This is a genomic window from Candidatus Chromulinivoraceae bacterium (genome assembly GCA_035478595.1).
Taxonomy (GTDB): domain Bacteria; phylum Patescibacteriota; class Saccharimonadia; order Saccharimonadales; family Saccharimonadaceae; genus CAMLKC01.
Window position 1 is genome coordinate 1 of record DATIJL010000003.1, and the last position, 55,913, is coordinate 55,913.

General features: G+C 47.4%; 64 protein-coding genes and 1 tRNA gene (1 of these 65 running past the window's edge). 36 read left to right on the forward strand and 29 right to left on the reverse strand.

The window, feature by feature from the left end; translation table 11 throughout:
- Positions 1-196 (reverse strand): hypothetical protein (locus VLG36_00495; GenBank protein ID HSW77259.1); only part of this gene is annotated, 196 nt, incomplete at its 3' end.
- A gap of 203 nt (positions 197-399) precedes the next feature.
- Here VLG36_00495 and VLG36_00500 point away from each other — a divergent pair.
- A complete protein-coding gene (locus VLG36_00500; protein HSW77260.1) occupies positions 400-780 on the forward strand; it encodes a hypothetical protein in 381 nt (126 codons plus the stop codon).
- A gap of 74 nt (positions 781-854) precedes the next feature.
- On the opposite strand, the gene VLG36_00505 is transcribed toward VLG36_00500, so the two are convergent.
- Complete coding sequence (locus VLG36_00505) at positions 855-2,501, reverse strand: ABC-F family ATP-binding cassette domain-containing protein (GenBank protein HSW77261.1); 1,647 nt, start codon at positions 2,499-2,501, stop codon at positions 855-857.
- Positions 2,502-2,769: 268 nt separating this feature from the next.
- On the opposite strand from VLG36_00505, the gene VLG36_00510 reads away from it, so the two are divergent.
- Positions 2,770-2,922, forward strand: coding sequence for a hypothetical protein (locus VLG36_00510; GenBank protein ID HSW77262.1), 153 nt, complete (start codon positions 2,770-2,772; stop codon positions 2,920-2,922).
- A 172-nt stretch (positions 2,923-3,094) separates the two neighbouring features.
- On the opposite strand, the gene VLG36_00515 is transcribed toward VLG36_00510, so the two are convergent.
- The 4 genes from VLG36_00515 to pyrH are packed head-to-tail and all read right to left on the reverse strand — an operon-like array spanning position 3,095 to position 6,999.
- Positions 3,095-4,405 carry a glycosyltransferase gene (locus tag VLG36_00515; protein ID HSW77263.1) on the reverse strand — a complete coding sequence of 437 codons (1,311 nt, stop codon included), beginning with the start codon at positions 4,403-4,405 and terminating at the stop codon, positions 3,095-3,097.
- Between the two features lie 12 nt (positions 4,406-4,417).
- Positions 4,418-5,440: a glycosyltransferase family 4 protein gene (locus tag VLG36_00520; protein ID HSW77264.1), complete on the reverse strand. Its 1,023-nt coding sequence runs from the start codon at positions 5,438-5,440 to the stop codon at positions 4,418-4,420.
- Positions 5,441-5,447: 7 nt separating this feature from the next.
- The gene (locus tag VLG36_00525) at positions 5,448-6,278 is read right to left on the reverse strand and encodes an alpha/beta hydrolase (GenBank protein ID HSW77265.1); all 831 of its coding nucleotides are present in this window, start codon (positions 6,276-6,278) and stop codon (positions 5,448-5,450) included.
- 13 nt (positions 6,279-6,291) lie between these two features.
- Positions 6,292-6,999: a UMP kinase gene (pyrH, locus tag VLG36_00530; protein HSW77266.1), complete on the reverse strand. Its 708-nt coding sequence runs from the start codon at positions 6,997-6,999 to the stop codon at positions 6,292-6,294.
- Between the two features lie 176 nt (positions 7,000-7,175).
- Here pyrH and VLG36_00535 point away from each other — a divergent pair, with 176 nt between their 5' ends.
- Positions 7,176-7,541 carry a hypothetical protein gene (locus VLG36_00535; GenBank protein HSW77267.1) on the forward strand — a complete coding sequence of 122 codons (366 nt, stop codon included), beginning with the start codon at positions 7,176-7,178 and terminating at the stop codon, positions 7,539-7,541.
- 490 nt (positions 7,542-8,031) lie between these two features.
- Here the strand turns inward: VLG36_00535 and VLG36_00540 are convergent, their stop codons facing one another.
- Entirely contained in the window at positions 8,032-8,748 is a 717-nt protein-coding gene (locus VLG36_00540; protein ID HSW77268.1) for a hypothetical protein, read from the reverse strand.
- A gap of 220 nt (positions 8,749-8,968) precedes the next feature.
- On the opposite strand from VLG36_00540, the gene VLG36_00545 reads away from it, so the two are divergent.
- Both VLG36_00545 and smpB read left to right on the forward strand, forming a co-directional pair.
- A complete protein-coding gene (locus VLG36_00545) occupies positions 8,969-9,526 on the forward strand; it encodes a CDP-alcohol phosphatidyltransferase family protein (protein ID HSW77269.1) in 558 nt (185 codons plus the stop codon).
- 76 nt (positions 9,527-9,602) lie between these two features.
- Entirely contained in the window at positions 9,603-10,082 is a 480-nt protein-coding gene (smpB, locus tag VLG36_00550; GenBank protein ID HSW77270.1) for an SsrA-binding protein SmpB, read from the forward strand.
- A gap of 15 nt (positions 10,083-10,097) precedes the next feature.
- On the opposite strand, the gene VLG36_00555 is transcribed toward smpB, so the two are convergent.
- Both VLG36_00555 and VLG36_00560 read right to left on the reverse strand, forming a co-directional pair.
- Positions 10,098-10,445, reverse strand: a complete 348-nt coding sequence (locus tag VLG36_00555) for a hypothetical protein (GenBank protein ID HSW77271.1) — start codon at positions 10,443-10,445, stop codon at positions 10,098-10,100.
- 37 nt (positions 10,446-10,482) lie between these two features.
- On the reverse strand, positions 10,483-10,710 hold the full coding sequence (locus tag VLG36_00560; GenBank protein ID HSW77272.1) for a hypothetical protein: 228 nt from the start codon (positions 10,708-10,710) through the stop codon (positions 10,483-10,485).
- Positions 10,711-10,983: 273 nt separating this feature from the next.
- Between VLG36_00560 and VLG36_00565 the strand changes: the two genes are divergently transcribed.
- The 7 genes from VLG36_00565 to VLG36_00595 all read left to right on the forward strand — a co-directional run bounded on the left by VLG36_00565 (position 10,984) and on the right by VLG36_00595 (position 15,534).
- On the forward strand, positions 10,984-11,790 hold the full coding sequence (locus VLG36_00565; protein HSW77273.1) for an exodeoxyribonuclease III: 807 nt from the start codon (positions 10,984-10,986) through the stop codon (positions 11,788-11,790).
- 2 nt (positions 11,791-11,792) lie between these two features.
- The gene (locus tag VLG36_00570; protein ID HSW77274.1) at positions 11,793-12,182 is read left to right on the forward strand and encodes a MazG-like family protein; all 390 of its coding nucleotides are present in this window, start codon (positions 11,793-11,795) and stop codon (positions 12,180-12,182) included.
- Between the two features lies 1 nt (position 12,183).
- The gene (locus VLG36_00575; GenBank protein ID HSW77275.1) at positions 12,184-12,924 is read left to right on the forward strand and encodes a hypothetical protein; all 741 of its coding nucleotides are present in this window, start codon (positions 12,184-12,186) and stop codon (positions 12,922-12,924) included.
- Complete coding sequence (locus VLG36_00580; GenBank protein ID HSW77276.1) at positions 12,921-13,394, forward strand: 8-oxo-dGTP diphosphatase; 474 nt, start codon at positions 12,921-12,923, stop codon at positions 13,392-13,394. The genes VLG36_00575 and VLG36_00580 overlap by 4 nt, the downstream gene beginning before the upstream one ends.
- Positions 13,395-13,397: 3 nt before the next feature.
- Positions 13,398-14,195: a hypothetical protein gene (locus VLG36_00585; protein HSW77277.1), complete on the forward strand. Its 798-nt coding sequence runs from the start codon at positions 13,398-13,400 to the stop codon at positions 14,193-14,195.
- Between the two features lie 270 nt (positions 14,196-14,465).
- Positions 14,466-14,852 carry an IS1595 family transposase gene (locus tag VLG36_00590; GenBank protein ID HSW77278.1) on the forward strand — a complete coding sequence of 129 codons (387 nt, stop codon included), beginning with the start codon at positions 14,466-14,468 and terminating at the stop codon, positions 14,850-14,852.
- Positions 14,853-15,000: 148 nt separating this feature from the next.
- On the forward strand, positions 15,001-15,534 hold the full coding sequence (locus VLG36_00595; protein ID HSW77279.1) for an ATP-binding protein: 534 nt from the start codon (positions 15,001-15,003) through the stop codon (positions 15,532-15,534).
- A 243-nt stretch (positions 15,535-15,777) separates the two neighbouring features.
- Here the strand turns inward: VLG36_00595 and VLG36_00600 are convergent, their stop codons facing one another.
- Together VLG36_00600 and VLG36_00605 are read right to left on the reverse strand one after the other, a co-directional pair.
- Positions 15,778-16,830: a hypothetical protein gene (locus VLG36_00600; protein HSW77280.1), complete on the reverse strand. Its 1,053-nt coding sequence runs from the start codon at positions 16,828-16,830 to the stop codon at positions 15,778-15,780.
- Positions 16,827-17,975 (reverse strand): pyridoxal phosphate-dependent aminotransferase, encoded by a 1,149-nt coding sequence (locus VLG36_00605; GenBank protein ID HSW77281.1) that lies wholly within the window; start codon positions 17,973-17,975, stop codon positions 16,827-16,829. The genes VLG36_00600 and VLG36_00605 overlap by 4 nt, the downstream gene beginning before the upstream one ends.
- 290 nt (positions 17,976-18,265) lie before the next feature.
- Between VLG36_00605 and VLG36_00610 the strand changes: the two genes are divergently transcribed.
- Entirely contained in the window at positions 18,266-18,871 is a 606-nt protein-coding gene (locus VLG36_00610; GenBank protein ID HSW77282.1) for a hypothetical protein, read from the forward strand.
- Between the two features lie 235 nt (positions 18,872-19,106).
- On the opposite strand, the gene VLG36_00615 is transcribed toward VLG36_00610, so the two are convergent.
- Positions 19,107-19,919 carry a hypothetical protein gene (locus VLG36_00615; GenBank protein HSW77283.1) on the reverse strand — a complete coding sequence of 271 codons (813 nt, stop codon included), beginning with the start codon at positions 19,917-19,919 and terminating at the stop codon, positions 19,107-19,109.
- Between the two features lie 435 nt (positions 19,920-20,354).
- On the opposite strand from VLG36_00615, the gene VLG36_00620 reads away from it, so the two are divergent.
- Positions 20,355-21,158 carry a helix-turn-helix domain-containing protein gene (locus tag VLG36_00620; GenBank protein HSW77284.1) on the forward strand — a complete coding sequence of 268 codons (804 nt, stop codon included), beginning with the start codon at positions 20,355-20,357 and terminating at the stop codon, positions 21,156-21,158.
- A 207-nt stretch (positions 21,159-21,365) separates the two neighbouring features.
- Here VLG36_00620 and VLG36_00625 read toward each other — a convergent pair whose 3' ends face one another.
- The 3 genes from VLG36_00625 to VLG36_00635 form a co-directional block, all read right to left on the reverse strand.
- Complete coding sequence (locus VLG36_00625) at positions 21,366-21,734, reverse strand: nuclear transport factor 2 family protein (protein ID HSW77285.1); 369 nt, start codon at positions 21,732-21,734, stop codon at positions 21,366-21,368.
- A gap of 270 nt (positions 21,735-22,004) precedes the next feature.
- On the reverse strand, positions 22,005-22,421 hold the full coding sequence (locus VLG36_00630) for a DUF1761 domain-containing protein (protein HSW77286.1): 417 nt from the start codon (positions 22,419-22,421) through the stop codon (positions 22,005-22,007).
- Between the two features lie 97 nt (positions 22,422-22,518).
- Positions 22,519-22,842: a hypothetical protein gene (locus VLG36_00635; protein ID HSW77287.1), complete on the reverse strand. Its 324-nt coding sequence runs from the start codon at positions 22,840-22,842 to the stop codon at positions 22,519-22,521.
- An 86-nt stretch (positions 22,843-22,928) separates the two neighbouring features.
- Between VLG36_00635 and VLG36_00640 the strand changes: the two genes are divergently transcribed.
- Both VLG36_00640 and VLG36_00645 read left to right on the forward strand, forming a co-directional pair.
- Positions 22,929-23,396, forward strand: a complete 468-nt coding sequence (locus tag VLG36_00640; GenBank protein HSW77288.1) for a helix-turn-helix domain-containing protein — start codon at positions 22,929-22,931, stop codon at positions 23,394-23,396.
- Between the two features lie 148 nt (positions 23,397-23,544).
- Positions 23,545-23,793 (forward strand): hypothetical protein, encoded by a 249-nt coding sequence (locus VLG36_00645; GenBank protein HSW77289.1) that lies wholly within the window; start codon positions 23,545-23,547, stop codon positions 23,791-23,793.
- Between the two features lie 23 nt (positions 23,794-23,816).
- On the opposite strand, the gene VLG36_00650 is transcribed toward VLG36_00645, so the two are convergent.
- Positions 23,817-23,951 carry a hypothetical protein gene (locus VLG36_00650; GenBank protein HSW77290.1) on the reverse strand — a complete coding sequence of 45 codons (135 nt, stop codon included), beginning with the start codon at positions 23,949-23,951 and terminating at the stop codon, positions 23,817-23,819.
- A 297-nt stretch (positions 23,952-24,248) separates the two neighbouring features.
- Between VLG36_00650 and VLG36_00655 the strand changes: the two genes are divergently transcribed.
- The 3 genes from VLG36_00655 to VLG36_00665 are packed head-to-tail and all read left to right on the forward strand — an operon-like array spanning position 24,249 to position 27,613.
- Positions 24,249-25,052 carry an ABC transporter ATP-binding protein gene (locus VLG36_00655; GenBank protein ID HSW77291.1) on the forward strand — a complete coding sequence of 268 codons (804 nt, stop codon included), beginning with the start codon at positions 24,249-24,251 and terminating at the stop codon, positions 25,050-25,052.
- Positions 25,049-27,013 carry an FtsX-like permease family protein gene (locus tag VLG36_00660; protein HSW77292.1) on the forward strand — a complete coding sequence of 655 codons (1,965 nt, stop codon included), beginning with the start codon at positions 25,049-25,051 and terminating at the stop codon, positions 27,011-27,013. Before VLG36_00655 ends, VLG36_00660 begins: the two co-directional genes overlap by 4 nt.
- 21 nt (positions 27,014-27,034) lie before the next feature.
- Entirely contained in the window at positions 27,035-27,613 is a 579-nt protein-coding gene (locus tag VLG36_00665; protein HSW77293.1) for a hypothetical protein, read from the forward strand.
- Positions 27,614-27,761: 148 nt separating this feature from the next.
- Here VLG36_00665 and VLG36_00670 read toward each other — a convergent pair whose 3' ends face one another.
- Positions 27,762-28,199, reverse strand: a complete 438-nt coding sequence (locus tag VLG36_00670) for a hypothetical protein (GenBank protein ID HSW77294.1) — start codon at positions 28,197-28,199, stop codon at positions 27,762-27,764.
- Positions 28,200-28,349: 150 nt separating this feature from the next.
- Between VLG36_00670 and VLG36_00675 the strand changes: the two genes are divergently transcribed.
- Positions 28,350-29,060: an alpha/beta hydrolase gene (locus tag VLG36_00675; protein HSW77295.1), complete on the forward strand. Its 711-nt coding sequence runs from the start codon at positions 28,350-28,352 to the stop codon at positions 29,058-29,060.
- A gap of 104 nt (positions 29,061-29,164) precedes the next feature.
- On the opposite strand, the gene VLG36_00680 is transcribed toward VLG36_00675, so the two are convergent.
- The gene (locus VLG36_00680) at positions 29,165-29,338 is read right to left on the reverse strand and encodes a hypothetical protein (GenBank protein ID HSW77296.1); all 174 of its coding nucleotides are present in this window, start codon (positions 29,336-29,338) and stop codon (positions 29,165-29,167) included.
- Positions 29,339-29,472: 134 nt separating this feature from the next.
- Here VLG36_00680 and VLG36_00685 point away from each other — a divergent pair, with 134 nt between their 5' ends.
- The gene (locus tag VLG36_00685; protein ID HSW77297.1) at positions 29,473-29,784 is read left to right on the forward strand and encodes a hypothetical protein; all 312 of its coding nucleotides are present in this window, start codon (positions 29,473-29,475) and stop codon (positions 29,782-29,784) included.
- 114 nt (positions 29,785-29,898) lie between these two features.
- On the opposite strand, the gene VLG36_00690 is transcribed toward VLG36_00685, so the two are convergent.
- Positions 29,899-29,985, reverse strand: a tRNA-Leu gene (locus VLG36_00690).
- 59 nt (positions 29,986-30,044) lie between these two features.
- On the opposite strand from VLG36_00690, the gene VLG36_00695 reads away from it, so the two are divergent.
- Entirely contained in the window at positions 30,045-31,325 is a 1,281-nt protein-coding gene (locus tag VLG36_00695) for a sortase (protein HSW77298.1), read from the forward strand.
- Positions 31,326-31,463: 138 nt separating this feature from the next.
- Here VLG36_00695 and VLG36_00700 read toward each other — a convergent pair whose 3' ends face one another.
- Complete coding sequence (locus VLG36_00700) at positions 31,464-32,930, reverse strand: PEGA domain-containing protein (GenBank protein HSW77299.1); 1,467 nt, start codon at positions 32,928-32,930, stop codon at positions 31,464-31,466.
- 137 nt (positions 32,931-33,067) lie between these two features.
- Between VLG36_00700 and VLG36_00705 the strand changes: the two genes are divergently transcribed.
- The 6 genes from VLG36_00705 to VLG36_00730 all read left to right on the forward strand — a co-directional run bounded on the left by VLG36_00705 (position 33,068) and on the right by VLG36_00730 (position 39,225).
- Positions 33,068-34,012 (forward strand): hypothetical protein, encoded by a 945-nt coding sequence (locus VLG36_00705; GenBank protein HSW77300.1) that lies wholly within the window; start codon positions 33,068-33,070, stop codon positions 34,010-34,012.
- A 96-nt stretch (positions 34,013-34,108) separates the two neighbouring features.
- Positions 34,109-35,545, forward strand: a complete 1,437-nt coding sequence (gltX, locus tag VLG36_00710) for a glutamate--tRNA ligase (protein ID HSW77301.1) — start codon at positions 34,109-34,111, stop codon at positions 35,543-35,545.
- 63 nt (positions 35,546-35,608) lie between these two features.
- A complete protein-coding gene (locus VLG36_00715; GenBank protein ID HSW77302.1) occupies positions 35,609-36,706 on the forward strand; it encodes a DUF3048 domain-containing protein in 1,098 nt (365 codons plus the stop codon).
- The gene (locus VLG36_00720) at positions 36,697-38,268 is read left to right on the forward strand and encodes a HAMP domain-containing sensor histidine kinase (GenBank protein HSW77303.1); all 1,572 of its coding nucleotides are present in this window, start codon (positions 36,697-36,699) and stop codon (positions 38,266-38,268) included. Before VLG36_00715 ends, VLG36_00720 begins: the two co-directional genes overlap by 10 nt.
- A gap of 2 nt (positions 38,269-38,270) precedes the next feature.
- A complete protein-coding gene (locus VLG36_00725) occupies positions 38,271-38,645 on the forward strand; it encodes a response regulator (protein ID HSW77304.1) in 375 nt (124 codons plus the stop codon).
- 10 nt (positions 38,646-38,655) lie between these two features.
- The gene (locus VLG36_00730; GenBank protein HSW77305.1) at positions 38,656-39,225 is read left to right on the forward strand and encodes an adenylyltransferase/cytidyltransferase family protein; all 570 of its coding nucleotides are present in this window, start codon (positions 38,656-38,658) and stop codon (positions 39,223-39,225) included.
- Positions 39,226-39,335: 110 nt separating this feature from the next.
- On the opposite strand, the gene VLG36_00735 is transcribed toward VLG36_00730, so the two are convergent.
- Positions 39,336-39,653: a hypothetical protein gene (locus tag VLG36_00735; protein ID HSW77306.1), complete on the reverse strand. Its 318-nt coding sequence runs from the start codon at positions 39,651-39,653 to the stop codon at positions 39,336-39,338.
- 136 nt (positions 39,654-39,789) lie between these two features.
- The gene (locus tag VLG36_00740) at positions 39,790-40,035 is read right to left on the reverse strand and encodes a hypothetical protein (GenBank protein HSW77307.1); all 246 of its coding nucleotides are present in this window, start codon (positions 40,033-40,035) and stop codon (positions 39,790-39,792) included.
- A gap of 206 nt (positions 40,036-40,241) precedes the next feature.
- Here VLG36_00740 and VLG36_00745 point away from each other — a divergent pair, with 206 nt between their 5' ends.
- Positions 40,242-41,531 (forward strand): hypothetical protein, encoded by a 1,290-nt coding sequence (locus VLG36_00745; protein ID HSW77308.1) that lies wholly within the window; start codon positions 40,242-40,244, stop codon positions 41,529-41,531.
- Here the strand turns inward: VLG36_00745 and VLG36_00750 are convergent.
- A complete protein-coding gene (locus VLG36_00750) occupies positions 41,528-42,160 on the reverse strand; it encodes an IS1595 family transposase (GenBank protein HSW77309.1) in 633 nt (210 codons plus the stop codon). The two genes, VLG36_00745 and VLG36_00750, sit on opposite strands and share 4 nt — an antisense overlap.
- Between VLG36_00750 and VLG36_00755 the strand changes: the two genes are divergently transcribed.
- The 4 genes from VLG36_00755 (at position 42,155) to VLG36_00770 (ending at position 44,714) form a co-directional block, all read left to right on the forward strand.
- A complete protein-coding gene (locus tag VLG36_00755; protein ID HSW77310.1) occupies positions 42,155-42,355 on the forward strand; it encodes a hypothetical protein in 201 nt (66 codons plus the stop codon). The genes VLG36_00750 and VLG36_00755 overlap by 6 nt on opposite strands.
- A gap of 514 nt (positions 42,356-42,869) precedes the next feature.
- Positions 42,870-43,076 (forward strand): hypothetical protein, encoded by a 207-nt coding sequence (locus tag VLG36_00760; protein HSW77311.1) that lies wholly within the window; start codon positions 42,870-42,872, stop codon positions 43,074-43,076.
- 85 nt (positions 43,077-43,161) lie between these two features.
- Positions 43,162-43,329 carry a hypothetical protein gene (locus VLG36_00765; GenBank protein ID HSW77312.1) on the forward strand — a complete coding sequence of 56 codons (168 nt, stop codon included), beginning with the start codon at positions 43,162-43,164 and terminating at the stop codon, positions 43,327-43,329.
- Between the two features lie 176 nt (positions 43,330-43,505).
- Positions 43,506-44,714 carry a hypothetical protein gene (locus VLG36_00770; protein HSW77313.1) on the forward strand — a complete coding sequence of 403 codons (1,209 nt, stop codon included), beginning with the start codon at positions 43,506-43,508 and terminating at the stop codon, positions 44,712-44,714.
- 167 nt (positions 44,715-44,881) lie between these two features.
- Here VLG36_00770 and VLG36_00775 read toward each other — a convergent pair whose 3' ends face one another.
- The 3 genes from VLG36_00775 to VLG36_00785 form a co-directional block, all read right to left on the reverse strand.
- Positions 44,882-48,367 carry a DUF4082 domain-containing protein gene (locus tag VLG36_00775; GenBank protein ID HSW77314.1) on the reverse strand — a complete coding sequence of 1,162 codons (3,486 nt, stop codon included), beginning with the start codon at positions 48,365-48,367 and terminating at the stop codon, positions 44,882-44,884.
- Positions 48,368-48,376: 9 nt separating this feature from the next.
- Positions 48,377-48,955 (reverse strand): hypothetical protein, encoded by a 579-nt coding sequence (locus VLG36_00780; GenBank protein ID HSW77315.1) that lies wholly within the window; start codon positions 48,953-48,955, stop codon positions 48,377-48,379.
- 374 nt (positions 48,956-49,329) lie between these two features.
- Positions 49,330-49,941 carry a TetR family transcriptional regulator gene (locus VLG36_00785; GenBank protein HSW77316.1) on the reverse strand — a complete coding sequence of 204 codons (612 nt, stop codon included), beginning with the start codon at positions 49,939-49,941 and terminating at the stop codon, positions 49,330-49,332.
- Positions 49,942-50,080: 139 nt separating this feature from the next.
- On the opposite strand from VLG36_00785, the gene VLG36_00790 reads away from it, so the two are divergent.
- Positions 50,081-50,578, forward strand: coding sequence for a hypothetical protein (locus tag VLG36_00790; protein HSW77317.1), 498 nt, complete (start codon positions 50,081-50,083; stop codon positions 50,576-50,578).
- A 209-nt stretch (positions 50,579-50,787) separates the two neighbouring features.
- On the opposite strand, the gene VLG36_00795 is transcribed toward VLG36_00790, so the two are convergent.
- Together VLG36_00795 and VLG36_00800 are read right to left on the reverse strand one after the other, a co-directional pair.
- Positions 50,788-53,025 (reverse strand): excinuclease ABC subunit UvrA, encoded by a 2,238-nt coding sequence (locus tag VLG36_00795; protein HSW77318.1) that lies wholly within the window; start codon positions 53,023-53,025, stop codon positions 50,788-50,790.
- Positions 53,026-53,122: 97 nt separating this feature from the next.
- Entirely contained in the window at positions 53,123-53,530 is a 408-nt protein-coding gene (locus tag VLG36_00800) for a glyoxalase superfamily protein (GenBank protein ID HSW77319.1), read from the reverse strand.
- An 80-nt stretch (positions 53,531-53,610) separates the two neighbouring features.
- Between VLG36_00800 and VLG36_00805 the strand changes: the two genes are divergently transcribed.
- Both VLG36_00805 and VLG36_00810 read left to right on the forward strand, forming a co-directional pair.
- Entirely contained in the window at positions 53,611-54,075 is a 465-nt protein-coding gene (locus tag VLG36_00805; protein HSW77320.1) for a MarR family transcriptional regulator, read from the forward strand.
- 234 nt (positions 54,076-54,309) lie between these two features.
- Entirely contained in the window at positions 54,310-55,701 is a 1,392-nt protein-coding gene (locus tag VLG36_00810; protein HSW77321.1) for a GDSL-type esterase/lipase family protein, read from the forward strand.
- An 81-nt stretch (positions 55,702-55,782) separates the two neighbouring features.
- On the opposite strand, the gene VLG36_00815 is transcribed toward VLG36_00810, so the two are convergent.
- Positions 55,783-55,913 carry the 3' end of a YciI family protein gene (locus VLG36_00815; protein HSW77322.1) on the reverse strand. It continues 358 nt past the right edge of the window, so only the last 131 of its 489 coding nucleotides appear in the window; the start codon falls outside the window, past its right edge — the gene reads right to left on this strand; it ends in the stop codon at positions 55,783-55,785.

Genomic DNA, 55,913 nt, shown 5'->3' on the forward strand with positions numbered 1-55,913 from the left:
TTGGTGTGGTTGGCTGGTTGTAGAGACTAACGAGCTGTTTGTTACTCGCTACCCACCGGCTATGCCAGTAGTAATACTCACTCCTGGCAATCCCGTAGTGTTTACAGGCAGCGCTCACGCTGCCGAGTTCCTCGGCAGCTCTAAACCAGGCCAGTCGAATACGAGCCCCATACACTTGGAGTTGTTTTCCGGTCATTGTTCTTGTTCTCACTTTCACTCCTTTCTAGATTAGAAAGTATATGACGAAGTGTCCAAGATGTATGGGAGCCGGATATGTCATATCTAGCATGTATTGACTTTTTAGAATTTATATTGTATAATCAAATTCACTTGCTGGGGATTACGATTTTCCAGCAGAGCACCCTCAGCCCGCAACTACCCGCTTAAGGAGTGAGCGCTATGCTCAGCACCCAGTCCCGTCCGACCCCCAGCACGTTCGCAGCATTGCTCGCCGCCAAGAAGGCGAACAGCGTGACCGAGCAGGCCGGCGGACCGAAGCACACCGCCCAGCAGCAGCACAGGCCGTACACCTCACAGTCGGAAGGCTACGAGGTTCCCTACGTACCGCTCCCGGCCGTCAAGGAGATCGAAGTCACCGACGTGATCTCCTCGATCGAGCCCGAGACCATCCACGACACCTCGTGGATGTCCGGGATCGGGGAGCTCGGCATCGGCTGGACGTCGCGCCTCAGGCGCTCCACGGTCATCGACGAGGTCGACCCCAACGAGGCCCTCGACGAGACCGACGAGTTCCTCGGATTCCACGTGGTGGCGTGGTAGTAGTTCGCTGAGATAGCCGATGTCGCATGCCCATGTAGGGCGGCGGCATCGGCTTTTTCGCATCTTAGAGGTATCTACTTAGAACCGACTTGAATAACTTCGCCGCCGATTGCATCACGAAAATATCCATCATGGCTAACATACAAAACAGCGCCGGCATATTTAGAGAGTGCAGTCTCAAGCTCTTCAATACTTGGTAGATCAAGGTGGTTTGTTGGCTCATCTAGAATCAGCAACTGAGGATCATTTGCTAACATACTGATAACCTGAAACCTCGCCTTTTGCCCACCCGAAAGACGCGTAATTGGAACATGCCCATCACCTTCGGTAAATAGATAGTCGCTCATCAAGCCACGAATTTTAGTGGTACTAATAGGTAGGTCGCGGTCGAGATACATACGTTCAATAGCTTCCTCAAGAGGGAGCTTGAAATAGGTTTGTCGGACTTCTTGCTCGTATACGCCAATTCGAATGTGTTTATCGAGTGTGATATCACCTGAAAATCGTGTGATTGTACCAGGTGCCGTCCCAAGAAGCTCTTTAATAAGTGTCGTCTTACCAGCACCATTACGACCCCTTATCTCCAGTGCCTCACCCTCACGCAGGTCAATATTAATGCCAGAAAATAACGGGGAATCACCATACCCAAGACTAAGATTCTTGGCGCTAACCAAAATATGCTTACTGCGCGACTCCTCATTCTTGAGGTTCATTCGGATGTTTTTAGCCTTAAACTTATCGTACTGTGCTGCAACCTTGTAGTTAAGGTTCGCAACTGACTCTTTATCGATCCAAAAGGTTGGTTTTTCCTTAGCCTGCAGTTCCGCCAACTCTTTACGACTAATTTCCTCAAGACGTTTAAATTTTTGAATCGTGCCAGGGTTACGTGACTTTTCCTTAAGACGTTGGTAGTCGAGCACCTTAGCTTTTAGGTTTACGATACGCTTTTCAACCATCTCAAAATCGTTCATCTGACTACCAGTACTGACTGCGTTCTGTTTTAAGTAAGCATCGTAGTTACCCTTATAGCTGACGCTTTCACCATCTTTAAGTTCAATAATACGATCTACTTCCTTTAGGACGTCACGGTCGTGCGTAATAACCAGCACACCTTCGCGTGCATCACGCAGCCAATCAATAAACTGAGCCTTCGCAACATAGTCCATGTGGTTAGTCGGTTCGTCAATAAGTGCCAAGTTAGCATCCGAGTGCATAATCTTCACAACTTCAACAAGGCGTTTTTGACCGCCCGAAAGCGAAGAGAATGGACGATGCGCAACCTCTGGCAGTTGAAAATTATCGAGTTCACGTGTGACATGCTCTTCGATTTGGTAAAAACCCTTATCATCAAATCGTTGCAATGCTTCGGTGTACTCATTGATTTTCTTCATATCATCACCCATTGTCAGGGGATATTCTTCGATGATACGGCTTAACTCGGGATATTCCGGTAAACCAGACAACACGTATTGCAGCACTGTTTGATCGCCCACATCGTGATGTTCCTGCGCCGTTGCTACGACCACAGTGCCACGCCTATAAATAACGTCGCCGGTAAAGTCTTGGTCGGTGCCAGCTAGAATACCAAAAAGAGTTGACTTGCCAACACCATTACGCCCAATGACGCCAATCTTTTCGCCGTCATCAATACTGAACTTAATGCCTTGCATCAAGCTTTTAGGGCCGAAACTTTTTTCGGTAATGGTAATATCAGCAATCATATCTGTTAGAGTATATCATTCATTGCATAAATTTACATATTATTATATCGTTTACCCGTTTCCGAGAGAATAGAGGTGGAATGTCGGGAAATCGTCCAACGAATGTCCGACAATAAATGAGAGTCGTTTTATAATAAGTATCGTCAGCAAGTCAACGACCAAAAGAAAGGCCTTTGAAATGCCACTGACGCAGAAGATCCAGGATGCCCTGTCCGCCGCTGGCCTGTCCGTCGCTGATTTCACCCTAACTACCGACAGAGTCGGGAGAGTGACCATAAAGTCGAAGACTAACGACTACGGCAAAGTTGCTTCGGCACGAGACGCGCTAGAGGCGCTATCGTCGACGGACTACTACGTACTATTCGCTCAGTCGGTCACCTGGCCGAACGTCTCCGTGCGTAGCCTCACGACAGAGTCCTAGGACTCTGAAGTCCGACTGCAACCACGAATTTGCAGTCGGACTCCTCCCATATAGTCTGGGCTTTTTTGACCATATTGTTTCACTCGCAGTCAGAACGATCTAGCGTTCCGATACGTATCCCCGTACAAAGAATGACATCTCGTGCCCTTCAGCTTTGCAGATACAGAAAGAACTATTCTTTGTCGGCTTTCTTAGCGTCAGACTCTACCACAACACGCTCGTAAAGTTTCACGAGTTTGCCAACTTGGCGTTTTTCAGTAAAACGGCGCGCAAGCCGTTGACTAGCAAGACCATACTCTGCACGTTTTTTAGGGTGAGCTAGTAGTTCGGTTACCGCATCAGCCACACTTTCAGGTGTGTTTTCGGCATAAATGCCACTCACGCCATCTTCAACAACTTCTGAAACTTCTTTATCAATCAGTACAATTGGTAAACCGGCAAGGGCAGCCTCATGCAACACCCACCCTTGAGTATCGGTCAGCGAAGGGAATACAAATACTTTCATTGCTCCGTATACTGTCCCAAGACTTTCGCGTGGCAATGCACCCGTAAAGGTGATTCGGTCGGGATGGGTAGATTCACTCGCGAGACGCTCTAGTGTTTCACGAAACTCAAAATCACCAACAAATAATAGACGGGCGCGAGGCCGCTTAGCGACGACGTGTTCAAAGGCAGGAATAAGCATAGCCAGGTTTTTCTCTGATCCTAAACGACCGACAAATCCAAAGACTTCGTCTTTTTCGTCGATGTTATACGTTTCATAAAACGTTTTAACCTGTGGTTCAGTTGCTGGCTTAATACGGTCGACGCCGTTTGGCATCATCGTAATCTCATAGCGATAATCATCATCTCCTTGCCAACTCTCCAGCTGCGTCTTGCTCTTACGGCTCAGGGCAATAACAGCGTCACACTTGCTGTAAATGATCGTCAGGATACGCTCAACAATGTCGATATTCCATTGCACACGTTCACGGCGTGGGCGATACATCTTCATAATCTCACGCACATCCTTACCATTGACTTTGATAGTGAAGGGAAGAAGAGCAATGAGCGCCAAAAGACCAGGTAATAGCATCCCGTCACGGTAGTGCTCTACGTATTCACGAAGATCCGTACAGTGCTGTGCAACAAGTGGTATCTTACATTTATAAGCCGCGTACACACCCATCATACCGACCTGACCAGGACTAAAGAAATGGATCACATCCAGGTCAAGATCTTTGACGCGTGAAAGAACACGGGGCGGGAAGAAGAGGCTCATGTCGTAATCATCATAAAAAGCTCCCTTAACACTGGGGAAACGGATAACGTGTTCGTCCTCATCAAACTCCTCAGCGTGACGACTCGGACGGATAGAACGGGCGGGACAGAAAATAAAAACTTCATGCCCTTGTTCTTCTAAATGTTTTTTTAGTGACTCTACGACGAAAACGATGCCGTTAATTGATGGACGATATGTATCTGTAAAAAGGCCAATACGCATAATATATCCTTATTATACCAGCTGCCGATATATTTTGACGAGACGTTCTGCAGCTAGCTTACTATCAAAACGCTCAGCAATAGCCCCTGTCTTCTTCTGCCATTTCTTGTATTCAACAGTGCTGCGGCGAAGTTCTTTAACAGCCGCTACAAAATCATCGTCAGTTTTACAGCGCCAAGCATCATGCTTAAAGGTATCATCGTATTCTGGAATATCACGCAAAATAATTGGTAATTTAGCTCCCGCAGCTTCTAGTACGCACATGGGATGATTTTCTTGCTCTGCTGGTAGACAAAAAACATCCGCTGCCGCCAAGTAGTCACGTACATCCTCGTGCGGAATGACACCAGTAATTTTAAGATTATCTGGCACACTATCCATGAGCCGCTGCATTTTTTGATAGTCGGCCCCAAGCTGCTTAAACGGAATACCGCCAACCCAAATAAATGTCACGTCAGGCTGTGCGGCCGCCATTGCCATAAACGTATCGAGGCGCTTACGAGGCTGTACCTGTCCGTTGCCAAGAACGACAAATTCATCATCTTTAATATCAAGTTTTTTGCGAGCTGCCTGCTTGTCTTTAGCAGTAAAATCATAGCGATCCATATCGATAGTATTATAGAAGGTCTCAATTTTGTTTTTAGGTACGCGGAGCTCATCATGCAGAACTTTAGCAACCATATTCGAGACCGCTAACACTTTATCGGCGCGGTTATAATACCAACGCATGTAATGACGCATTATCGGCATCCAGTAGCGCGCACCAATAATAGAGCCAACTAACGAAGCCGGCACGACATGAGCTGAAATAACTTTTTTAGGACCACGCTGTAAAGCCTTGCGCCACGCATAAGGACCAAAAGTGTGAAGATGAATCACATCGCAGTCGACGGATTTACCAAATTCACCTCGTATAAGTGTAACGTCATTTCGTTTTTCAAGGGCCTCAGCCATCTCAATGTAGGCGGTATGAACGCCGTGTCCTTGAACGGTAATATCGCTCTCGGACACCATATTAATTCGAAGTTTCTTCATTTGAAACTTATTGTACCATGGCTTCACGAATAAGATGGGCGACGCGATCAGGCGTCTCTATTGGGACAAGGTGACCACCCCGTAAAAAGACGGCTTTTGTTTCGCCAAAGATCTCTTCCATATCAAGCGTATCGCGTTGACGCGCGGTAGTATCGTACAACCCACAAACCACCAGGGCAACGCGGTTTTTAGCCGTGTGCTGATAGGCAGAACCGTCTAAAATAATATCAACGAGACTTGCCTGAAATACAATCTGGTCAAAAGAAGGGCGCGAATGCATACCCGTCCAACGAACCCGTCGCAAAGCTTCACGTGAGCGAACTTTCGCAAGTGTCATACCCCGTAGCATAACGAATGGACGCCAGTTATAAAGATGCGCCCAGAGATGGGCTGAGTCCATAATCATGCGGGCATAACTAGCATACATACCGCTTGGTGACGGAACGGGGTTGAGCAGCATAACTTTTCGCTCGCGTAAGACTTTTTCACTTAGCACAACCGAACAACCAAACGAGTGCGCACAAATAGCTGCAATGGGGCCTATTTTTGCCTCTATCTTGTCTAGAACATCCGTAAACCAATCCTGCAGCACCGTGGCGCTTGGAAGAAGAATTGCGTCACTAAAACCGTGACCTGGAAGATCTATCATAATAATCCGATATGAGGCCGAGAGCTCAACGGCAAGCGGCACCAGGCCCACATGATCACCACTTATACCATGTACGAGTAGAAGGACAGGCTTATCACTCTCTTTTGTACACCACAAACTAACCGTGCGGCCCTCGTTTTTAATGACCACCTGCGTGAGGTGCTTTTTAATCCACGCTCCGTAATCCATTGTCTCTATAGTATCAGACTTCAGCAGTAATCGTGGTACCAACTGACTGTCCGTCAGCGGCGCGCATGATGTTACCCTCAGTCAAAAGATCAAACACAACAATCTGTTGTTGATGATCGTAGGCGAGGGCAATCGCAGCTTTATCCATTATGCGGATGTCGGGTTGTTCGACAGCTTGCTTCAGGGTAAGAGTTCCATATTTTTGAGCCCCTGGATTTGTAGTAGGATCGCTATCGTACACACCATCCACCTTAGTTGCCTTTAGGATGGCGTCACACTCAAGTTCAAGCGCCAGATTAACCGCAGCCGTGTCAGTCGTAAGGTACGGACGACCAATACCACCAGCAACAATAACCACGCGACCTTTTTCGAGATGAGTCACTGCTCTACGATGCGTAAATAAATCAGCCACCTGGTCAGCTTCAATGTTAGTGAGTGTGCGAGTTGCAACCCCCTTGCTATTAAAAACGTCGGCAAGAGCCAACGCGTTCATCATAGTTGCAAGCATACCAATATTATCCGCTGTCACGCGCCCTACGCCACCACCAGCAAGTTGAGCGCCTCGTGCATAGTTGCCGCCGCCGATCATGACAACAATCTGGCTATTTTTCACTTTTTTAATTTCTTCGGCAATCCACGTTGCCCGCTCGGCGTCAAAACCACCGTCATATTTACCTTGCAGCTGCTCACCCGAAAGTTTCAAAAGGATACGTTTATACATGATTTCTAGTATACCAGACAAGGAAAGTGCCTCTCCGCCCTGGTGGATTGCACCGGGCGGAGAGGACTGTTTGGAACTTTCCCGCGTCACAGCCTCGTGGACCGTTCAGCGTTTAGTCGTTCAGCCCATCAGACGCTGTCCCAGCGGTACTCTACGATGTCGCCGCGCCGTCCACGATGCTGCGCATTGGGACGGCTGTAACTGACGTTGAGTACGTAGGTGGCGTAGAGCCATCCGCTGGAGTCGTGGCGGAAGAAGCGCAGGTTAAGCCCACTCCCTTCACCGACGAAGCAGATGACGCGGTACGAGCCGAGGCCGGCCGTCCTGGCGTCATCGACGCCGAGGGTGAACGCGACGTTCAGACTCCTGATCTGAGACTCGACTTCAGCGCCCTTGAGCTGAGCGCTCGTGGGTTGGAAGTCGCGCCAGCAATGCCTCGGCCGTGGAGCGCACCTTGTCCATGTCGATCTCGATCGGCGGCGCCTCGGCGCGCTGTCGACGGGCATAGGACTGGTAGAAGCCCTTTGCGTCCGTCCACTTGATCGGAGACCGACCACGCTCCTGGTAGCAGAGCGCGTACTCGTACACTTGCTGGACGTTGCGGTCGGTGCGGTAGAAAATTCGCAGCAGGATGACCTCCTGCGAGCCCACGAAGCACACGGCTGCAGCCTCGCCAACCTGGAGATCACCGTCTTCTCGGACGGAGTAGATCGCCTCGTGCGAACGAGCCAGGCCGAAAATGGCCTGCTTGAGCGCGCGACCGTTGTTGCGCTGAGCCTCACCGCCCTCGGGGGGGCGATGCGGGATGGGCGCCGTCCAGGAACCGCTGGACCTTCTCGTTGACCTCCCGTCGAAGGGTGGTGCGGTCGAAGTCTTGCGGGACTGGAATGTTAGGCACAATGCCTCCCATTGTAGGAAATGTTCCGACACCCACTATACACATAAATTTTTATTTGTCACCCCTGTAAATGGAAAAGCCGCCCGTTCTGTCCGCGAATTGCGAACATACTAAGGCGGCGATCCCATCATCTCCTAGACAAAACGCCAGCTCGCAAGCAAGCCAGCGAGCGAGCTGACGAGGCTGTGCAGCCACGACAGGTGATGGTTGATGTTGTGCAGACCGCAAGCCACATTGCAAGCAGTGTGGAAGTCGCGGGGGTTCAGCCCTGCTGTCGCATCACGCGCAGCCAACAACACCCACACAACCACGCACGCCAGGTAGGCGATGCGCAGCTTGCCGCGACCATAGCGGATCATCAGGAATGTCGTGAGCGCGAACGCACCGAACAACACCGGATAGACGACACCGTCGTGATACACCTTGCTGAAAGCATCGGTCAGGTTGGGCGTGCCGAGTCGCCTGTAGTTACTGACATCCATGAGATGGAAGCCGAGACCGGCCATCATCCCGATGAACATACAGAGGTACAGCCAACTCGTCGAGATGACGACCACGCCCCAGCGAGGTGCACTGAGTGCGGCGATAGCCGCAGCGGCCGAGAGCACGAATGTATCGCCGAAAATCAGCGACCAGGGTTGATGTGACAGATGGGTGAAGTCAGTCAGGGAGCGGTTCTCACCGATCGTGATGATCAGTGCCAGCATGACCGGCGACACGAACACCACCATTGCGGCGGCCAGAACGGGACGGCCTGTGATGATGGACGAGACCAGGCGCCCGTAGAGCAGCCTGATGATCATCAGGGTGGCCACGAGACAACCCAGGAACTGCCAGTCTGCAGGGGTCATGGTTTTCCTTTGGAGACGATAGGAAGAGCGAGGCCAAGACGGCACTCTAATAGATATTTTATCAGATTATATATAATTTGTCAATTTTTCTACCCCTGTAAATGACACCTATCTTTCACAAGAGAACGTGTGTTGAAGAATTAAATTACATTAAAAGCAAAATTGACATGCAAAGCTAATGCTGATATAATATACCTCACAGGCCCGGAAAGGAAGTCCCGTGAAATCCACGTTGAAGTACCTGGCGGACGCACTGTCGTTCCTTCGTGCGGCTGCCGTTGTCCCCGTGATCGTCTTCTCGGTCATGAACAACTGGCACCTCGCGTTCCTCATCCTCATCGCCGCCTGGGCGACCGACCTCGTCGACGGCATCGTCGCCAAGAAGTACGATTCGTTCAGCGCCGACCACAAGATCGACGCGGACGGCATCGCCGACTCGGTGTTGGCCTTCGGGTCTACAGTCGTACCGGTGATCTACGCCTACGAGCACAACCTGTTCGTCGGCGCACTCCTCACCGTTCTGTACGCCGCAACCGTGTACTTCGGCACTCGGATGGCGCTCGGCATGAACAAGGAGATCACGCCACAGCGACGTTGGCTCGTCGCGGGCAACATGATCGTGCTGCACGCCATTGTCCAGATCGGCGCCACGCTCGTCTGGTTCGACTACATGGCGTCCGGCACCGAAGCAGCACTACGCTTCGTCGGCCTGATGCTGATCGTCGCGGCGCTTCAGCGCCGCAAGATCCGCCTCTGGTGGGTCGGTCGGTTCAGCTAGACAAGGAGAGGGGAACGAAAGGGGCGGTCACTATGTGTGGCCGCCCCGTTTCCTTATCTGTTATACTTAGTTTGTTATGGCACAAAAAAAGAAAAAAATCGCCACTCTTAATAAGTCCGTCGTCAACCGTCGGGCTCGTTTTGATTACGAACTCGGTGATGAAATTGTGGCCGGTATGGCTTTAACCGGACCTGAAGTGCGCGCAGCTCGTGACGGTCACGTGCAGCTTAAAGGTTCTTACGTTACTATTCGCAATAACGAGTTGTGGCTCAACAATGCCAGTTTTAGCCTTAAACTCAACCAAAAGGGTCTGCCTGGCGCTCGGACTATTGATACCTCGGTAAAAAAATTGCTCGCGAGCCGCAAGCAAATTGACACACTTATTGCCCACAAAAAAGAAGGGCTAACGATCGTACCGACAAAGCTTTTAACAAGCGGTAAGTTTCTCAAAATTGTCATCGCTCTTGGTAAAGGTAAGAAGAATTATGACAAACGCGAAACACTCAAGCGCCGCGACCAAGAACGAGAATCTGCACGGGCAATAAAACTACATTAGTCGTCGTCTAACCAATTAGCTAATTTTTAAGTCATCCAACATGTTTTTTGTATCATCGACGTAATACTTCCATTCAAGCGAGCCAGTCTTATGTTTGATTGCATGCAGCTTCATAATCGCGGCTTCGTTAAGACTTACTCCAAGATCTTCACGCACACAGTTCGTTTGTTCGCCGTATACGCTTGCTAATAGGGTAAATTCACCGATAAACTCCCCAAGAGCAGCAACCTCATCATAGCGATCTGCCTCAATAAGGAGTGTGCAGAGTTTCTTCCCAAAGTCGATGATTACTCGTTCAAGTAATGCACTTTGATGGAAGGTAATAAGCTCAATATCAATCTGATCTTCTTTAGGTAATTTCATAATAAGCTACAACTCTTTAATGATTTTGCTATTTGTTCTAAAGCCAATATAAATCAGTTAAAAAATCTACTATTTTACGCCAGCCCTCACCGACCATTACTTGAATACCCACCACCACAATCACGAGCGCACCTAAAGCCATCACGGTAAATAGGCCCCAATCCGTTCTTTGTATTAGTAAAATAACACTCAAGACTGCAGTGCTTATACCACAGACGATTAACAATAGACCAATAGCAGACCGTATTATTTTCAGAATCTTCATTAAACACTATATTAGTTATTCTGAGGTCACCGCGCCGCTGCATCTTCTTCTGCCTGGCCTTCTTAGTGTCGACGCCATACAGAATGTAGGCACCGGCGTCCAAGAATTCCCTGAACCAACCCATCGTTCTCTCGATTCTCGAGAAGAAAATCTGCTTACGCAGGCAAACCTCGGGGATCCCTCAGTTCTGAAACGTAGATTAACATAAATACGCATATTGGTCAAAACAATACTATGTTTGCAATTCAACCTCGTGATATACTAAGTCATATAATGAAGATTTACTCGTGGAATGTAAATGGTATCCGGTCAGTAGATAAAAAGGGCGCCCTTGCTGAGTTTATCCAAAAAGAAGACCCTGACATTGTATGTTTTCAAGAAGTGAAGGCCCACGAGACCGATATTGACCTCGAATTTCCTGAGTACCAGAAGTTCTGGAATTCCGGCCTTCGCAAAGGTTACTCGGGTACAGCCATCTGGACAAAAGTAGCTCCTCTCAATGTTCTATACGGTATACCCGAAGAGCTTGTCAAAGAATACAAACTCGATAGCGACGAATATGGCGATCCTTCAAACGAAGGCCGCGTTACTGCGCTCGAATTCGAATTATTCTTTCTTGTAACTGTCTATACGCCCAATAGTAAAGGTGACTTAACTCGGCTAAAACTCCGCCATGAACAATGGGACCCTGCTTTTCTAAAATACGTCGCTGACCGCGCCAAAACCAAGCCAGTATTTTTCTGTGGTGACCTGAACGTCGCACATAAAGAAATCGACCTAGCAAACCCTAAACCAAACGTCGGCAAACATGGTTTTACTAACGAAGAACGCGAGGGATTTGACAAAATGCTAGAGGCAGGTTTTGCTGATACTCTTCGTATATTCAACCAAGAACCTGCCCAATACACCTGGTGGACGCATTGGGCAAACGCTCGTGCTCGCAATGTCGGTTGGCGGATTGATTATTTTCTAGCCAGTGAAAAAGCCATTCCAATGGTTAAAAAAGCCGAAATCCACACCGGGGTCATGGGTTCGGACCACTGTCCAATAAGCATTACGGTAGACACTTCAAAGGAGTAACTATGCCAGCGCCAAAACAACAGTCCGTCACTCTCGAAGAACTAAATCAACTTATCTGGAACCACCTGGAAGAACGCGACTGGCACAAAAATCCCTCGCGCGGATTAGCTATATCTATGGCGCTTGAAGCCAGCGAGTTGCTTGAACATTATCAGTGGAGAGATGAGCCGGTAGGTGGTATAGAAGCCGTTGGCGACGAGCTGGCCGACGTTTTTATTTACGGTATGCAAATTGCCCAGCAAAACAATATCGATATAGCTTTGCATATTCAGAATAAACTTAAGAAAACAGCAAAAAAATACCCAGCCGAAAACTTTAAGGGAAAAACCGCTGCAGAAAAACGCAGCGCGTGGCTCGACAGTAAACTTGCCCACCAAAAAGAAGGGCTCTAGCATGCTTTCACCAGCAGTTGCCGCACGTCTCATGCAGGCCGGAGCAAATCAAATATCATACAAGCCGAATGCTAGTATCGCTCAGCAGCTTAAACAAAAAAACCTGGTAATGTTCGTAGGCCCTGCCGCCGTTGGTAAGAGCTTCTTAATGAATCGCATCATAGAACAAGATATCGATTTCGGACGTGTTTCGGTTTTTACTAGTCGCGACGCTCGGCCTGATGACGAACCTGGCATGTTTCGTTACATTCCCCATGATGATACCCATATCGGTCTGCTTCTCGATAAAATCGAAGCAGGCGAGGTGGTGCAGTACGCAGTTCATCCAACTTCCGGACGTATTTATGGATCTGAAGTTACTGACTATGCAAAATCCTTCAATATGCTTGCTACACTATCTGGCATCGTCAACACGCTTCGCTTGCTACCGTTTCAGACAACGAACGTAGTAGGGCTCGCGGTAGACCCAGACATTTGGCTCAGTAGGTTCTACAGTCGATATCATGAACCATCTGAAGAACAACATAAACGCCTTTTAGAAGCCGTCGTTTCACTCCAATGGCTACTTAACCCATCTAATAATCACCAAAAAATAACTTGGGTCGACAATACCTCCGCTAATGAGACCACCGCTATCCAATCCATTATAGATGCGGTAAAATTCAATAAGCCAGGGGACCCCGCAACATCAAGAATTGCCCAATCAATGCTAGAGCGACTGCAAAAGGAACTGCTTAAATGACCGAGAAGAACTGTACACTATTATTTTTACGAAAAGACGACCAAATTCTCCTTGCCATGAAAAAACGTGGCTTTGGTTCTGGCCGCTATAACGGTGTTGGCGGTAAGATTGAACCAGACGAAACAATCGAGCAAGCTCTTATACGTGAGTGCCAAGAGGAAATCAAAGTAACACCCCTCAAATATCACAAAATTGCTGAACACGATTTTACCCAGCTTGAGAGCGAGAAACCCTGGCGCATGTATGTGCACGCGTATTTTTGTGACGAGTGGGAAGGTGAGCCAGTCGAAACCGAAGAAATGGCTCCTGAATGGTTTAAGATCGACGCCATCCCATACGACGCTATGTGGCAAGATGATATTTTTTGGCTTCCTCTGGTTTTAAAAGGCAAAAAGCTTTTTGGAAACTTTACATTCGACGAACAAGAAAACATACTAACCCACGACATCAAAGAGGTCGAGGCCTTTTAGACTATGGATCTTCATCCATATTGGCAAAAGCAGACGGCCGAAAAATCACTCTTTCCGGACATCGAGTGGTCTAAGCCCGAACAGCGGTCACAACGTGGACGCTTAGGTATTATTGGTGGCAATAAACTTGGTTTTGCCGGGGTGGCTGAAGGATATAGCACCGCACTTAGTGTCGGGGTAGGCGAGGCACGAGTCCTTTTACCAGACGTCCTCAAAAAAACTATCCCGAGTTCTATAACTGATACTCTTTTTGGCGCAACCAACCCATCTGGCAGCCTAGCCAAAGATGCCACGCCCGAACTGCGCGCACTTAGCGAGTGGGCAACAGGTATCTTAATGATCGGTGACGCTGGCAGGAACAGTGAAACGGCAATCATTTACGAGGATTTTCTAGCCGATTACACCGGACAGCTTACTATTACACGTGACGCCGTTGATCTTATTAAGAACAGTCCGCAGGCACTTGCAGAGCGACCTAATACGTTACTTGTTGTATCATTCGCACAACTACAAAAGTTATTTCAGAGTGTATATTACCCCAAGATCCTCACCTTTAGCATGCAGCTCACTAGTCTCGTAGAAGCTTTACATAAATTTACAATTACATATCCAGTGACCATCGCTGTACTCCATAAAGATTATTTACTTGTTGCCAGCAAGGGCGGAGTAACTTCAACCGAATGGCAAAGCCCCATGGCAATCTGGCGAGGAAGTGTCGCGACAAAGGCCGCAGTTTATTGGTTATGGACCCTGAGTAAGCCGCTCGAGGCAGTGACGGCGAGTCTCGTCACACTGGGCTAAATTTAAGTTTCATCTCGCATATCTTTAATTGGGCTACGCGCAACGTTTCGCAAAAGCGGCAGTGAAGCCCCGAGTAAACCTGTGAAAAGGATAAGGCCAACAATTGCTACAGGCGCCTGCCACCATATACCTACAAAGCGAAACTTTAAGCTGTCATCCGCAAATATATAGATGAGGTGAGCCTGAGCAGTTACTCCATGAGAAAGTTGTGAGTCTAGAACGAGAGACGCAACGAAGGAGTACGGCTAAAGCACACAGCAGCCAGGTTGTATTCGGCATGGTCGAACGTGGTGGCAGGCAAAGAGCAAACATGTTAAGAGTTCGGGTGTGCGAGTATTGGTGCCGGAGATTCAACGCAGTATCGACAAAACGGCAACAATCTACACGGATAAACACGGGTCATACCGCCTACTCAAGCGCAAAGGCTATGAGCACAAGACCGTTAATCATAGTCAGCAGCAATACGTCGTTGGTCGAGTACACACGCAGAACGTTGAGAACTTTTGGAGTATCTTCAAACGCGGTATTTACGGTGTCTATCGTCACTGTGAGCCGAAATACCTACAGCACTATGCTAATGAGTACGCATTCCGTTACTCCAATCGGAAGAGTGATAAGCCGATGTTTGAACTAGTATTAGAGAAGCTAACAGATTAGGTAATGAGGTTCGAATCCCTCCACCCCAGCCAAAATTATCATATTCAATAGAACTAAAAACAACTCTGTAAATGGAGTTGTTTTTAGTTTGGTTATTAGGTAGGGGAGAAGGGACGACCAAACTCTTCGCGTATGAGACAATGGTGGTATGCATGTACGCACAGTAACTCTCACGAAATTGAATGAACTCCCCAAACTAAGTGGACTCGTTCTGCTTATCGGTCCGCCTGGGTCAGGCAAGTCTACCTTCGCCAAGAAGATGATTATCCAACAAAAGATGGAAGAGGAGTCATACATATCCAATGACAAGATTGCCAAGGAATTATTTAATGTTACTGTTGGTCGCCGAGATAAAGATGGTGAGATATTTGCAGAGCAAGACCGGCGCATAGCAATGCAACTTGCGGCGAATAAGGTTGCGGTAGTTGATGCAACAAATGTTAAGCTAGGAGCTCGGCAACGACTTCTTGCTATTGCACGGAAATATGACGCGCCGACAACTGCTATTTGTTTTAGACGAGATGTAGCAACTTTGTTACGACAAAATAAGGGGCGTGAAGTTGAAGTGCCAGAAGGAATGGTACTGGAATATGCTGATCTTATGCGCCAAGCTACTCCAACAAAACTGCATAACGAAGGCATCGAGTTAACAGTTGAAGTAGCTGACAACATAGAATTATAGGTCATACTCTATCGCGTCATTTTCGGATTCCAGAAGTTGGCGAATTTCGTCGACGTCAACATCCTCTTCTTGTGTAAAGGTTATATTCCGGAACCTTAACCCCAGCCATGAAATTATTTACAAATAAAGAAAATCGCTATTGTAGTGATTTTCTTTATTGTAATTATCTCACAACTCTAGCTACCTCCGTTTTATAAGATGTGGGTATAATAGATTATGGAACACTCAACAACAGACCGTGTATTAAAAATAATTCTCTAGCCGGCCGTCACGGTACACATCAAGCGTCACGCAATGAAACCCTCCCTCGAGTTGACGACCATGACGAAGTTTGAGTGGTAAAACATCGATACTATGCTTTTCCAGCAATGCAATGAGGCCTGTTTGATGAGCATCGACAACGGCTAGATTTGGATTGATCATGAAAAGGTTCATGCCAAGCCAAGCAGAGGATAATGGTGGCATACCTGAATAGGTGTATTCTTCCATCTCAGGCGCATAGATGACTTGCCATTTTTTTAATATATCTGGTAGATTACGATCATTGACACGCGAAGGATTTGCTAGGATCAGCCCAGGTCTAAGAAGCGCGAGTGTAGTGTCGATATGTGTGCCCTGATAGAGAGAGCGAAGTGGATGAACAGTGTAAGCTTCACCAAGGGTGGCTTGGAGCCAACGTAGCCCTAATTCATTACCACCATTCGAGATTAAATAAAAGATATCTTTACCTGCTCGCAGTATATTGGCAGCATCAAATATCGGCTCCTTATTCATGAGGATTGACGATGCCCGAGGTGAGAGGTCGTAATCTATGTCTCGTAATTGGGGTTTCGGTGCAGCAATCCACCGACAGCCACTTTCTAAGTAATCGATAAGGATATCTCGATATGATAGGGTTTCAATCGAACGGGAGCGGTAGACATTTGGCGATTCAACAATCATATCGCCGACAACAAGAAGCGTGTCACGGGGGCAATAATTGAAGTACATTGACGTTTCCCACTGCGGTGTTTTGACAATCTGCTGGGTGTTGACAGGGTTTGGTCGCCGCACTCGTATATCAAGTTTCTGTAATTCTTTCACAAAAAGATCAAGATCTTCGTTTGTCTCGTCGATAACCGACCGAGGAATAGTCGGTATCGCCACATTAGTACTTGGCAGAAGCTCTTCCTCAAATGCAATGCTTGCGTTCATGCCGAGGTCATTCTTCGGATAGCGTGCATTCGTAGCGATACCAACGACTACCTCTCGCAACGGGTCCCATTCATTATACGAATTAACCTTTACATTCTTCATAGCGTTTTAAACTCACCGTCTATAATATCGTTGATAATACGCACAAACTCCTTTATTTCTTCGGGCGGTCGAGCAAGCGATACTCGTATAGATGTAGTCGGAGCGGTCAGAGAATCATGATAAAAATACGACAGTGGGATGACGCCCACATATTGCGCGAGTAGCTTTTGAGCAAGGCTAATATCGGCATAACCAGTATCGGCAATGTCGATGACACAAAAGACTGCAGCCTCCATCGGTTGTAAATGCAGCATAGGATGCAATTGTGCTTTGATATGATTGTAGTTATCGACGACTAGCGCATTGAGAGACCGAAGGTAGAAGTCGAAGCGTTTGTCAGTCAAGATGGTCGAGATGAGATATAGATCATACTGGTTATGCTGGAACTGATAATTACTAATAACCCCAGGAAAAACAGCCACCCAATGATCCGAGTAGACCAATGCACCGAACTTTGACCCTTTCAGTCCCAGTATTTTTCCAGTGTCACCAATAAGAGTATAGGAAAGTCCGTCTATTTCCTTGTACGTCGTAATCAGGGGTACTGCTGAAGGAGAAATCTGGAAAAACGTATAGTCGACAACCAGAGTAATAGCTTTATCAACACAAAATGTCATGAGTTGCCGCAGATCGCGTTCGTTATATGTCATCCCTAGTGGATTGTCGGGCATAACGAGCACTATTGCTTTTGTTCTACTCGTACATGCTTTTATGATATTATCGATACTTAAAGAAAGATCAGAACGGCGAGCTGCGATAACCGGTTTGCCCTTATAGACCGTAACAATCTTAGGATATGGCTCGAAGCTGACATCCTGAAAGACAATCTCGTCACCAGATTCTTGAATGAGGGCGTCACAAAGAAAGCAGAATGCATAGCCCGCAGAAGGCGTCAGGCTAATATGATCCGCCTGAAAGAGATTTAAAAAGTAATCCTCTATCTTCAGCGTAAATACTTGCGCGCTGCGCTCATCATCGAAGACCGCTTCAGGCACATGAGTTTGAAGCTTCCTGACCCAGGAGGGATTAGCCCCTTCAGGATAGCCGTAGGTGAAGTTAAGATAATCTTCCGAGCTCTCATGGAGCTTGTGCATTATCTTTACCATAGCTGACCCCTTAGCGTGATTCGAATCGTGCCGTTCCATATGCCTAGGAGTATATAACGTATATTATTTGTTGTCCACTCCGGACAACAAATAATATATGTGTCCTATAAAAAGTACTTTATGGCTCATCCACAATGGTATACTCACCCTTACAATTGTTCGTCACAAAGGAAACGCGACTAATAAGCCTAGCTACTCGCACCTACCAGACGTCGGCCCTGAATAGAATCTCGGCTATTCCAAATATCTCAGCTATTGTACCAGCAGCATCTTGAGGACCCCAATCACGAATTAGTCCCCATCTGGTAACCAAGTAACGTACGGATATAGTGCAGGGCGTAGCCCCGCACACTTCTTGGGAACGAAGAGACCAAGAAGTAATGTTCTTTGAGCTTGCCAAAGGCAGCTTCAATCTTTGGCCGGAGTTGGAGGAGCTGGTGTTGCCACCTGGCCATCGTCCAGATTTGTTTTGGCCGGGGCGGCGAGATGACCATGCACCGGAAGTCTCGCCAGATATGCCGTCTGGTGACTTTGGCGGTGTAGCCGGCATCGGCTACGACGACTCTCGTCGTGGTGTTGACGAGATGCTTGAGCTGGAGAACGTCAGCCTCATTGGCACCGGTGAACCAAACAGCAGAAAGTCTGCCGTCGTAGTCAATGCTCGCATGCAACTTAAAGCCGTAGTGCCAACCCTGCCAGTTCTTGCCGAATGTGGCGATTCCTCTCGCTACTTTGTGTCTGTCGGCACGAATGTGCCGACAGACTGGCAGCATGGTGGAATCGGCAAAACGGAGCGGCGTAGCCGTCGAGAGCGTACGGGTCAGGAGCTGTACGAGCAGCGGGAGGACTCGGTGGCTATGTGCTACGAAGTTTTGGTACTGTGGGAGCTTTGGAAAGCAGTCCTGGTAGTCTCGTGTTATCCAGTCGTACACTGAGCGAAGTGTTTTATGCGGTTCGGTGAGGCTATCCCAGATGAGAATAGTCACGAGTTCGCTGTCGGTTAACACCGACCGAACACCGGGTTTTGAGTGTTTGGGATATGACGCTACCGCGTCATCTACCCAAACAAAGACATCTACGATATTATTTCTAGATAGAGCACGCATACTTTTTCTCCTGTTTGTTTAGACGATTAACAAGAGAAATTGTAGCGTGCTTTATTTTGTTTGGCTAATTCGTGATTCGGGTTTGAGGGGATAGATTGGTGTTGTAAAAGATGTTGTGATAACGCGTTAAAGAAATGTCTAAGGTGCGTAGGATTTCCCACACCTTATCTTGTTGAGTCTTCATGTAATCAGGAAGGACAACGAGGTGAGTGATAGTTTGATTTTCCGGTTTAAGAAAAGCGGCAGCATCGAGTGCCTCGCATAACCATCTCCCCTGTTTAGTACGTAGCATAATCTCTGCATAAAGTGGATTTTCAGCACGATCGTTGATAAATCGTATCTCATTCCCATTGCACGTAATAAGGCCATACGAGTTTAGCCGCTCCACGAGTCGTTCAGCATCAATGAGCTTTGAACTTTCGGGGATTAGACGAAAATCCTCCTCATCAACTGCACCACTAGAGAGCACTGATACCTCGTGAAATAGCGCGATAAGACTCGTCCGAAAGTTACGCTTATCCTGCAAAGTAAAGCGACCCGTTTGTTCACGATCGTAAGTAGAACCCTTCCGACCGTTATAGTCATCATACAGCGAGATAAGTTTTGCAGATGGCAAGAAGGATCGTATTGCACACGCAAGATTTAGTCCAATTTCGTCTTCTGGAAGAAGGTTGGTTCTTGTTATCCTTCCACCGAATTGAAGGTAATCTGCCAGGTATGGTCCTAATGCCTCAAATTCAATAGGCGAACCCCGATCGCGAGCCTCAATAAGTATATCGAGTTGGGCTCGTGAAAAATCCAATCCCTGAATCAGACTGCTCTTCTCAAGCTCGTTTAGGTGCTCAGTTAGTACACCCGCCACTCGTCTTTTAGACAAAGGTTTAGTTGCCTTTAAAGAATCCAGCATTCCCGCGATACTGTCGACTCGCTCACTATGAAATTTATGGCGTGGGCATCTTTAAATATGTAATAGCAGCTGAGCTGCCGTCTGTTGAATGAAGTATACTCATATTAGATGTTAAAAACTACTTTACTATACCACTCAAGCCGCGCCTCCGTAAAGAAGCAGGTACGAATCCACGAAAATTCCCACAACGGTACTGGCGCGCAGAGAGCTGTATTAAGCGAAACACGAGATATGAACTAGCCAGATTAGCACTATAGATGACGTTGTTGTTACAAAAAATATCTGCCAAGAGGTCTGTTGCACTGCTCGCAGTCATCGTTAAGGCTTAGTCACTTATAAAACCCGACTCATGCCTCTGCAAGCTGAACATTGCGTAACGTGACCATCTAATATAAACTGTTCACAATGTCGAACAGAAAGAGCTACTCCCTTGAACAGTTGCGCCTTCTTGGCCTAAACGCAGACGAAGCCACACTTTATCTTGAGTTACTCCAAGAGCCCGCTACATATTTACGTCTATCTTATGCGACGGGCATAAATAGGACCAAGGTATATCGTTTAGTCGCCGAACTGGAGAAAAAGAGCTTAGTCGCTAAGCGTAGTGACGAACGCGGGGCTTTTTTAACTGCAGCAGATCCTTCAACACTTGAGGTCGGTCTTGCTGATCGGGAAGAAAAAGTAAGACGGCAACGTCAAGCACTGACGGCGCTCCTACCATCGCTCACAGCGCTGCAGAACGGAGAGACAAGTCGCTTTATTATCCGCACTTACGAAGGAGATGCGGGCTTTAAGCAGATGCTATGGCACGAGCTAAAGACCAAAGGAGAAAACCTTCTTTTGGGTGGCGGAAACATGGAAGACCTAGTGAGTGACCGTCGCTGGGTTCAAAAACTTCGTCTGCATACGACCAAAACAGCATATGATGTGCGTGAGATACTCAATCCAAATGATAACAATAAACCTATCTTCATGCTTCATAAAGAGTCTATGCATGGCGCATACCGTGCACGTACTATTGAACCTGATGTCATTTCGTTACAGAATCAAATGACGATATATAACGATACCGTAGGTATCTATCACTGGCAAGAAGAGCAAAAGGTTGGGATAGAAATTATCAATAAGCCCTATGCCATTATGATGCGTGGCATTTTTGAACATCTCTGGGAAATCGCTAGAGATACAGACAAGAACCTCTGGTTAGCCTAATATCATCAGCTTCTCAGTCTCTATACGACGATAAGTTCCCGAAGTTTCCTATGCATAAGGCATAAACTTTGATAGATGGTGTTCCAATTTCGAGACACTAGGTCAGCCAGGAGATTATTACAGATAAAAGACGTTCAATTCAGAACGTCTTTTATCTATGCAGACTAGTCTATCCGTATGTTGACTACAGGACAGATAGATACCATCTTACTTCCCTATAAAACTGCGGTATTCGCCCTCGTCATAATAAAGAGTAAACGACGCTATCTTTCCGTCTACTACCTTCCAAACCTCTGCAACCTCTTGATGGAGTCTTGCTTTCATTGGTGATATGTAATCATAGCTTACAATCGCACAAACAGTGTCACCTCCGGTGATCAGCTGTTTTACGTCCATTTCTTCTACAGCCTGAAGCACGGCTGTATACGTCCTAATAAACGTCTCTTTTCCTGCAAATTTCTTCTCACTCGCAACTGAAAAACTCACCTCATCCGCCAAGTTCTCTTGCCATTTATCGCTTTTCTTTGCAGCACTGTCGTAAAAATTCTTAATGATCTCTTTCGCCGTCGCATCCATGATTTTACTCCTTGATTATGTTTTTTGCGCGCCATTATTGTCGTTCGAGGTATTGTAGAATCGGCCCATGTAGCACATCATTGCACCGACACGAGCCGAGGAGCCAGCGTTAACTCTAGGAGTCAGTTAGCTCTGGCGTGGCTAGGTCGTTAAAACTCCTCCAATTCCTGTGACCCAGGCAGGAATGAATTGTTATTCATAGCTACATACTAGCCCAAAAATAGAACTATTTGAGCCTAAGAGTATTGTCGTTATAAAGTTATGAAATATCTAAAAAAACGCTCCAACGATTAGTCCCATAGCAACGAGGGTAGCAAATCGGTTGCTTATGTTAACATAAAGAACCGACCTGTCCCGAGGCTCGAATACGCCATGAGCAAGTATTGTCGTTACGCCAAAGCCTAGCCAGACTAACAACGAAGTAATGAGGCCGTCCTTGAGCCCGCTGCCTCCATTATAAGCATGAAAATAAGCTGTAAAGAGCGAAAGTGCATAGGCTGTTAGCGTATATACCGCTACTAATACGACAAGAGCGCTCTTTGTTCTCGCCTTCATAGCCTCGTTAGTGAGGCTTATTGCTTTCATCCACCGTGCCCCGAACATAACAGGGCTGTACCATACGCCACCTATAACCATTGCTGCAACGACGCTTAGCGCTATTCCCCATAATGAAACATGTGCAAACATATATATTTCCCCTTAAAGATCTCTTCTCGTGATCGAACAGCTCAACTTATCTATACAATATGGCGACACTGTCAATCACAAGAAGAGAATTATACTATTAGGCCCCGAAAGCTTCGTAAATCTCGACAGTACCTTGGCCACCTAGAACGCTTGGTACATTCTTTGCTTTTTCGAGCGCTCCATCAAAGTCTTTTGCTTCGATTATGGAAAAACCAACAAGTAAATTATCGGCATCTTTTACACCAGATTGGCTCACACTTTTACCACCAAATTTAAACTGCTGACCTTTATCGACAACTGCTGACCCCAGTGACTCAAAGAAGGCGTCCCAAAGCTCGAGCATCTTCTTAACTTCTGGTTCAGGTAACGTACTCAAGTCGTAAGCCTCGTTTACTTTGTAAATAAAAATGTACTTTGTCATAACCATTGCTCCTCTATTTTTTATTAATACATTCCTAGCGTATCACAACACTTGGAAAAACCAAGTGTTTCTGTTATGATAAAGATGTGAAAAAAGCTGTACGTGATCAAACTACTTGCCCCATTGCCTATACAGCTAATATCATTGGGGATCCGTGGTCATTACTGATCGCGCGTGACATTGTTTTTTACGGTAAACGAACTTACGGTGAATTTCTGTCTTCGAATGAGGGCGTTACCACTAGCATGCTGGCAGACAAATTAGTGAATCTTGAAATTCAAGGCTTGCTAACCAAAGCTGCGGATACTATAGACAAGCGCAAAGTAATATACTCGCTCACCAACAAAGGACTCGACCTTTTCATCCCATTATTGGTTGAAATGGCCAACTGGGGCGTAGCATATAATCCCTTGATTATCTCTAACTCGGCGTGGGTGAAGCAAGCTGCAATCGATAAGAACAAACTAGTGGTGCTTGTCCGACAGACGGTTGTGAAGGGTGGCTCAGTACTGAATGGTGGGGATAGCGTTATGAAGCAGCTTGAGCGAGGATAGCTGCGTGCGGGGTTATTTTCTATCTTCGAGAGATCAGAATGAGTTGTATAAAGCCCTTGCTAGTCAACTTTACGCTCTAAGAGCGCTACCCGATTCTTCAGCTGGTCAACCTGTCTTTGCAGTCTCACATCCAAAGTCTCGGTAGAATGTGTTAAAGTGTCAGGGTAACTGGGGCGTTTTTAAGCCCGAAGGTCCAACACTGCATATGCAGATTTATGGTCGTGCCACGACGGCGACTATCCAAAAGTATGGCGACGCCATACAACTTCCACATCGCGAAACTGGATTCTACGACAACTTTAAACCACTCAGCGCCGACGACATTAAAGAGCTTAAAACGGACATTGAAAAATTGCTGCAAAGCGAGAAATACAAAGCTGTTTGGAGCGAGGCCTAGAGCATGACGGAGGAAACGTGGGATCATGCGACATCCTCTGGCTCGATGATAATTACTCCGCCTTTACTAACTACAAAGCCAAGCTTCTCTAGCTTTTGACCAACAAGAATAAAATCTTCAACCGAGGGGTGCCATCTGTCAGACTCATTCCCAGCCATGGAAATAACCCAGGTTTCGTTTACGAGGCTTGGGTTATTTCTTTGTTTGGATTTTTTGAAGGATTCGAACCCAACGGGTGAAAACTGCCGCCGTAGTTCGAGACGTAGACACACTTCCAGCGTAAGCACCGCCGTTGGTGAGCTGAGCGGCCGGAAGCTTTCTGGCGTCTAGATTATATCAGCAACAAAGTAGTCAAAAAGCTTTAACATAATAAGATATTAGACATAAGCTTTATCTGTTATACTATCAATAAACATTCGATTTACGATTGCTGAATAGTAGGTACGGTAAATATTTTGGATGACAAGATAAAAGAATTCCTTTCTCTATTTAATGGAGATGTTTCTGCGGCACATGCGGCTTTAGCTCGGTATATACACCAACATGTGGCATCTGTTACGTATGATCATAAGAATCCTCAACGGGTAAATGAGGAAATCATTCACATGGAAGGCGTCTCAAAGCGCTACAAACTTGGCAAGCAAACTGTCGATGCACTTCGCGATATATCACTTTTAGTTCGTAAAGGTGAATTTGTGGCTATCACAGGAGCTAGTGGAAGTGGTAAAAGCACGCTTCTGCAAATTATGGGCTGTCTTGAAGCGCCTAGTACGGGAAAAATAATAATAGAATCAAAAGAAACGACCAATCTGAGTGACAGTGCCTTAAGTGAGTTGCGCCAGAACGCTATTGGATTTATCTTTCAATCGTTCTATTTGCAGCCGTTTCTTCGTCTGAACGATAACGTAGCCGTCCCCGCAATGTTTACGAGTAAAACGAAGAAAAACATATATGCAAAGGTTGAGCAGCTTCTGCAGCAGGTCGGATTATCTGAACGCGCGGAGCACTTCCCAAAAGAACTATCTGGCGGACAGATTCAAAGAGCAGCTATTGCACGAGCATTGATTAATGATCCTCGAATAATCCTCGCTGATGAGCCAACAGGCAATCTCGACTCGGTAAATGGCAAAACGGTCAGTGAGTTATTTAGAACTATACGAGATACATTAGGCACGACAATTGTTGTAGTAACCCACGACATGGCAATTGCTCGTCAGGCCGATCGTATTATCGAACTAAAGGATGGGGTCATTGTATGATTCGGCTCTCGTATGCATTTACGCTTGCCAGTACTAAACTGCGCTCGAAACGAGGTATGCTTTTTACGTCTATTATGGTAGCAAGCCTTTTATTTGCAGTTCTGATAATGATGGTGGTTGTTTTTACGGGAGCTGAAAAAAGCGCAACAGAATTCATTAAAAAAGCTGGCAATAATCATTACCTCGTAAAGACATCGCCCAATATACCATATGAAAAAATAGATTTTATTAATCCACCATCAGTAGGTGATATTCGGGCAATAAAAGCTTTCGAAAAAAGCTATTACCAAGACTTACAGAATAAATACAAAACGCTTGGTCTTGAATATAGTAAGGACGCGGAAGTTCCGGCGCTAGTTCCTGCAGCCTGGGCGCCAACAACCTTGCCAGAGGAGCAGCGGGTCACTATTAACTGGTCATCTCCTGTTATTCAAGCGTTGCGAAACAAAAAAATTGAAGATTATACTAAAGTGGCTACAAATAAGTTGAGTGATCTTAAGCTGGTTGCGGATAAATATGGAGCGAGCGGTTACTACTACGTCGACAAACCGAGTTTACTACCGCCCTTTCCTGGTTTGCGTCTACTTCAAGATAATAAAGAGGATTTTAGTACCTCTGAGTTGCAATCGGGAGATTCGACGCCGTATGGCTACTATGTAAATGCTATTCATAATGGTAGCTATAGCTTTACAGATAAAGGTCTTCTTAGCCGCTATTTGCTTACGACAGATACTACCAATCTGAAGGGTATTCCTGTCGTTGTGTCCGCCCAAGAAGCCGCTTCGCTTTTTGGCGAAAAGGCTGGTATCGGCAAAGAACCTGAAGCCGCGAGCGAAAAGCGAGCATGGCTAAAAGATATCCAAACAAAGCTTAATCAAGCCACCTATCAGTCGTGCTATCGAAACACGGCTGAACAAGCGCTTCTTGAAAAAATCCAACATGATTATGCAGAAATGAAAAGTAATGAAAACAATAAAGATTATAAAAAGCCAAGCCTTATCTACGACTATCCTACAAAGCCGTGCGGTGATATTATCGTCAAAGAAGATACACGTACAACACTCGAAAAACAGGCCGATGCTAAGGCGGAAGACACACAAAAGAAACTGGGTACGTATGTCGCTCCGAGTCATGAACTTTTGACATTTCAGATCGTCGGCATTAAGTATGCTAAACCCTATTCTGACTACTCAAAGAGCATTGACGAATATCTAAAGAACCTTCTTGCGCCACAAGAAGATTCGTCGACGCTCGATATTCCTATTCAGATGTATGATTCGTTGCCTAAAGGACTTAAAGCAGATGCAATACAACAGGAAGATAGTGCAGGTGCTCCCGTGAGTGCGAGTGCGTATGACGAATTTGCTACTCGTGTTCTTGAATTTGTAACCGTAGGTGATGCACGTGCGTTCCTTACGAACGAAACCTGTCCGATGTCTGCGACTAGTTGTGATAAAAAATTCAAGGCTGGTCCGTATGGATCAAACTATTTGATTCTTGATGAAATTGGTAACATGTTTAATCGCATTGCCGTCATCGCGTTTCCTGTGGTATTTGGTCTTGCTACAATTATTATCTGGTTTACTGTCTCTCGTATTATGGCTGAAAACCGCAGGGAAACAGCTGTATATCGCGCTATGGGTGCAAAACGTCGTGATGTTACTACGATTTACATTGTGTATATAGTGCTTGTCTCGGTACGGATTATACTCATATCTCTGACACTCGGCATTCTATTTGCATTCTTTATTAATTACTTTTATGGACGCACATTGACTGATACCGCTGTGACGATATTTGGTATTATCGATAGTGCTCCAACTTTCAGTCTCTTCAATCTTAACTCTCCGCTACTGCTTGTAATCGTGGCGTCGATATTTGTTATTAGTATAGCAGCGGGTGCTCAGCCCCTTATTCGAAATGTTATGCGGCCACCGATACGTGACATCCGAGACGAATAAAACGTCATGTATACTAAGAGTGTGTCTAAACGACCTAGTATCTCGCATTCTGCAATAACAAATCTCTCCGGCTCAAAGGGAGCTAACAAGGGTAATTCAGACCGGTCTAGCCTGGTTGAGCTATATCCTAAACCTAAAACCTACGGACAACGAGCACAAGACGACAAAATGCGTCAGCAGGCATACCGTCGTCATTGGCCAAGATACCCATATCTCAATATTGCTGCATATGGAAGCGCTCTGCTAGGTCTTGTGATTTGGTTTGCGCAAAATCTTAACACATGGTGGTTTAGCGCTGCTAGCTATGGGGACGTAATGAGTCATGTATTCTTCTCTTTTGTCGTAGGTTTAATGTTGGTTTTTTTGATTGTCTTTTGGGTTAGTTATGTCAACAAGCTATTCTCTTATTTTAGAGGTGCGATACAAATATTTTGGTTTATCTACCCCCTTGAAGTGGGGACTTTACTTACCCTCTGGCTGAGCGGTCTTATGTGGGATTATATGAATATCTCATGGATACCGGTATTGGCAATATTCCATTTTGTCATCGTATTTTTTAGCGTACAGCCTATGATCGGTACTGGGGAGACTGAGCATTAAGATGCTTAGTTATAGCTCTTCATCAAAGTTTGGACGATGCGCCTCCTCTCCAGCCAGGTAGAAAGAAGGCATCGCGTCTTTCTTTTATTTGGCTGCCGACGTGCGAGCCGTCCCAACGAGATCATCTCCTATCTTCGGGCAATTAATCCTATTTAATCTCCTCAAGTTTCGCGATCAACACATCAGCTTCTCGATCGAATACCTCATATAAACGGTACATTGCCCTAACCCTATCATTCCCTGGTTTTAGCTGTAAGCCTTCTCCAGCTACTTCAAGTGCTTGAGAAGAAGCTTTTAAACGATGGATTGCATTGCGCTTCCAACTGCTTGAGTCAATCTCATAGAGCATACTCCTCATACCTGGTACACTTACGGGTCGTGCCATTCCTGAACTGCGCAAGACAGCAAGCACGTTACTGACCGTACCTGTCGAGAGCTTTAGTGTTTCCTGAATGTCCTTTGCGGATTGAGTAACGGGTTCGCAGATAAGTAGGTAGCCTATTACCCGCGCAAGGCTTCGAGGCATGCCAGTAGCGTGCCCGAATAATTCCATCTTTTCAATAAAAGCGAGTGATTCTTTGTCCATAAAGGTGATTATATCAGTTTTCATAAATATCTGAAATATTTGATATACTGATCTTAACTCACTATAAAAAGGAGGCTCATAATAAAAAAGCAAATACAAAATAAAGATATCACTCTACCAATCACGATTACGGGTGAAGGCCAACAAGTCATTTTCTTTAACGGAGGTGGTGCGACTCAGATTAGCTGGAAGAAAGTTATCCAAGAGCTCAAAGGCAATTACCAAATAATAACCTTTGACTTCCGTGGCCACGGCAAGGCATCAGTAGCCGGTGACTACTCATTCGATGCTTTCTTAAGTGACGCAGAGAGTGTTATGAGTATGGTCAATTCTAACAAACCGATTGTCGTTGGTTGGTCACTCGGCGCTGATCTCGCCTTAGCATATGCAGTTGCGCATCCTGGTGAGGTGGGTGGACTTGTGCTCATAGATGGTGCCGTGCCTCTTACTGAGCCACTGATTGAGAATGAGACTCAATTACGGCAATCTCTCAAAAGCCCCATCATGAAACTCAGCAGACTTTTGATACGATTTACACCATATAATTATCAGATTTGGGGTGATGCATTCGCCGATATCGTCGTTGAGGTTGATGCACGCAGGCAGAAGCTGTTAGGTGACTATGCAAACGCCAGCTGCCCTATAACGATGGTTCTCGCAGAAAAGAGTGGTGGCTTAAAGGGTGCTCATGCCGAACGTAATAACAAAATATGGCGCGCGAGTGCTGAACGCCTCGTGGCTCAGTATCCATCAATTTCTATACAATGGATAGATGATAGTCATCAATTACCGTTCAAGCATCCCGTCGAACTTGCAAAAACAATTGACGAGGTTGCTGCTCGTCTGAAGGCTGCTAATTAAGAATATACCAAGACAAGTGCAAGAGCCTCCGCTACGTCTGTTTCAGACAAAGCATCCGGCCTCTTTATGAACTCGGGACACCTAGGACGTAGGCTGTAGCAGACCTAATTTTCGTTGCCGGGGTTGGCTTTTTTCTTCGCATTCTTAAGAGCATTTTCAAATCGCTCTTTGCCGTTTGGGTGACTGAGCGTAACCCTCTCAGTTTTAATCTTTTCATCGATTGCTTTTTGCTGTCGTATGTCTTTCTTAATAGGTTGTATCGATTTTTTTGCACTCATATTATCTAGTATATACTGCACTTACTCCGAATGTGAGTTATGACCTGAGGGGATAATTGCCGTTGAAAAATATTGCATACTCATCATAAAAGTTTTATAATATACATGACCCATCGTCTAGAGTTAGGACCTAAATGTCTTCGAGGACTCAGGACCAGACCGATCAGTTGGTGCTTGGGGTGCTTCGCGAGATCGCGAAGGACGGTACAGAGGGCCGCGTCAAGGGCAAGCCCGTTCGGCTGGCCGAACCCAAGGACGGCGACTGCGTGTACATGCGCATCGCGCTCGAAGCGGAGAGGAGGGGTGATGTTACCCTGGATATCAACATCTTCTCCCACGCACGCGAGCTGGAGGAAAGCCTCCGACGGCTCATCAACCGAGACCTCGTCTTCAACAACGGAGGCGGGGCGACGGCCGAACGTTCGTTCTGGGTTGTCATAAGCTGACGACCCGAAAACTCAGATGAAGTAGGGTCTTCCCCGTGGCACATGTCACGGGGATTTCCTTTTGCAATTTCAGACCAAAGTAAAAAGACGACCAGATGGATCGTCTTTTTACTTTGGTACCGCGAGCCGGACTTGAACCGGCACGAGCAAATGCTCACCAGATTTTGAGTCTAGCGTGTCTACCGATTCCACCACCGCGGCGTGGTATTGTAACAGCCAGTCCAATGTATTGTACAATAGATGATAGTAGGAATCCATAGATGAACCCCAGCGACCCAACAGATAAGCGCTCTCAGACTCCGCTCGTTCCACAGCGGCCGGTTGCTCATAACCCCACGATTCCAGAGCGCCATCCTAGTCAAAACACCGCTATCGCGGCGGCAAATATCGTTCGAGACCAGTTAGATAACATATATAGTGGCAACACTTCAACACCAACTCCACAAACCACTCCAGCTGTTCCAGCCGAAAAAACTCAAGAATCCCCAGAACAGGGACAATCTTTAGAAGCAGCCAATCCTTACGAGCGAACACATTCTGAGTATGCACATGTTCAAGCAGAGCAGTGGAAACAATATCATAGTGCTTGGCAGGATTACTATCAAAAGTATTATGAGCGGTATTATATTGGCCAGGTTTATCATGCAAGACAAGCACTTGAGGCTCGCACGCAAGAGGCAACAACGGCGCCTGTAGCCCCTCCATCGAAGGCGACTCAAACACAGTCGCCACGAGAGCCCGAGTCTATGACGCGAGACGAAGCTATGTATGATCTCCGTAGTAAGCTACTCGGAAGGGTACGCAATTCCGCTAAGAAAGTCCGAAAAAGTCGCCATTTTGTCCCTATTACTGCCGCAGTCGGTGTCGTGCTCTTATTTCTGTTTCTTCAGTTTAACCGCCTCATAATTGCCAATGTCCAGGCCTACGTCAGCCCTGGTACGATCGACCCTGCGAACATCATTATCAATCCTTCGACCGACCTAGCGGTTAGTCCAGATCCAAAGCTTATCATCCCTAAAATCAATGTCGACGTACCAGCGATTTGGGATACTAAACCAGATTACGACTCGCAAATGGCTGCAATGCAAAAAGGTGTGGCATGGTTTGGTATTCCAGGTGCCGATAGCCACCCGGGTCAAGTAGGTAATACGGTATTGTCTGGTCACTCAAGTAACGACCTCCTTGATCAAGGGGACTATAAGTTCATCTTTGCACGGCTTGATCACTTAACAAACGGCGATTCGATCTTTATTAATTACCAAGGTAAACGCTACACTTACACCGTAACAAAAACCCAGGTCGTATCACCGACCGACGTTTCAGCACTTGTTTACCCAACAACAAAGCCTATTCTAACACTTATCACCTGTACGCCACTCGGCACCTCACAAAATCGTCTGCTCATTACAGCCGAGCAGGTGAGTCCTGATCCTGCAAATGCTACACCAGCACCAAGCAGTAGCGGCAATACGGCTCCAGCATCGATCCCAGGCAGCTCACCAACCTTTGTTGAGCGCATCTTCGGTGGCGGTGGTAACTAGTCTTCGTATCGCTGAGTAAAGCGTACACGAATAAGCAAGATATTTAACTAGACGCCCACTGTAACTCGTGGGCGTCTATCATGCAGCTTTATACCGCTTGTCATTTATCGTCAATATTATTCATCGTCTACTAAAAGACTACGCTAGAATCAGTCGTGCGCGTTCAAGATGATACACACCATCGGCTGTTTTTTGAATACCATAAACATAACGATTATTCGGGCTAAGAACTACATCAAACCCTTCAGTAACAGGCATGATATCGTGCTGGTTAGTGCCGTCAAACTCATAAAAGCGCAACATGCCATCTCGGTCACTCCATGGCATGTAACCGTCAATCCAACCAAGTTTTTTTGTAACTGGTGATACACCTTTTAAGGCAGTCTGCGTTGTTTTCTTAAGTTCAAGATCATAGGTCGTAAACGTGTCACCACTTTGCATAATAACAAACCGACCTTCCGTACGAATAGATAGATACTGCGCACCGCCAGGTATAGTCACTGTCGCAAGTAATCGCATTTGTGAGGCAGAGGTTGCTGTCGGAAGATTACCTGTATAAATTTTAACCATGTCGCCATAGTTAATCGCTTCGTACATATCTCCAAAGTAACGGCCAAGGGCAAGATGCAGTGGCGCTTTACCGTTGTCCTTATAGGTCGCGAGAGTTACAGGGCTATCTTTACCATCTTCATAGTAGCCGACTGTACGAGAGCCTGTTGTACTATCAAGAAGAGTGGAGTATGTAATGGTCGTCTGATCAAAAATAGAGAAATCATCTACATTCGTAACAAGTGGACGAGAAAGTGTCGCTGCTCCAAGGTCAACCTTGCGAACATCGGTTCCAATCTGCGCATATAAAATGTGGCTGTCATTGCCGCTAAATACTAGTTTGGAAGGCTGAATGTCCAAAAGCCTTGAGACATTTTTAGTACTACTCATGTCACGAGTGTCCACAACCAACCACTCTGTCTTATCGTCGTTATACGTATGTTTTACAATAATATACCGACTACCAGCATCCCAGTCTTGCAAACTAAAGGTCTGTGTTTTACCAGCATCGGGCTGAGTGAAACTTTCTGTCGGAAGATCTAACTGCGTCATCTTAACCGTGTCGTTGCTCAAATCAGCTAACTGAATATTTGCCGTATCGGGCTTTTCCTTAACTGCCATCCACTTTTGATCCGGTGAAACCGCCGTACTTGTAACCGTCGCAAAATTGTTAACACTTTCTGGTTTAATTTGAGTCGGTATAAGGCGCGCGTAATTAAGCCACAGTACCGCACCAGCAGATAGGTTGATATCTTTCTGCCAGGTCTGATAGCCACTACGACTCATCGCTATAGTGTGATTCGTTGCCGTTAGTGTGGTTTTAGAAGGTGATTTAGTTCCAAATACTTGGCCATCTATTGTAATGGTCGCACCATTAGGCTGAGAATCGAACTGGACAAGTCCGCCTTGCTCAATCCGACCGTCGTTTTGATTAAAGCGGTAACCGAGCATAACAAACACTAATATGACGACCAATGCGACCACGGCAACGGTCATAAATCCGTATGATATTATTCGCTTAATAAGTTGCTGGCGTTTTGAAGGCGAGTGGTACATGTACGCTCATTATAGCATTTTAGGGGAAACTACTTGCATATTTACTGCCTTTTACCTACTATGAAATGTAACAAACCACATGCGGAATTACCCACGTAAAACGCTTTTGGCATAGTAACAGTAGGGGAGAAGCAAACATGAACAAGCAAACAGTCACAATCAACGGTCGGGCCTACGACGTCCACACAGGACTCCCCGTTGATGTGGTAGAGCCTCGTGCTCACGAGGTTGCTCGTTCATCACATGCCATTCACCAAACGGCCCAAAAATCACAAACACTGAATCGCAAAATCGTGAAAAAGAGCATGAACGGTGTGTCCGCTCATCGTTCGCTCACTCCGCGTCAAGACATTGCTATGCACCCAGCCGTTGCAAAATTCGCACCACATCCAAGTGGCGCTAAACAACAGCTAGCTCGCTCAGTGGCGACGGATATTGCCCCAACCATCCATCCAATTGCCGCCAAAGCTAATCAACAACTTCAACAAAAAGCTGTAAAAAAGTCTGAGCAAGCAAAACTTATACCCAAACCAGCGCAAGTTATTAAGCAAGAGGCAATCAAAGAGTCCCTTGCGAAGGCACAGAGCCACAGTGCGAATCACCAACAAGTTAAGACCAAGCGTCGTTTTCCTCGCATGTTTAGCGTGGCTTCAGCATCGCTGGCGCTCCTACTTCTTGGCGGTTACTTCACGTACTTAAACATGCCGAGTCTCTCAGTTCGTGTTGCTGCAGCTCAAGCTGGCGTAAATGCTAGTTTCCCGTCATATCACCCAGACGGCTACAGCTTAAAAGGTCCTGTTGCATACAGTCAAGGTGAAGTTTCTATGAAATTTGGTGCTAATGCCGGTCCACAAAGCTTTACCGTTGCCCAAGCAAAGACAAGCTGGGACTCAAGCGCTGTTCTAGATAATTACGTCAAACAACACGCCGGCGACAACTACATTACGTACGACGAACACGGTCTCACCATCTACACCTACGGCGGTAACGCTGCATGGGTGAACGGCGGCGTGCTTTACACCATTAGCGGCGATGCACCACTCTCCGGCGACCAGATTCGCCACATCGCTACTAGCATGTAGTTAATCGCCTCGATTAGACTACACAGAATTCCAACATCTGTCTTAACTGATAGAAAACAGATCATAAGAGCAAAATATGCTATAGTAAAAGTTATTATGACTACTGTTCGAACTCGTTTTGCCCCTAGTCCGACTGGCTTTTTACATGTCGGAAATATCCGCACTGGGCTTTTTGCCTATCTTGTTGCTCGCCACGCAGATGGCCAGTTTATTCTTCGTCTTGAAGATACAGACAAAAAACGTGAAGTAGAGGGTAGCGAAGCACATCTTTTAAAATGTCTCGAGACTCTAGGGATTACGTACGACGAGGGAATTAACCTTGGCGGCCCATACGCACCCTACAAGCAGAGTGAGCGACTTGAGACGTACAAAGAGTGGGCACAAAAGCTCATCGACGATGGTCGCGCCTATGCAGACCCATACACCCAAGATGAACTCCAAGCCTTCCGAGATGACGCCGTCGCCAACAAACAACCATTCTTATACCGAAATCACCGTCCAGAACACCCACCTACTTGGGATGGTACACAGCCACTCCGTTTTAAAAGCGATCCTAAAGCCTACACATGGCACGATGAAGTCATGGGTGAAATTTCTACCGGACCAGAGGTGATCGACGACATCATTCTCATCAAATCGGATGGTTATCCTACCTATAACTTTGCCCATATTGTTGACGACGCTGAAATGAAGGTGACTCATATTCTCCGTGGACAAGAGTTTATATCAAGTCAACCAAACTATCTCAATATCTACGAGGCTCTTCGTCTTGAACATCCTGTCTTTGCGACCATGCCACATATTATGGCGCCAACTGGTGGTAAAAAACTAGGCAAACGAGATGGCGCTAAAGATGTACTGGACTACATTCGTGATGGCATTCTCCCTGAAGCACTCCTTAACTTCATTGCTAGCCTAGGCTGGAACGATGGAACTGAGCAGGAGATTTTTTCAAAAGAAGAACTCATTGCCAAGTTTACTCTCGACCGCGTTCAGAGAAGTGGCGCTCGCTTTGATGAGCAGCGTCTTATTTGGCTTAACGGCCAGTGGATGCGCCGCTTGAGCCTGGATGACCTCTATAGCCGTGTGACTGATTTTTGGCCAGAAAGCGCTAAGACGGCGGACGAAGCTCAAAGAAAGCAGATACTTGGTCTTGTTCAAGACCGTCTTAAAACGCTCCACGATCTCCCTCTTATGACGAGTTACTTTTTTGCCGATCCGACTCCTGCTTTAACTATGATCTCAGAGAACAAGCAGCTAAAAAAGTTATCGACACAGGAGATAACGGAGCTTCTCATGGCAGCAAAATCAGCACTCGAAACCTGCGATTTTACACCAGATGCTATTCAAGCAGCACTTAACAATCTCCTCGAAACAACAGGACAAAAGCCAGGCGTACTATTTAGCCTTGTTCGTATCGCCGTTTCGTGGGCCCCATTCAGTCCTGCGCTCAATGACACGCTTGCAGCGCTCGGAAAAGAAACGGCACTACGTCGCCTCAAAAATAGCATCGACAGCATATCTGCCAATTAGCTTAAAAGCGTATAGATTTGACCGGTATCGTAGCCGGTTTTTTCTGATATAATAACCGTAAGCATGATCGAAGAAACAAAAAAACACCGTCTCTTCAAGCGTGTCGGTGATTGGATTCGTCATCACCGTACGACTACCTATGCCATTTCTGGGGCAGTACTTATTCTTATTGCCAGCGGCATCGCTTTTGCCCTACTTAATCAAAAGATGCCCGACCCTCCAAAGGTGACTGCCGCCGTGCATCCAAAACCTAAACCAGTTGTGCCGGTTGTTTACTATTCGCCGCTCACAGGGAATCAAGTAGCCAACCAAGCAGCAACCATTCAACCAGTCACTGCCATCATGATCGAAAACAGCCCCTCAGCCCGTCCACAATCCGGTATAAAGGAAGCGGGGGTTGTCTTTGAGGCTATTGCCGAAGGTGGCATCACTCGCTATCTAACACTCCACCAAGAGGACAAACCTCAGCTTATCGGGCCAGTCCGAAGCGTCCGTAGTTACTATGTAGATTGGCTTACGCCGTTTAATGCCAGTGTCGCCCATGTTGGCGGTAGTGCAGCTGCACTCGCTACCGTCCGAAATGGACAGTACCGTGATATCGATGAATTCTTTAATGGCGCTTACTACTGGCGAGCAACCGACCGCTATGCGCCTCACAACGTGTACACGAGCTTTGCAAAACTCGATGCACTCAATGTCGCCAAAGGCTACACCGAATCACACTTTACTGGTTTTACCCGTACGGATGGCAAAGCCGTTGCAAAGCCTGACGCAACTAAAATTGCTATTGGCTTTGGAAGCGCACTTTATGACACCAACTATACCTACAACCCAACCACAAACAACTACAACAGGATTCTTGCTGGTGCACCACACCTCGACCGCGAAGAGGGACAAATCACTCCGGCAGTTGTCGTGGCTATGAAAGTGCAAGAAACAACCGTTCTTGAAGATGGCTACCGGGAAAATATCAATGCCATTGGTAGCGGTGAAGCAGTCATCTTTCAAAACGGCACTGCACAAACAGTGACATGGCATAAAGCCACCCAGGCAAGTCAGATTACCTTTACCGATACAAACGGCAAGGATGTGCCACTAGTACGCGGCCAAACCTGGATAGCCGCAGTACCAATCGGAAGAGGGAGTGTTTCGTGGCAGTAGAAGAACCGCAAAAAAAGGCCGCCAAGCAACCGGTAATGGTGCGTGACTACTGGCCGCGCTTTAATAGATATGCGATTGTTTTGACAATTCTCATGCAGATTGTCATGACCCTTATCATTGCGTGTGTCCTATTTATGACCGGTGTCATTGATGCCAATAGAGCCTACACCTGGATTGCGCTCCTTGCAGTCCTGGTTATGAGCACTGGCCTTAACCTTATTCTCGTTAACCAGCTGCTAATTCCGCTCAAGGACCTTACCAGCGCTTTAACCCACGCCTCTAAAGAGCCGACTAATATTACGCCACCCAACCCCAACGCTCGTCATTTTGAGCGTGACGGCTTCAAGCCACTTTTGCAACTTATCTACCAGCTAGCCTCTGATGAAGATGTGTCAGATGATGATAAGAAGAAAATGGCAGCCTCCACTAGTGAAGTGACGCAACTAGTTACGGCTCTCAACAATACAAACGCTGGATTCATTGTTATGAACGCCCAGCAAGATATCTTATATGCCAACACCCAGGCACCTGTTCATACTGATCCAAATGGAAAAAAAGTAGTCGATCTTATCTTTGATGATGATACAACCCTCACTAAATGGCTTATCGACTGCGAAGAGAACGCCGTTCACGCTGACCATACATGGTTACGCGTCGCTAATAAGATCACCGGCGAAGAAGGCCGTAAAATCTATGACATCACCGCCTCCTACCAAAAGGGAAGCGAAGCTGAAGTTGTTATCATGCTCTTTGAACGTACTTCCGACTACCAACCGGAAGACGATGACCTCGATTTCATTGCATTTGCCGCCCACGAGTTACGCGGCCCAATTACGGTCATCCGTGGCTACCTCGACGTATTAAATGATGAACTCGCCGAAAGGCTCGAAGACGATCAACATGAGCTGCTCGAGCGCCTTATTGTTTCAGCAAACCGTCTTTCAAGCTATGTTAATAACATCCTCAATGCATCACGCTACGACCGTCGACATCTTAAGGTTTTACTACGCCAGGATTCGCTCTCAGATATCTATGACATGATCAGTGACGATATGCAGCTTCGTGCTTCGAGCCAAAACCGCATGCTCTCTGTTTCTATTCCTAAAGATCTACCGACTGTTGCCGCCGATCGAGGCAGTATTAGCGAAGTTCTTTCGAACCTCATAGATAATGCCGTCAAATATAGTAATGAGGGTGGCCTCGTTAATGTATCTGCCCGTAAAGATGGTGATTTCGTAAAGGTTGCCGTTGAAGACCATGGCATCGGCATGCCGAGTAGCGTCGTAAGTAATTTGTTTCATAAATTCTATCGTTCACACCGGTCACGCGAAACCGTCGCCGGTACTGGTATTGGACTTTACATCTGTAAGGCCATTGTTGAGTCGCATGGTGGTACAATAGGGGTTAGAAGTGCCGAAGGTGAGGGATCAACGTTTGAGTTTAGTCTACCAATTTACAGCACCGTCGCCGACAAACTAACCGCAAGTCAGGGTAGTAACGAAGGCCTCATCGAGCACAACGAGGATGGATGGATTAAGAATCATGCAATGTACAGGGGTTAAAAATGGCAATTAAATCAATTCTATGTATCGAAGATGATCGCTTTATCGGCGAAATGTACGTTCGTAGCCTTAAAAAATCAGGTTACGACGTCGATTGGATGGTAGACGGTAACGATGGGCTTGTCGCCGCGCGCAACAAACACTACGACCTAATCCTACTCGATATCATGTTGCCAGAGCGTCGCGGTAGCGAGATCCTCGCTTCACTGCGTGGCGGAAAAGAAGATCTGATCCCGAATACCAAGGTGATCGTTATGACCAACTTCGACCAAGATGACGAATCTCGTGCGGCTATGCAACATAACGCAGACGGGTATCTTATTAAGGCAGAAATCACCCCTAAAAAACTTCTCGCTATCATAGAGAAACTTCGGTAAATCTTTTAAAGTGCGTCATATCGGTATTTATTCAGGTACGTTCGACCCCGTACATGCTGGTCATATAGTTTTTGGCCTCGAGACGCTTAAGCAGCTTCAGCTCGATGAAATCATTTATCTCCCAGAGACCACACCTCGCTTTAAAACCGAGGTTACCCCGCTCAAACACCGCCTTGCCATGCTCGAGATTGCAACAGTCCCTTACGAAGGTCTTCGTCCATTATCCGTCCGTTCTTCTCAGTTCACGATTACAGATACATTGCCAGAGCTGCAGCAATTATTTCCAGATAGCCAATTTACATTCCTATTAGGTTCAGATGTACTGCGTTCGCTCCCTTTGTGGCCTGGAATTGAGAAGCTGGCTCAAACTGCTCGATTTGCCATGGGTCTAAGAGGTAAGGACACCACAGAGTCACTCGCGCCAGTACTGAATTCTATTTCTACTCTACACCTAGAGTACACTCTCATTACCACCTCACTTTCAGAAGCATGTTCATCGACCATACGAACGGGTGAGGACGAGCATGTGAGCACTCCGGTCGCCGCCTATGCTTACCAGAATAATCTGTATAAAAAATAAAACACCTATTCTAGGTGCTTTTACAGATGACTAAGTAGTTTGCCGGATGGGCGACTGGTAGCGAGAATATCGCCGGCCAAGTCGCCCATCCGGACCACCACCACGAACCGTCAGACGGCGGCCACGAGCTCCCGCTCGGAAGCGAAGACGTCGATCTTCTGGGGGTCGGACTCATCCAGACCGTCCAGGTAGCTGAGTGCGCTGTCGACGACGGACTTCGAGATCCCCGAGGGGAAGCCGTGACCCGTGCCGATCTTCGCCTTGACGACGAGAACCAGCCGGTCGAGCGGCGTGGTGTCCTTCACCATCAGGTAGGTGGTGCGGACGACGTCCACCTCGGCGCGGACCAGAACGGTCGAACCGTCATGCTCGCTGTTGAGCTCGTCGAGGTTGCCGACGACGACGACCGGCTTGCAGTGCTGACCCATGGGAAAGGTCCTCTCATGTGGAATCGGGGTTGGTGGTAGGTGCTTCACGATCGAGTTCGTACCTATCGAGGCCGTACCTACACATCATGTGCATACATTATAACATGATGAAGTAATAAAGTCAAATTAAACGGCCTCAGCCTCTTACGGCTATGTTTAAAAGTGCGATGAGTGCCACTACAGCCCACACGATATTAAGGGTTGCAGGCTGTTTAGCTTTTTTCATAACTGAAATAATCGCAATACCACTCGCTCCTGTAAGGTTAAGTAGCTGATATAGTAACCCATCGGCCGGTGTTATCTTAAAACTAACGAATGCATAAGCGAGCAAAATTGCCCCAACACCATACCAGCCTGCCGCTTCTACAAGAATTTTCTTCATGGAGAAAGTATAGCACGTCAATAAACTCCTAACGAGATGAGGCGACTATCCCCTTACGACAAGTACGGGAATTCCAGTAAATATTTTTGTGGCCCAAGACCTCATTTTTCCTCTTGCCAACTATCGCTAACCGGAGGATAATTGTTACAGAATATAGCCAAAGTGTAACAAGGAGGCATATGGCGGTTGATAATAAATTCAGACTAATGACAGCGGTCGAAGCCGAGGACGAGTTAGGTAAGAAGTATTTCTATCGCCAGAAAACCTATCGCTACCATGCAGCGGGGCGCCTTCACGCCTTTGATTACCATGGTAAGCAATGCTTCCTGCCAAGTACGCTTATTAAGCCGTACATCGAAGATCTCAAGGCTAAGCTCGATCGACAGTTTCCTGAGCTCCAGTATAGCGAGGTATTCTATGACGATCTAACTCGTCGGATGGTTGTGGACGGCATCTTTAGTCGGTATGTGGCTGCATATACTGATCAGGAAACCGAGGAAGACCTCCTGAAGAAGATTGCCCACTTAAAAGAATGGTTCCTTGAACAAGGCGAACTGCAGGACGGCGATCCAACGGTGCCGGCAGCCGACGAGCCTGAGGTTGTGGAAAAACCTGTGGAAAAGGACTTCGTCGATTCAGACGATGATCTTCCAGCACCGATAGCATCTCAGTTTCCTGAATCTATTACGTTTGTTCGCGTTGATACACCAGCTGTTGAAGGGGTTGATGTTAAGAGTCTTATCCTCATAAGCTTGCCGTCCATCGCACAGTTCATAGGGGTAAAAACAGACTCATTTTCCGAATGGTTGAGCGCCACCTCATTTGTGGACTTTACGCTTAGCATCCACCACAGGAAAATCCATGCTCCGGAAATTTCCGGAGCATGGAAAAAAGGAATACAGAACGGTCTCGTGCCTTTCTTGCCCTTAGAAATGATTCCAGAACTTCTTGTCGCCTTTAAACAGAGCAACCGGACACCGGCGTATCCTGGTCGGGCGGAACAGCTATACCAATTAGCGAAGAGTACTCTCGAAGCTGTTGGCCTGGCTATCTCCGGTAATAAGACACAGGCTGCCAAAGAGCTGGCGAGGGTCAGTGAGGGCTTGGGCATATCGGCAGCCGATCAGGTGATTGAAATATTTAAGCGATATGAATCACGCCCCTTCCAGGTTGATACGAATAAGTCCTTCCGGGGTCGGGTAATGAAAGAGGGCAAGGACATTAAAGTCGTCACTGGCGATATTACACTTGGCGTAACTGGACGATGGCCAAGTCAGTGGCTGGCAGACGGGAAGAAGTACAACCTACCAAGTAAGCAACGCACCACTGGTCGCGAGGTCATGCGGACCATATCTCCTGCTGACAGTGTGGGCATCACCTTCAGCGAAAGTCACTATCTTAAAGACTCAAGTAATATGAACGAGGTAATAGAGACTGGCAAACAAGGTAAGAACTTCTATACACGGCTGAAAGACGTTGGTTTACTAGACGACTAGCCGCCGTCCCAAATAGTGCACAATGCCGCGCGTCCTAACAAAATTGGATACATAGCCTGACTGCGATGCGAATAGCGCCAGGTGAACTCATCAACATAGAGCTGCAGATACTTGCGTGAGACACGATGATACGTACCGTCGATTGAGCGTTTTAGCTGGCTCCAGAACCCCTCAATTGTATTGGTCGACACGCGATGGCGAGCATACTCGCGGCGCGCGTGATTAACTGAGTCGTGCTTGATCCCATACTTTTTCGTCCAGAGGTAGATCTTCGACTCATCGCTATAGAGGGTGCTGTCAAACTCGATATTCTCGTGAAGAAATGTCTTCGCGCGCCTCATCGAGGCTGTGTCGGATACCTGCGCTCGCACCTCCCCGTCACGCTCCACCACACTGAGAACGGGGACCTTGTGTCGCGGGCCGGCCGAGAACCTGCGTCGACCACCGTAGTATGTTTCGTCGGCTTCGACGGTTATACCGCGGCCACCGATCTTCTCTGCAAGGAACATCAGTCGGCACACCTGGTGGCCCATGCGATGGGCTGTCTTGTATGTAACGCCAAGATGGCGCTCTAACTCCTTAGCCGCAACGCCGTTCTTAGAGGCTGAGAACAGGTAGCTGCAGTGCATGCAGGCGTAGCACTTACGTCCAGCAACCCTAAAAAACTTCGTGTCTATGACGCCGCAGCGTGGGCAATCCTTCACGTGGCCAAAGCGCGCCTTGAAAATAAGGTCGAGGCAGACGTCATCATCTGGAAAGTCCATCCGGAACTGCTTGACGGTATATCTCCTGCTGCGCCTCACGAGCAGAGAAAAATAGGTTGAGTAAAAAGAAAATGGAAGGGCGTTCAGTATGTACCTCCTTTCTTTAGGTTGATGTCAACGCGAGAGCGTAACCAAAATAAAACACCCAAAGGAGGTGCTAGCAAAATAGTGATGAAGGTGCAGACGCCCCCTGGCGTTTGTTTGTGGTGGGAAGAAAGACTCTCTATTACGACGTGCGAAGTCGCGTTGTTCGTTACTTTATCATAACCCCTTTTTGATTACGAGCATAACCGAATTGCCAGGCTGCAAAAGTAGTGATGTAGCAATAAACACGGCATATATAGCGTCTAATTGCTTTCCAATGACACAATTGGGTGATAAAATTAAAAGTGAAAGGTACGTAGGTAGGGAGCACGGGCGAGAGGTTAAGGATCCTTTTTGTCTGTCGCCTTGTTGCGTGCAACTCTTGTCACAACTAGGGGGCGGATAAACGAGATCACCTCGTCGTCTCGGCCGACGATTGCGATTTCAGGAGCCAATGCCCCATTCGTCAGTGCTCCAGGAAAGGAATTTTATGGTAAAGAAGCCAGCCAATTCCGGCCAGCATTGGACACCTTCGCAGATTTCTCAATTGAAATCTCTTGCGAAGCACAACACGCCAACGCGGGTCATGGGTCTGAAGCTTGAACGCACACCAGGTGCGGTTCAGAGCAAAGCACAAGACCTTGGCGTCAGCTTAAAACCGACGAACCAGAGCCCTTACGGCACTAAAAAGAAGTAGACCACGACGTTAATCGTGGTCCGGGACTCAAGAGCCGAGCTTGAGTCACAACGTACAGCATATCACATACTACTATTGTAGCTGAATGAATTTTTATAACCTACGGAGACCATCGGTGCCACTTTATAATGCCAATCCTTCTACGAAAGAAGACATTCAAGAACTTATCCGCGTGACCAAACGCTCAAGCATTACCGCATGGCTGGCCATCGCTATCAGTGCGGCTAGTTTTCTTGTCGCCACATTTAAATAAATCTAGCGTACTTGTTGTGAGGGGATAGTCGCCCGAGAAGTCGCCCGAGATGACTATTGAAGATTATTGATTTTTATGTTAAAATATGAAAGATTTTACGCTCCAAAAGGGCGGAAACATCGCCCTTTTCATCTGCACATCGAACTTCAAGGAGACCGAAAGTGAGCAACACCAGCATGAGCGAGGTCATCGAGATGGCCCGTAGCGCGGAGGTCTTCGACGACACCACGGCGGGACAGCTCAACGAGCGACTCGCCGACAAGACTGTCGAACAGCTCGGCGCCACCAAGTTCGAACTCGCCAAGCAGCTCGGCACGATGCCCAACGCCTTCAAGGTGGCCGGCACCCTGCTCGACTTCATGCGCGAGGCCGAACTGATCGGGAACACGACCCCGGCCGCTCCGGCCCAGCCGATGGCGGTCACCGTGGTCATGCCGACCAAGCGTAGCGACATGGGACTCGGTGAGCTCTTTAACGAGCTGACCGAGCACCCCGAAGACGCCGACGAACTGGTGGCCCTCATCGGCCAGCAGAACTCAGTCCAGCAGGCGAACGCCAAGCTCCACGGCAGCGGCGAGTGGGCCATCCCCAACGAGGACGGCCTGCTCAACGTCGCCGAGACGCTGGAGTACGTCCGCCACCTGGCGGCCAAGTACACCCAGCCCCAGCGCAAGTGGAAGAGCCAGTACTGGCCGACCACGCTCGAGCGAGCGCTCGGACGGGACCAGCGCATCATGCTGTATCCGTTCGCGACCGGCGCCCAGAACCTGCTCCTCGTCGGACCGGACCGGTTCGGCAACGACTGGTCCAAGCTGTCGGATAACGTTCACGAGGCGGTGATCCACGCGGTCACGCGGCACATCCTCGCCGTCAACAACGAGACCGACACCCGCCGCGTCACGCACGAGCTGTTCAGCGACGAGCTGCCCGCGTACCTGCGGGACATCGTCGAGGACTACGAGCAGGGCAAGGCGCGCGGCGTCAAGGTCGAGCGCTACGCCACGCCGGAACAGCTTCAGGCTGCCGGTCTGGATGTCGACTCCTTCGGGAGCCGCCACCCTTTCGGCGCTGAGCCCGAGCACGATGACGCGTGGTACGAGGCGCGTCTTCGTGAGGTCGCTCTGGCTCCGATCAACAAGCCGAACGGAGACATCCGCAAGAGTCGCTGCGTCCTGACGTCAGTCAGCGCCGCACACGGTGATGTACGACTGGACAACGTGATCGTCCTGGGCTTCGTCCAGCTGGCCCACGGTGACCTCGAAGGCACGTTCTACATGCCTTCGAGGCGCAGCCCCAGTCTGGCTCACGGTGACGACGACTCCATCGTTCGTGACCTCCCCTGGAAGCGGCTCTATGCCAAGGCCCAGGAGCTCGGCCTGATCTGAGCAGTTCGATCGTCAGCAAGATGAGAAGGGAGGGGGCGGCTTCGGCCGTCCCCACACCTTCCTTAGTTTAATATCACTTTATTCAACATCTCTTACACCAGCAAACGCTGGTTTTTTGTTTATTCAGAAAAATAAAGCCAACTGCGGGCAATATCCGCAACTCAAACCTAAGTCGGAATACCCCAACCTTCAAACTGAACTGTGCCATCACCTATATACAGCACGTCCGCGAAATAACCTCCACCGTTAAAGCTCTGGGTAGGGTAGGTCGAACTACCCGTACCCGCTTGGTATTTACCGTTATGCACACTCGAGGTAGTCTGCGGCGCCGTTAGGTCACCGTCGGTAACACTACTTGATGCAAATAATCCTGAGGTTGATGCATAGTAATCAATCGTCCATACACAAATAACGTATTTCGTATTAGCAGTAATCGAGATGGGCGTCGTAAAGAGAACCTGGCTCCAACCTGTTTGAGGATTGCTAAAAGTAGCTGAAGCGAGAGCCGTGCCTGTTGTATCTGAAGTCCAGCTATATAACGTTGCAATAACAGGATGTGTAGGAAGAATATCAGGGAAATACCACCGTGCACCATAGATCTTACCGTCGCTCGATGACGTGAAGAGCGTACCAAGGGTATAGTCAGTACTATCATTGGCAATCGTAGAAGTTGGAACAAGTGTCGATGTATAAATAGTTTTATAGTCGACAGGAACGGTGGCGGGAAGACCGTATGCCGAAGGTGATTGTACTGTCCCCGGTCCTACGAGAGCAGGAGCTGCAAGATTGGCCGTCGTACCTAGTAATGTTGTCGGCTGGTGTCCAAAATCACCCAACACGTTAATAAATGCTTGCTGCATCACAACGTCGACCGGACCATTAATATCCAGGTTACCCGCACGGTATCTGCTCAGTCCCCATGGAAAACGCCACGTGCCCGTGTTAAAGACCAACGCACCAGATGGTGCTTGGTAAAGCGTCATGCCATAGAATAGCGTTCCATCTGCATTGTAGCTATTACCATAATAGTCGGCGCGCTGCGCACGAATTTGCGTTGCCTGACGATTTAACATCACCATGTTTTTTGGCGTAGTTGGTTCGTCGACTTTTACATAGTCCCACTCAGCACCTATCGCACCTGGAAAGAGGACTGTTCCCGGTGATATATACATCATTCCCACTGCAGCATGTGGGTTGGCAAATTGAGCAGTTGCCGAATAGGTATGACTTCCTAGCGTAACGGCACCATTGGTATCCATAGCCACAAGCGACACCCACGGTCCAGATGCTGCAGTTGAGGTGTCAACCTCGACACGAGACGTTAGCCCTGCACCGGCTGTCCAGCTAGTTGTTTTCTGGGTGCCCGTTGCATCTACATCAGCAAACACACAAATCGCCCACCGGTCGCTACCTTCAGTTCGAATCGCAAGTGTTGCATGAGCCGCACCACCACTCGCATCTGCAGCAATCGTCTTATTCGTCTCTTCCCATACAGCGCCTCCGTAGGCAATACAAGTCGCACAGGCCATCACCGACCTGGTCCAGTTAAAAACGTAGGCAGCGGCACCAGCCTGAGATGCGTACACCTGAATAAGAACAGTCGAAATATTTGTCAAACCAGTAGATTGTTGAAAGACAACACGGAAACCATTTGAGCTAAAACCACCCGGGTCGCCATTAAAAGCGATGGTCATTAGAATGAGATCTCCTACTTGCGTGGACGCCGGCGTGGTAACGGTAATCGCCGTGCCGGCAGTCGACAGAGCGACCGTTGATGAGCCGTGAGGCGTAATCGTACTACCCGTCGAAACAGATGTATTGCGCCAAATCGGAAGACTGCTGTAGTCGTTCGGAACGGCAATGCGCTCACTAAAGGTTCCGTTACCAACAAACCATTGACCTGTCATGCCGGTCTCCGGTCGTCGATTGGTATTATTAACACCGCCGACAATCGTACGTGAATCACGCCAGGTACCGGTATAGCTTATCGGGTCATACTTAGTAGTATTATCATAACCAGTGGTATCATGTGAGTCTTTATAGCAAATCATAGTACGTCGACTCGTGTCGGCAGGATCAAATCGCACATGCCAAAGAGAAGTGTTCGAAGTAATAAACATCAGATTAGTGCCAGCATCGCGAGCACTCTCGTAGGCATCGCGTACATTAGCAGACCAGTACTCACTATGTCCCTGCGAAATGGCTGTTGCAAACTTCGACGGTATCGAGGTATCTTTGTCGATATCAACCATCGTATAGTACGCAACGTCGTAACCGTTCGCCTCCAAAAAGCTCACCGCTCCACCTTCAGAATCCCAAAAAAATGTTTCTGAATTAGCGCCTATTGTTCCAAGAGGTCTATCATAGGAAACAGCAAACCCTCTGTTAGCTGTCGTAGGACTCGGTGCCGTACCGTACAGGTATCGTCCGCTATAGCCAGAATAACCATTACCCGTATCGGTTACTCCTCCCCAGGGGTTATATGCCTGCCAGGTGAAATCTGCTGTTGTCATCATGATAGTTTGCGATTTTGTTGATGGGACAGGGGATTTGACCACAAAAGTGCCCATCATTTGATACGCAGAGTTATCCGTTCGTCTTAATGTATACGAATAAATTCCTGGCGTCGCAGCCGCTGGAATTGCCCAGGTAGCATTTGTCGTCCATGCACATACGGTTCCACCATACGAATTGATCGTAGGCACTGGCTGCACCACAGGACTACCCGAGATCGTAGCTTGGGCTCGTGCACCAAACGGAAAATAGCCATAATGGCCAATGCGCACAATCTCTACGTTGAATCCAATATTGTTGGAGTAAACTTTAAAGTCAACTGTGTCACCAGGATTATACGACAGGCTTCCAGTGTAGCCGCTAATTTGAGCATTGAGAGCATCAGTTGGAGCAGAGAGCCATTTATTATAGTATGTGCCTGGCAAGGAGTTCTCCGCGGCAATCGCATTCGGGTAGGGATTAGAGTACGTAGCAACGCCACCAGACAAATCTTGATACGCCCAAACAACTGACTGGTGTATAGAACCAAGCTGGATACTAGCACTCTGAGCCTGCAATGTAGTAGCACTAGACTGATCCGAGACAGCAATCATCGACCAATAAATACTTTTCGATGGATCCGTATTAATGCCTTCATTAGCATATTGTTTACCCAGTGGTTCAAATCCCCACCATTGGTGCTGTGATACGGCGATTGAGCTATCGCCAACGGTAAACATAGCAAAAACCACTGCTGAATTGGTCGTAGTAATTGTCCCCGTTTTTGCACGACCATTAGTATCAATGCTCGTGTTACCGCCCACTCCACCTTCCGTCGCACCAGCTATAAAACTGCCAAGCGAACCTGAGGCAAACTCATAAATCATCCCATCAACATTTTCTGCGCCATTGAGCGATATCGCTACGGCCGTCGTTCCACCAGCCGAATCAACAATGTCCTGTGCAGCCACTTCGCGAGTATTAAGCGATGTCGTTCGTTTCGTGAATGCCGTCGTACCTAATTTTGCCGTTACAATCGCACCGCCACCCGCAACGCACACAAGTGTTGAACCGGCAGTTGTAGCAGGAATCGTAACGCTAAAATTAGCCGTTGCCGTGCTCGGGCTCTTAAAACGGGTCGAGTTTAAAAGTCGAGCCATGGCACTATCCTACGAAACAGCCTTCGTTACGATAACAGTTGTTGTTAGGTCGGCACCAGCGACTGTCGAGCCAACCTGAAGCACATCAACCGTTAGATAATCTCCAGCCACAAGAGAAGTTATGTCAGGTGTCGCACCGGGACCACCGCTATTTGCACCAGCAGTAATGCGAGGCCGATTAGCAGCTGTGGTGTATATGGTGCTGCCATTCTTTTTAATATCGAGTACTAAATCCGCTCCAGTTGGAGCTGTACCAACCATAAGTCGCGTACCAACGATAGTATATGTACCATCAACAGGGAATCGCATCGTGCCACCAGAGACAGTGAGCGTACCGTTTTTCGAGAATGTAGCGAGCGAAAAGGTGAGGGTGTGAGAGTGCGCAGGTAGATTGGCCATAGGTAACTTGGCTGCTGCGTCTAGCGGTGCATAACCGTTTGCCGCACCTTTGTTGGCTGTTTGTTCAGCACTGTTAATAGTTGACGCTTTTTTAAGAGTGCCGTCAGCGTTAAGCTCTACACTTAGAAAATCGTTTAAAATTGCGCCCCAGGTACTGTCATCTGAACCTGGTATAGGCAAACGCGACATCGTTGCTACCTCTTTATTCTATATATGTACAATGCGCTCTACCGCGCGTTACAATTACACTTATGTTTCATTATAACTACCTACTACAGGATGTAAAGATCACATCAAGAATAATATGTTCGAAGATAGCCACAGGTGTCCCGGCGTCTGCTAAGAATCATTCGCTTGATATGACTTGAGTAAGGTGGGCGAGGCCGAGTGTTGAAGATGACCACGCACCCAAGGCCACATAGAGGCATCCCTTGATGTCGAGGAACAGATAATGCACACCTCAATTAGCGAAAACTCTACTCTACACCATCGACACCCGCACAAGCAATTTCCTAACGGTTATTCAGCAGAGTGGTCGATTTCTTATAAGGCGCACCCTCCACCTAAATCAAGAACCCCGTCTCTAATTGTTTTAGAGCTTCGTCGATTCTGTCGAGGTAACTTTCATCGTTATCCTCACTGTCAATTAAGATACCGATCGTCACTCCCATGAGCGCACTCGCGAGTGTACGAACAGCGGGATCATCTGCCGTTCGTTTGGCGTGTTCAGCGATTAAGCTAGCAAGCATGTCGGTGCTCATGGATATCTGATCAATCATGGCCATTCTTAACTTTGGAACGGTACGAATTAAGATCATACGTTGTCTATGTAATTTGCTTTCTACGGCGCTTATTGTTGATCCTGAGAATACTTCGTTGAATGTATTTCGCAATGCCTGAATAGTTGTAATATTCGAAGACTGATTACGAAAACTGCTCATAAGGTCAGGACCAAGGCTGTTATACAGCACGGCCGCCTCCTTTGTTGCAAAGTGTCTAAAAAAAGTGCTGCGCGAAATCATTGCCGCCACCGCGATCTGCTCAACTGTTACAAGGTCGTAACCATGTTTGATGGATAATACCACGGCCTTTTTATGCACAGTGTCTAACAGGTGTCGTCTCTTTTGCTCTCGCAATCCTACGCGAATCTTCATAGCATGCCGTGATTCGCTCATAGGTTTTCTCACTGTGTTCATATTCATACAATAGTATAAAATGAGACTGAGTGTCAATATTCTTGACACGAATACTGCCTTTGCTTATAGTCGAATTGGCGCCAGGTTTTCAAACTAACATTAAGCAGGAGGGGTAACTATGAATGCAGATGATCTTGATTTCGAAAATATAAAACCAATCGATCATAACCAGGAATCATTAAAAGAGGGGTCAAAGGCAACACCACTTTCCACCCTCATCTGGGCAGTTGCATCAGGTGATCTAGCTACCGTGGGCGCTCAAATCGCCGACGATATCGAATGGGGGCTCATGCCTTACAACAAAGTGCTCAAAGGAAGAAATGAAGTTATGCCGTGGTTTCAGGCGGCCGTAGCGGATAAAAAAACTCCTATCATGATCACGAACGCAATCGCTAGTGACTGGGGTGTTCTAGAGTACTGGAATATCGGCACCGTGAGTGAAGAGGTTATTAAGTTTGGCAACGAGCAAAAATGGCCTTGGCCAAAAGACCCAGAGACCTTCCTGGGAGAAAAGTACAAAGTTGCTCAGTGTTTTGTGTATCACCTTAATTCAGAAAGAAAGATAGATCTGATGAGGCAGTACCTAGACACCGGGAGCGTATGGGCACAGTTTTAATAAGAAGCTAGAAAATATAAAAACCTGGATGACACCGGCATCCAGGTTTTTTCTTAGGCTGTAATGAATTCACGACTTGAGGTGGGGGATTCGAACCCTGAATAATTTATAACCGTTCCTTGACGGGATACTCTCGAAATTTAGCCTTCGGGAAAGCGGATCACTTCTGCGAAGTATAAAGTGATTCAGGCTGGCAATCGAAAATAACGTTAGATGTACTGAGCGATAAGGGCTGTCTTGCTTTTCTGTAGCTCCGTCGGCGTACCTTCAAACATAATTTTGCCACCCTTGTCACCACCATCAGGGCCAAGATCGATAATCCAATCTGCCTGGCGAATCACCTCAACATTATGCTCAATTGTGATGACCGTATTTCCTTCACCAACCAGCCGATCGATGAGTTTATGGAGGCGAGCAATATCAGAAATATGCAACCCAGTCGTAGGTTCATCAAGCACATACACGCTACCTTTTTTATGCAGTTCGCTGGCAAGTTTTATGCGCTGACATTCACCACCTGAGAGGGTACTGAGCGGCTGACCAAGCGTTAGGTATTCTAGGCCAACATCGTTAAGCGCTTGCAATTTAGCTGCAACTTCAGGCAAGTCAAAGAATTCATTCGCGTCACTCATTGTTAAATCAAGTACATCGGTAATCGACTTGCCATTATATTTGTAGGCAAGTACTTCATCCTTAAACCGTTTACCGCCACATACATCACACGGTGTCTTAGCATCATCCAGGAAGCCTAGGTTTTGAGTCAAAAATCCAGCACCTTTACAGTTATCGCAGGCACCTTTGGAGTTAAAGCTAAAGAGTCCAGCATCTACTTTGTTAGTATCGGCAAAAGCTTTGCGAATCACGTCCATGATTCCTATATAAGTGGCCGGGTTAGAGCGGTTAGAAGTACCAACCGGCGTTTGGTTAACGACAATTGCAAGCGGATGTTGCTTTAAAAATTCATCATGAATCAGTGAGCTCTTACCTGATCCCGATACACCAGTAACCACCGTAAAGACACCTGTCGGAATATCAACCGTAACATTCTGCAGATTATGTGCGGTCGCGTTCTTCACCGTCAGTTTACCATTAGATTTGCGAAACTCCGGTTTAATAGGTACTTGGTCTTTGAGGTGTTCGCCTGTAAGCGTTTTCGCTTTTAACAACTCTGCATAAGTACCCTCAAAAACCACCTCGCCGCCCTTTGTGCCGGCAAGGGGACCAACATCCACAATATGATCAGCGGCTTTGATAACATCTGGATCATGTTCTACGACGATAACTGTATTACCTTGATCGCGTAGTTTGCATAACAACTCATTTAAGCGGTGAACATCTCGCGGATGCAGACCGATGCTTGGCTCGTCAAAGATATACATTACATCAACTAGGCTACCGTTAAGATGTTTTACCAACTTAACACGCTGCGATTCACCACCAGAGAGCGTGTCAGTTGTCCGATCTAGACTAAGATATCCGAGTCCAATCTCTACTAAGTTAGATAACCGTTCTTCAACTGTCTTTACGAGCGCATGATTCTCTTGACGATCAAGTTTTTGAACAACGCCAAGCAGTTTATCAACCTGTATCGCGCTGAAATCAGCAATATTATAACCCTCGATCTTGCAAGCTAGCGCCTTTTGGTTCAATCGAGCACCATGACACAGCTCACATATACCCATAGTAATAAATGGACTGACGTTTTTCTGCGTGCGCTCTGACATCGTTCTAAAATCGAACTGCGTGATGTATTTGCGTACGAACTTATCGACTACACCCTCAAAATTGAGCTTCATACCGGCGCCCAGATCAACTTTAACTAACCCCGAGTGATAAAGTGCATCAAGTTCTTTTTGACTAAAATCTTTAAGTTTCTTATCCGGGTCAAATAGACCTGAATGCTGAACAATCCTTAGCTGCCAACTATTGGTACTAGTATAGTCGGGGAGGCGTAGGGCCCCTTCGTTAATTGATTTATCCATATCAAATGCCGCATCCATATCGATACCCAGTTTTTGGCCTACCCCGTTACAGTTAGGACACATGCCGGCGGGATCATTAAAAGAGAAGGCGTTTGCATACCCTACATATGGCTTACCGAACCGAGAAAACATCAGTCGCAAGGCCGTCGCAATATCGGTTACCGTACCGACGGTCGAGTGTGAACCACCACCGAGCGGCTTTTGATCCACAATCACAGCCATGCTCAAGTTTTTAATCTCATCAGCCTCAGGCTGGCTGATACGAGGTAAGAAGTTACGAACAAACATACTAAAGTTCTCGTTTAGCAACCGCTGCGATTCGGCGGCGATAGTATCAAACACAATGCTTGATTTTCCCGAGCCCGATACGCCTGTAAAAATAGTTATCTTGCGTTTTGGAATCTTAAGACTGACGTCCTTTAGGTTGTTCTCGCGGGCACCGCGAATTTCAATATATTCTTGCATGCATGCTCCTTGTACCTCTTATAGTACTATGATTTGATTCACAGTGTTACCGGAATAAAAAAGAGGCCCACAGTGGAGCCTCTTTTTGTATGTTTTTCTAGAAAGGCGCTCGTGCATCATGCTTCTGCGCAAAGAAGATGACATTTTCATCTGGGTCTTTTACGTTCAACCACTTTACGGCAGATCCAGGCCCGAATAGATCATCCTGAACTTCATCAATCTCAAGATCTTTATCGCTTAGTTCTTTGTGCGTGGCGTCAACATCTGACGTCTCAAAATACACCGATACTTTACTAAGCTGAGCGTTCTCAGCGGCAGCGCTCGATCGTGAAAGCGTCAGACTAGCTCCACCTTCGGGGAGGGCAAGGGTAGTCCACCAGTTGTCATCGTCCATGCGGTATTCTGTCGAAATGGCAAAGCCAAGTTTATCAACGTAAAACTCTTTAGATTTAGTCATGTCACCAACATTTATCGTGACCATCATAAGTTTGTTTGCAGTTTGCATAGAGATCCTTTCTATTGCATTTTTATTCATTTTGCTATATAATCAACTTACTTGATATTAGAGTTATTGTCAACAACATTATGAATACAAAGCAAGAATTAGAGAAGAAAGTGTTTTTCGCCGCTCGTGATCAAGGGGTTAGTTCGGTTTTATTTCGTAATGCCATTGCGCGGAAACTGAACCTAAACGCGACCGACTCTGAATGTCTGAGTTTTTTGACTATAAAAGGGACTTCAACTCCAACAGAACTTGCCAGATTCACTGGTCTCACCACCGGTTCAACCACCGCGATGCTGGATCGACTCGAAAAGGTTCATTTTATTGTGCGAAAACCTAACCCTAATGACAGGCGCGGGGTACTCATAGAGATTGACCCTCATTATACTCAGTTAGCTATGCCACTTGTGATGGGTGTTCAAAAATCACATAAAGAACTCCTCGCTAGCTATTCAAACGAAGAACTCGCCACGATAGCAGATTTTTTAACACATTTTACAAAGAATGTTACCGAGCATATAGATAAAATTGACAAAAATCTCAGTTAGATAGGCTACGATCAGGCGTTCATACCTTTAGTACAATATTGACTAAATAGCCAAATACTACTAAAGTATGCAACACGTCTCCAGGATACTACACGGAAGGATATTCCGATGACCTCTAGTCAGGTTCAGTCCACGACGTTGCACCTCAACCAACCCGTCGTTCGGTCGCTCCTCCGACCCGTCAGATCTACCCTCGGGTGGATCACCGGCACGCGAAGGTGGCGATGGATAGCCGTGGTGCTCGCCCTATTTCTGGGCATCAGCACCACTTCAATCATGCTCTCCGCTGTCGTTACACCCAGTCAGAGCATCAATACGCTTGGCCAGCATTTTACGGTCAATGCTGTCACGCCCGACTGGTCACTGAGTGGCCACGGTGAAATAACGGTTGATACTGGTACGCCGCAGACGTTCTATCTGCTACCAACCCAGTACTATGGGCCAGTGCGCGCCCATCTAACCGTGAATGCACCGTTCCAGGGGAGTGATCTCCTGAATAGGGCGGCGGTCGAGCACAAATTGCCGCCGGATGTCAGTGCCCAGTTCGTCGCCGGCTTTCGGACTTGGCTGATCAACTTCGCGTTCATCGCGTTGGCGATCAGCCTGTTCCTCAGCATCGGCGTCTCCTTCGTGTTTCTCAACTTCAAGAGCGACAGAAGGCGACAGGCAGGACTACTCGTACTCCGTACGCTCGTTGCGACAATACTGAGTTTGGCAATCGCTGCCACGCTCTTTGTCGTTGGGTCGAGCTCGATCAGCCAGGCAACATCGCTGGATGATTTGGTCGGACACAGTACGCTGCACCTGTCGCCCGTGCCCATGGGTCCCAAGCTCAAGGGCTACGACGCCGTATCCATCGGTGATTCGCGTGCGGCAACACAGGGAGGAAAGGACCTCAAAAACCCCACAAAAGATGATTCGGACTGTCGGCGAAGCAGCGATTCGCTTGCTGCGCAGATAGGACGTGTCGAGGGGTGGCGAGTGCTCAACCTCGCGTGCTCCAGCGCAACCATCGACGAAGGGTTGATGGGACCGCAATCACGCAGCGGCCGCTCATTGATCCCCCAGATCAGTGCGGTCAAGCAGATGACCGGCATCAAAGCCGTATTCGTCACCATCGGTCCCAACGACCTCTGGTGGTCGCGCGCGATCGGCCTGTGCTACTTGGCCGACGTGTGCAACGACAACCTCACGACACCCGACTACCAGGCACTCCTCGAGAAGTTCAAGTGGAGTTACCACGATCTCCTCGTCGAGCTTCAGGGCCTCACCAACGGCCCCGACGGTAGCCATCCGATGATCGTGATCAACGGTTCGTACGACGTCATCAAGCAGGGAGCAACCTGCGCGGCGACTAAGGGGCTCACGCCCGAGAAGATCGACATGCTCAACCAGCGCAATGCCGATCTGAACAAGGTGTTGCAAGAGGGCGCCGGCCTGTTCGGGTTCAGGTTCGTCAAGCCAGAGCTCAAGACGCTCTGCGATGACCTGTCAGACAGTCCCGGTGCTGATATCCGCCCACCAACCGACAAGGATGCCTTTCACCCAACAGGTGACGGCGTCATGGTCATGGCAGTTGCCGATGCCTTGACGCTCGCAGGAGCATCAAGCGGCACCGTTCGGTAGATCCCATGGAGGCGAAAACACCCCCGAAACCTTCGTGGTTTCGGGGGCCGCTTCATATATAGCGAGAGTGTTATGTAAAAATTACAAGCCAAACGCCTCGTACACTTCGACGGTGCCAGTGCCCGCTTGCACGTTTGGCGCCTTCTGAGCGACGGCTAATGCTTCATCAAAGTTTTCAGCCTCGATAATAGCATAACCTGTTAACAGGTTAT

What these genes read in the sequence shown, in the direction of transcription:
- VLG36_00500 (HSW77260.1), top strand. Translation starts at nt 400, where the DNA reads ATGCTCAGCACCCAGTCCCGTCCGACCCCCAGCACGTTCGCAGCATTG.
- VLG36_00505 (HSW77261.1), bottom strand. Translation starts at nt 2,501, where the DNA reads ATGATTGCTGATATTACCATTACCGAAAAAAGTTTCGGCCCTAAAAGC.
- VLG36_00515 (HSW77263.1), bottom strand. Translation starts at nt 4,405, where the DNA reads ATGCGTATTGGCCTTTTTACAGATACATATCGTCCATCAATTAACGGC.
- VLG36_00520 (HSW77264.1), bottom strand. Translation starts at nt 5,440, where the DNA reads ATGAAGAAACTTCGAATTAATATGGTGTCCGAGAGCGATATTACCGTT.
- VLG36_00525 (HSW77265.1), bottom strand. Translation starts at nt 6,278, where the DNA reads ATGGATTACGGAGCGTGGATTAAAAAGCACCTCACGCAGGTGGTCATT.
- pyrH (HSW77266.1), bottom strand. Translation starts at nt 6,999, where the DNA reads ATGTATAAACGTATCCTTTTGAAACTTTCGGGTGAGCAGCTGCAAGGT.
- VLG36_00535 (HSW77267.1), top strand. Translation starts at nt 7,176, where the DNA reads ATGCTGCGCATTGGGACGGCTGTAACTGACGTTGAGTACGTAGGTGGC.
- VLG36_00540 (HSW77268.1), bottom strand. Translation starts at nt 8,748, where the DNA reads ATGACCCCTGCAGACTGGCAGTTCCTGGGTTGTCTCGTGGCCACCCTG.
- smpB (HSW77270.1), top strand. Translation starts at nt 9,603, where the DNA reads ATGGCACAAAAAAAGAAAAAAATCGCCACTCTTAATAAGTCCGTCGTC.
- VLG36_00555 (HSW77271.1), bottom strand. Translation starts at nt 10,445, where the DNA reads ATGAAATTACCTAAAGAAGATCAGATTGATATTGAGCTTATTACCTTC.
- VLG36_00560 (HSW77272.1), bottom strand. Translation starts at nt 10,710, where the DNA reads ATGAAGATTCTGAAAATAATACGGTCTGCTATTGGTCTATTGTTAATC.
- VLG36_00565 (HSW77273.1), top strand. Translation starts at nt 10,984, where the DNA reads ATGAAGATTTACTCGTGGAATGTAAATGGTATCCGGTCAGTAGATAAA.
- VLG36_00570 (HSW77274.1), top strand. Translation starts at nt 11,793, where the DNA reads ATGCCAGCGCCAAAACAACAGTCCGTCACTCTCGAAGAACTAAATCAA.
- VLG36_00575 (HSW77275.1), top strand. Translation starts at nt 12,184, where the DNA reads ATGCTTTCACCAGCAGTTGCCGCACGTCTCATGCAGGCCGGAGCAAAT.
- VLG36_00580 (HSW77276.1), top strand. Translation starts at nt 12,921, where the DNA reads ATGACCGAGAAGAACTGTACACTATTATTTTTACGAAAAGACGACCAA.
- VLG36_00585 (HSW77277.1), top strand. Translation starts at nt 13,398, where the DNA reads ATGGATCTTCATCCATATTGGCAAAAGCAGACGGCCGAAAAATCACTC.
- VLG36_00595 (HSW77279.1), top strand. Translation starts at nt 15,001, where the DNA reads ATGCATGTACGCACAGTAACTCTCACGAAATTGAATGAACTCCCCAAA.
- VLG36_00600 (HSW77280.1), bottom strand. Translation starts at nt 16,830, where the DNA reads ATGAAGAATGTAAAGGTTAATTCGTATAATGAATGGGACCCGTTGCGA.
- VLG36_00605 (HSW77281.1), bottom strand. Translation starts at nt 17,975, where the DNA reads ATGGAACGGCACGATTCGAATCACGCTAAGGGGTCAGCTATGGTAAAG.
- VLG36_00620 (HSW77284.1), top strand. Translation starts at nt 20,355, where the DNA reads ATGTCGAACAGAAAGAGCTACTCCCTTGAACAGTTGCGCCTTCTTGGC.
- VLG36_00625 (HSW77285.1), bottom strand. Translation starts at nt 21,734, where the DNA reads ATGGATGCGACGGCGAAAGAGATCATTAAGAATTTTTACGACAGTGCT.
- VLG36_00630 (HSW77286.1), bottom strand. Translation starts at nt 22,421, where the DNA reads ATGTTTGCACATGTTTCATTATGGGGAATAGCGCTAAGCGTCGTTGCA.
- VLG36_00635 (HSW77287.1), bottom strand. Translation starts at nt 22,842, where the DNA reads ATGACAAAGTACATTTTTATTTACAAAGTAAACGAGGCTTACGACTTG.
- VLG36_00650 (HSW77290.1), bottom strand. Translation starts at nt 23,951, where the DNA reads ATGGCTGGGAATGAGTCTGACAGATGGCACCCCTCGGTTGAAGATTTT.
- VLG36_00660 (HSW77292.1), top strand. Translation starts at nt 25,049, where the DNA reads ATGATTCGGCTCTCGTATGCATTTACGCTTGCCAGTACTAAACTGCGC.
- VLG36_00670 (HSW77294.1), bottom strand. Translation starts at nt 28,199, where the DNA reads ATGGACAAAGAATCACTCGCTTTTATTGAAAAGATGGAATTATTCGGG.
- VLG36_00680 (HSW77296.1), bottom strand. Translation starts at nt 29,338, where the DNA reads ATGAGTGCAAAAAAATCGATACAACCTATTAAGAAAGACATACGACAG.
- VLG36_00685 (HSW77297.1), top strand. Translation starts at nt 29,473, where the DNA reads ATGTCTTCGAGGACTCAGGACCAGACCGATCAGTTGGTGCTTGGGGTG.
- VLG36_00695 (HSW77298.1), top strand. Translation starts at nt 30,045, where the DNA reads ATGAACCCCAGCGACCCAACAGATAAGCGCTCTCAGACTCCGCTCGTT.
- VLG36_00700 (HSW77299.1), bottom strand. Translation starts at nt 32,930, where the DNA reads ATGTACCACTCGCCTTCAAAACGCCAGCAACTTATTAAGCGAATAATA.
- VLG36_00705 (HSW77300.1), top strand. Translation starts at nt 33,068, where the DNA reads ATGAACAAGCAAACAGTCACAATCAACGGTCGGGCCTACGACGTCCAC.
- gltX (HSW77301.1), top strand. Translation starts at nt 34,109, where the DNA reads ATGACTACTGTTCGAACTCGTTTTGCCCCTAGTCCGACTGGCTTTTTA.
- VLG36_00715 (HSW77302.1), top strand. Translation starts at nt 35,609, where the DNA reads ATGATCGAAGAAACAAAAAAACACCGTCTCTTCAAGCGTGTCGGTGAT.
- VLG36_00725 (HSW77304.1), top strand. Translation starts at nt 38,271, where the DNA reads ATGGCAATTAAATCAATTCTATGTATCGAAGATGATCGCTTTATCGGC.
- VLG36_00735 (HSW77306.1), bottom strand. Translation starts at nt 39,653, where the DNA reads ATGGGTCAGCACTGCAAGCCGGTCGTCGTCGTCGGCAACCTCGACGAG.
- VLG36_00740 (HSW77307.1), bottom strand. Translation starts at nt 40,035, where the DNA reads ATGAAGAAAATTCTTGTAGAAGCGGCAGGCTGGTATGGTGTTGGGGCA.
- VLG36_00745 (HSW77308.1), top strand. Translation starts at nt 40,242, where the DNA reads ATGACAGCGGTCGAAGCCGAGGACGAGTTAGGTAAGAAGTATTTCTAT.
- VLG36_00750 (HSW77309.1), bottom strand. Translation starts at nt 42,160, where the DNA reads ATGCACTGCAGCTACCTGTTCTCAGCCTCTAAGAACGGCGTTGCGGCT.
- VLG36_00760 (HSW77311.1), top strand. Translation starts at nt 42,870, where the DNA reads ATGGTAAAGAAGCCAGCCAATTCCGGCCAGCATTGGACACCTTCGCAG.
- VLG36_00765 (HSW77312.1), top strand. Translation starts at nt 43,162, where the DNA reads ATGAATTTTTATAACCTACGGAGACCATCGGTGCCACTTTATAATGCC.
- VLG36_00770 (HSW77313.1), top strand. Translation starts at nt 43,506, where the DNA reads ATGAGCGAGGTCATCGAGATGGCCCGTAGCGCGGAGGTCTTCGACGAC.
- VLG36_00775 (HSW77314.1), bottom strand. Translation starts at nt 48,367, where the DNA reads ATGGCTCGACTTTTAAACTCGACCCGTTTTAAGAGCCCGAGCACGGCA.
- VLG36_00780 (HSW77315.1), bottom strand. Translation starts at nt 48,955, where the DNA reads ATGTCGCGTTTGCCTATACCAGGTTCAGATGACAGTACCTGGGGCGCA.
- VLG36_00785 (HSW77316.1), bottom strand. Translation starts at nt 49,941, where the DNA reads ATGAGCGAATCACGGCATGCTATGAAGATTCGCGTAGGATTGCGAGAG.
- VLG36_00790 (HSW77317.1), top strand. Translation starts at nt 50,081, where the DNA reads ATGAATGCAGATGATCTTGATTTCGAAAATATAAAACCAATCGATCAT.
- VLG36_00795 (HSW77318.1), bottom strand. Translation starts at nt 53,025, where the DNA reads ATGCAAGAATATATTGAAATTCGCGGTGCCCGCGAGAACAACCTAAAG.
- VLG36_00800 (HSW77319.1), bottom strand. Translation starts at nt 53,530, where the DNA reads ATGCAAACTGCAAACAAACTTATGATGGTCACGATAAATGTTGGTGAC.
- VLG36_00805 (HSW77320.1), top strand. Translation starts at nt 53,611, where the DNA reads ATGAATACAAAGCAAGAATTAGAGAAGAAAGTGTTTTTCGCCGCTCGT.